Source organism: Nostoc sp., assembly GCF_036916985.1.
Lineage (GTDB): Bacteria > Cyanobacteriota > Cyanobacteriia > Cyanobacteriales > Nostocaceae > Nostoc.
The window spans coordinates 287322-344992 of record NZ_JBALFD010000097.1 but is presented as its reverse complement, the minus strand read 5'-3'; the positions used below and the strand labels follow the sequence as shown (position 1 = coordinate 344992).

52 protein-coding genes (2 of these 52 cut by a window edge) are annotated in these 57671 nt (G+C 41.7%); 35 read left to right on the top strand and 17 right to left on the bottom strand.

The window, feature by feature from the left end; genetic code table 11:
* A protein-coding gene (locus V7L07_RS33105; protein WP_335063841.1) for a hypothetical protein crosses the window boundary here: on the top strand, positions 1 to 294 show its 3' portion. 312 nt of this gene lie to the left of the window's left edge; 294 of the gene's 606 nt are visible here — the last part of the coding sequence; its start codon lies beyond the left edge, outside the window; the stop codon is at positions 292 to 294.
* Positions 295 to 310: 16 nt separating this feature from the next.
* On the opposite strand, the gene V7L07_RS33100 is transcribed toward V7L07_RS33105, so the two are convergent.
* Together V7L07_RS33100 and V7L07_RS33095 are read right to left on the bottom strand one after the other, a co-directional pair.
* Entirely contained in the window at positions 311 to 1336 is a 1026-nt protein-coding gene (locus V7L07_RS33100; RefSeq protein ID WP_335063839.1) for an ABC transporter permease, read from the bottom strand.
* A 148-nt stretch (positions 1337 to 1484) separates the two neighbouring features.
* Positions 1485 to 3137 carry an ABC transporter substrate-binding protein gene (locus V7L07_RS33095; RefSeq protein WP_335063838.1) on the bottom strand — a complete coding sequence of 551 codons (1653 nt, stop codon included), beginning with the start codon at positions 3135 to 3137 and terminating at the stop codon, positions 1485 to 1487.
* A gap of 529 nt (positions 3138 to 3666) precedes the next feature.
* Between V7L07_RS33095 and V7L07_RS33090 the strand changes: the two genes are divergently transcribed.
* The 3 genes from V7L07_RS33090 to V7L07_RS33080 all read left to right on the top strand — a co-directional run bounded on the left by V7L07_RS33090 (position 3667) and on the right by V7L07_RS33080 (position 6198).
* A complete protein-coding gene (locus V7L07_RS33090) occupies positions 3667 to 3993 on the top strand; it encodes a hypothetical protein (RefSeq protein ID WP_335063836.1) in 327 nt (108 codons plus the stop codon).
* Positions 3994 to 4448: 455 nt separating this feature from the next.
* Entirely contained in the window at positions 4449 to 5978 is a 1530-nt protein-coding gene (psbB, locus tag V7L07_RS33085) for a photosystem II chlorophyll-binding protein CP47 (protein ID WP_335063835.1), read from the top strand.
* Positions 5979 to 6090: 112 nt separating this feature from the next.
* Complete coding sequence (locus tag V7L07_RS33080) at positions 6091 to 6198, top strand: photosystem II reaction center protein T (protein ID WP_084227385.1); 108 nt, start codon at positions 6091 to 6093, stop codon at positions 6196 to 6198.
* Between the two features lie 249 nt (positions 6199 to 6447).
* Here the strand turns inward: V7L07_RS33080 and gndA are convergent, their stop codons facing one another.
* Complete coding sequence (gene gndA, locus V7L07_RS33075; protein WP_335063833.1) at positions 6448 to 7878, bottom strand: NADP-dependent phosphogluconate dehydrogenase; 1431 nt, start codon at positions 7876 to 7878, stop codon at positions 6448 to 6450.
* Between the two features lie 216 nt (positions 7879 to 8094).
* Between gndA and V7L07_RS33070 the strand changes: the two genes are divergently transcribed.
* The 3 genes from V7L07_RS33070 to V7L07_RS33060 all read left to right on the top strand — a co-directional run bounded on the left by V7L07_RS33070 (position 8095) and on the right by V7L07_RS33060 (position 9752).
* Positions 8095 to 8832, top strand: a complete 738-nt coding sequence (locus V7L07_RS33070) for a Ycf66 family protein (protein WP_335063831.1) — start codon at positions 8095 to 8097, stop codon at positions 8830 to 8832.
* Positions 8833 to 9183: 351 nt separating this feature from the next.
* Positions 9184 to 9450, top strand: coding sequence for a type II toxin-antitoxin system ParD family antitoxin (locus V7L07_RS33065; RefSeq protein ID WP_335063829.1), 267 nt, complete (start codon positions 9184 to 9186; stop codon positions 9448 to 9450).
* Complete coding sequence (locus V7L07_RS33060; protein ID WP_335063827.1) at positions 9450 to 9752, top strand: type II toxin-antitoxin system RelE/ParE family toxin; 303 nt, start codon at positions 9450 to 9452, stop codon at positions 9750 to 9752. Before V7L07_RS33065 ends, V7L07_RS33060 begins: the two co-directional genes overlap by 1 nt.
* A gap of 350 nt (positions 9753 to 10102) precedes the next feature.
* On the opposite strand, the gene V7L07_RS33055 is transcribed toward V7L07_RS33060, so the two are convergent.
* Positions 10103 to 11761, bottom strand: a complete 1659-nt coding sequence (locus V7L07_RS33055) for a helicase-related protein (protein ID WP_335063825.1) — start codon at positions 11759 to 11761, stop codon at positions 10103 to 10105.
* 260 nt (positions 11762 to 12021) lie between these two features.
* Here V7L07_RS33055 and V7L07_RS33050 point away from each other — a divergent pair, with 260 nt between their 5' ends.
* From V7L07_RS33050 to V7L07_RS33610, 4 genes are all read left to right on the top strand, one after another.
* Positions 12022 to 12285, top strand: coding sequence for a hypothetical protein (locus tag V7L07_RS33050; RefSeq protein ID WP_335063823.1), 264 nt, complete (start codon positions 12022 to 12024; stop codon positions 12283 to 12285).
* Complete coding sequence (locus V7L07_RS33045) at positions 12266 to 12673, top strand: type II toxin-antitoxin system VapC family toxin (RefSeq protein ID WP_335063822.1); 408 nt, start codon at positions 12266 to 12268, stop codon at positions 12671 to 12673. Before V7L07_RS33050 ends, V7L07_RS33045 begins: the two co-directional genes overlap by 20 nt.
* A 261-nt stretch (positions 12674 to 12934) precedes the next feature.
* Positions 12935 to 13057, top strand: coding sequence for a hypothetical protein (locus V7L07_RS33040; RefSeq protein WP_335063821.1), 123 nt, complete (start codon positions 12935 to 12937; stop codon positions 13055 to 13057).
* A 99-nt stretch (positions 13058 to 13156) separates the two neighbouring features.
* Entirely contained in the window at positions 13157 to 13408 is a 252-nt protein-coding gene (locus tag V7L07_RS33610; RefSeq protein ID WP_442936107.1) for a hypothetical protein, read from the top strand.
* Here V7L07_RS33610 and V7L07_RS33030 read toward each other — a convergent pair.
* Positions 13382 to 14407, bottom strand: coding sequence for a GGDEF domain-containing protein (locus V7L07_RS33030; protein WP_335063820.1), 1026 nt, complete (start codon positions 14405 to 14407; stop codon positions 13382 to 13384). The genes V7L07_RS33610 and V7L07_RS33030 overlap by 27 nt on opposite strands.
* Positions 14408 to 15053: 646 nt before the next feature.
* Between V7L07_RS33030 and V7L07_RS33025 the strand changes: the two genes are divergently transcribed.
* Positions 15054 to 15293 (top strand): hypothetical protein, encoded by a 240-nt coding sequence (locus tag V7L07_RS33025; RefSeq protein WP_335063819.1) that lies wholly within the window; start codon positions 15054 to 15056, stop codon positions 15291 to 15293.
* A gap of 249 nt (positions 15294 to 15542) precedes the next feature.
* Here V7L07_RS33025 and V7L07_RS33020 read toward each other — a convergent pair whose 3' ends face one another.
* On the bottom strand, positions 15543 to 15743 hold the full coding sequence (locus tag V7L07_RS33020) for a heavy-metal-associated domain-containing protein (RefSeq protein ID WP_335063818.1): 201 nt from the start codon (positions 15741 to 15743) through the stop codon (positions 15543 to 15545).
* Positions 15744 to 15987: 244 nt separating this feature from the next.
* Between V7L07_RS33020 and alaS the strand changes: the two genes are divergently transcribed.
* Positions 15988 to 18630, top strand: a complete 2643-nt coding sequence (gene alaS, locus V7L07_RS33015; RefSeq protein ID WP_335063816.1) for an alanine--tRNA ligase — start codon at positions 15988 to 15990, stop codon at positions 18628 to 18630.
* A 243-nt stretch (positions 18631 to 18873) separates the two neighbouring features.
* On the opposite strand, the gene V7L07_RS33010 is transcribed toward alaS, so the two are convergent.
* The 4 genes from V7L07_RS33010 to V7L07_RS32995 form a co-directional block, all read right to left on the bottom strand.
* Positions 18874 to 19368, bottom strand: coding sequence for an ureidoglycolate lyase (locus tag V7L07_RS33010; protein WP_335063814.1), 495 nt, complete (start codon positions 19366 to 19368; stop codon positions 18874 to 18876).
* Between the two features lie 115 nt (positions 19369 to 19483).
* Complete coding sequence (locus V7L07_RS33005) at positions 19484 to 20503, bottom strand: RpoD/SigA family RNA polymerase sigma factor (RefSeq protein ID WP_335063813.1); 1020 nt, start codon at positions 20501 to 20503, stop codon at positions 19484 to 19486.
* Between the two features lie 1003 nt (positions 20504 to 21506).
* Positions 21507 to 21935 (bottom strand): bifunctional diaminohydroxyphosphoribosylaminopyrimidine deaminase/5-amino-6-(5-phosphoribosylamino)uracil reductase RibD, encoded by a 429-nt coding sequence (locus V7L07_RS33000; RefSeq protein WP_335063812.1) that lies wholly within the window; start codon positions 21933 to 21935, stop codon positions 21507 to 21509.
* A gap of 72 nt (positions 21936 to 22007) precedes the next feature.
* Positions 22008 to 22406, bottom strand: a complete 399-nt coding sequence (locus V7L07_RS32995; protein ID WP_335063809.1) for a hypothetical protein — start codon at positions 22404 to 22406, stop codon at positions 22008 to 22010.
* 1050 nt (positions 22407 to 23456) lie between these two features.
* Between V7L07_RS32995 and nifJ the strand changes: the two genes are divergently transcribed.
* Complete coding sequence (gene nifJ / locus V7L07_RS32990; protein WP_335063807.1) at positions 23457 to 27080, top strand: pyruvate:ferredoxin (flavodoxin) oxidoreductase; 3624 nt, start codon at positions 23457 to 23459, stop codon at positions 27078 to 27080.
* Between the two features lie 130 nt (positions 27081 to 27210).
* Here nifJ and V7L07_RS32985 read toward each other — a convergent pair whose 3' ends face one another.
* Positions 27211 to 28194 carry a DUF1517 domain-containing protein gene (locus V7L07_RS32985; protein ID WP_335063805.1) on the bottom strand — a complete coding sequence of 328 codons (984 nt, stop codon included), beginning with the start codon at positions 28192 to 28194 and terminating at the stop codon, positions 27211 to 27213.
* 1036 nt (positions 28195 to 29230) lie between these two features.
* On the opposite strand from V7L07_RS32985, the gene V7L07_RS32980 reads away from it, so the two are divergent.
* The 12 genes from V7L07_RS32980 (at position 29231) to V7L07_RS32925 (ending at position 40936) form a co-directional block, all read left to right on the top strand.
* A complete protein-coding gene (locus V7L07_RS32980; RefSeq protein WP_335063803.1) occupies positions 29231 to 30463 on the top strand; it encodes a glycosyltransferase family 4 protein in 1233 nt (410 codons plus the stop codon).
* A 229-nt stretch (positions 30464 to 30692) separates the two neighbouring features.
* Positions 30693 to 31031, top strand: coding sequence for a hypothetical protein (locus tag V7L07_RS32975; RefSeq protein ID WP_335063801.1), 339 nt, complete (start codon positions 30693 to 30695; stop codon positions 31029 to 31031).
* A gap of 539 nt (positions 31032 to 31570) precedes the next feature.
* Positions 31571 to 33712 carry a pentapeptide repeat-containing protein gene (locus V7L07_RS32970; protein WP_335063799.1) on the top strand — a complete coding sequence of 714 codons (2142 nt, stop codon included), beginning with the start codon at positions 31571 to 31573 and terminating at the stop codon, positions 33710 to 33712.
* A 140-nt stretch (positions 33713 to 33852) separates the two neighbouring features.
* Complete coding sequence (locus V7L07_RS32965; RefSeq protein WP_335063797.1) at positions 33853 to 34344, top strand: hypothetical protein; 492 nt, start codon at positions 33853 to 33855, stop codon at positions 34342 to 34344.
* Positions 34345 to 34470: 126 nt separating this feature from the next.
* Positions 34471 to 34677: a hypothetical protein gene (locus tag V7L07_RS32960; protein ID WP_334707010.1), complete on the top strand. Its 207-nt coding sequence runs from the start codon at positions 34471 to 34473 to the stop codon at positions 34675 to 34677.
* Between the two features lie 209 nt (positions 34678 to 34886).
* Complete coding sequence (locus V7L07_RS32955) at positions 34887 to 36143, top strand: GNAT family N-acetyltransferase (RefSeq protein WP_335063795.1); 1257 nt, start codon at positions 34887 to 34889, stop codon at positions 36141 to 36143.
* 2 nt (positions 36144 to 36145) lie between these two features.
* Entirely contained in the window at positions 36146 to 36622 is a 477-nt protein-coding gene (ruvX, locus tag V7L07_RS32950; protein WP_179064284.1) for a Holliday junction resolvase RuvX, read from the top strand.
* A 142-nt stretch (positions 36623 to 36764) separates the two neighbouring features.
* Positions 36765 to 37337, top strand: coding sequence for a DUF3727 domain-containing protein (locus V7L07_RS32945; RefSeq protein ID WP_179064283.1), 573 nt, complete (start codon positions 36765 to 36767; stop codon positions 37335 to 37337).
* Between the two features lie 235 nt (positions 37338 to 37572).
* Entirely contained in the window at positions 37573 to 38190 is a 618-nt protein-coding gene (locus V7L07_RS32940) for a hypothetical protein (RefSeq protein ID WP_335063793.1), read from the top strand.
* Positions 38191 to 38252: 62 nt separating this feature from the next.
* Positions 38253 to 38792 carry a YqeG family HAD IIIA-type phosphatase gene (locus V7L07_RS32935; RefSeq protein WP_179069028.1) on the top strand — a complete coding sequence of 180 codons (540 nt, stop codon included), beginning with the start codon at positions 38253 to 38255 and terminating at the stop codon, positions 38790 to 38792.
* Positions 38793 to 39153: 361 nt separating this feature from the next.
* Positions 39154 to 40263 (top strand): glutamate 5-kinase, encoded by a 1110-nt coding sequence (gene proB, locus V7L07_RS32930; protein ID WP_335063792.1) that lies wholly within the window; start codon positions 39154 to 39156, stop codon positions 40261 to 40263.
* Between the two features lie 52 nt (positions 40264 to 40315).
* On the top strand, positions 40316 to 40936 hold the full coding sequence (locus tag V7L07_RS32925) for a Uma2 family endonuclease (RefSeq protein ID WP_335063790.1): 621 nt from the start codon (positions 40316 to 40318) through the stop codon (positions 40934 to 40936).
* Between the two features lie 39 nt (positions 40937 to 40975).
* Here the strand turns inward: V7L07_RS32925 and V7L07_RS32920 are convergent, their stop codons facing one another.
* The 4 genes from V7L07_RS32920 to V7L07_RS32905 form a co-directional block, all read right to left on the bottom strand.
* Positions 40976 to 41770 (bottom strand): hypothetical protein, encoded by a 795-nt coding sequence (locus tag V7L07_RS32920; RefSeq protein WP_335063788.1) that lies wholly within the window; start codon positions 41768 to 41770, stop codon positions 40976 to 40978.
* 49 nt (positions 41771 to 41819) lie between these two features.
* Positions 41820 to 42491 (bottom strand): HAD family hydrolase, encoded by a 672-nt coding sequence (locus V7L07_RS32915; protein ID WP_335063786.1) that lies wholly within the window; start codon positions 42489 to 42491, stop codon positions 41820 to 41822.
* A 16-nt stretch (positions 42492 to 42507) separates the two neighbouring features.
* Positions 42508 to 43482 (bottom strand): ROK family protein, encoded by a 975-nt coding sequence (locus V7L07_RS32910; RefSeq protein ID WP_335063784.1) that lies wholly within the window; start codon positions 43480 to 43482, stop codon positions 42508 to 42510.
* A gap of 128 nt (positions 43483 to 43610) precedes the next feature.
* A complete protein-coding gene (locus V7L07_RS32905; RefSeq protein WP_335063783.1) occupies positions 43611 to 44225 on the bottom strand; it encodes a Uma2 family endonuclease in 615 nt (204 codons plus the stop codon).
* A 1094-nt stretch (positions 44226 to 45319) separates the two neighbouring features.
* Here V7L07_RS32905 and V7L07_RS32900 point away from each other — a divergent pair.
* Entirely contained in the window at positions 45320 to 46297 is a 978-nt protein-coding gene (locus V7L07_RS32900; RefSeq protein WP_335063782.1) for a sucrase ferredoxin, read from the top strand.
* 115 nt (positions 46298 to 46412) lie between these two features.
* On the opposite strand, the gene V7L07_RS32895 is transcribed toward V7L07_RS32900, so the two are convergent.
* Positions 46413 to 48002, bottom strand: a complete 1590-nt coding sequence (locus V7L07_RS32895; protein WP_335063780.1) for a helix-turn-helix domain-containing protein — start codon at positions 48000 to 48002, stop codon at positions 46413 to 46415.
* A gap of 1022 nt (positions 48003 to 49024) precedes the next feature.
* On the opposite strand from V7L07_RS32895, the gene fdxB reads away from it, so the two are divergent.
* The 8 genes from fdxB to V7L07_RS32855 all read left to right on the top strand — a co-directional run bounded on the left by fdxB (position 49025) and on the right by V7L07_RS32855 (position 56781).
* Positions 49025 to 49318 carry a ferredoxin III, nif-specific gene (fdxB, locus tag V7L07_RS32890; protein ID WP_229463935.1) on the top strand — a complete coding sequence of 98 codons (294 nt, stop codon included), beginning with the start codon at positions 49025 to 49027 and terminating at the stop codon, positions 49316 to 49318.
* Between the two features lie 500 nt (positions 49319 to 49818).
* The gene (locus V7L07_RS32885) at positions 49819 to 50808 is read left to right on the top strand and encodes a cytochrome c oxidase subunit II (protein WP_335063776.1); all 990 of its coding nucleotides are present in this window, start codon (positions 49819 to 49821) and stop codon (positions 50806 to 50808) included.
* Between the two features lie 177 nt (positions 50809 to 50985).
* Positions 50986 to 52677 (top strand): cytochrome c oxidase subunit I, encoded by a 1692-nt coding sequence (ctaD, locus tag V7L07_RS32880; protein WP_335063774.1) that lies wholly within the window; start codon positions 50986 to 50988, stop codon positions 52675 to 52677.
* A 387-nt stretch (positions 52678 to 53064) separates the two neighbouring features.
* Positions 53065 to 53661, top strand: coding sequence for a cytochrome c oxidase subunit 3 (locus V7L07_RS32875; RefSeq protein WP_335063772.1), 597 nt, complete (start codon positions 53065 to 53067; stop codon positions 53659 to 53661).
* A 148-nt stretch (positions 53662 to 53809) separates the two neighbouring features.
* Complete coding sequence (locus tag V7L07_RS32870) at positions 53810 to 54295, top strand: hypothetical protein (RefSeq protein ID WP_335063770.1); 486 nt, start codon at positions 53810 to 53812, stop codon at positions 54293 to 54295.
* Positions 54296 to 54494: 199 nt separating this feature from the next.
* Positions 54495 to 55106, top strand: coding sequence for a cupin (locus V7L07_RS32865; protein WP_335063769.1), 612 nt, complete (start codon positions 54495 to 54497; stop codon positions 55104 to 55106).
* A gap of 58 nt (positions 55107 to 55164) precedes the next feature.
* Positions 55165 to 55683: an ArsC/Spx/MgsR family protein gene (locus V7L07_RS32860; RefSeq protein ID WP_335063767.1), complete on the top strand. Its 519-nt coding sequence runs from the start codon at positions 55165 to 55167 to the stop codon at positions 55681 to 55683.
* 324 nt (positions 55684 to 56007) lie between these two features.
* Complete coding sequence (locus V7L07_RS32855; protein WP_335063765.1) at positions 56008 to 56781, top strand: HAD family hydrolase; 774 nt, start codon at positions 56008 to 56010, stop codon at positions 56779 to 56781.
* On the opposite strand, the gene cysK is transcribed toward V7L07_RS32855, so the two are convergent.
* Positions 56778 to 57671, bottom strand: the 3' portion of a protein-coding gene (gene cysK / locus V7L07_RS32850; protein ID WP_335063763.1) for a cysteine synthase A. 66 nt of this gene lie beyond the right edge of the window; 894 of the gene's 960 nt are visible here — the last part of the coding sequence; the start codon falls outside the window, past its right edge; it ends in the stop codon at positions 56778 to 56780. The genes V7L07_RS32855 and cysK overlap by 4 nt on opposite strands.

Genomic DNA, 57671 nt, shown 5'->3' with positions numbered 1-57671 from the left:
TCTCCAGAAATTCTCATTTTGACAGCGCCAGTAATTACAGTTGTAGAAGCTAAAAAAGAAAATATTAATGGGGGTTTGGGTCAGTGTGCGGCGGAAATGGTAGCAGCCCAAATATTTAATAAGCAAGCTGCAACTGAGATTAAAACAATTTACGGTGCAGTTACAACGGGCAGTATTTGGCAATTTTTGAAACTAGAAGAACAAACATTGACTATTGATTTAAGCGAATATTATCTCAAAGATGTAAATAAAATTCTGGGGATTTTAGCTAATGGTATTTCTCAAGAAATTTAGCAAAATGTTCAATAGCTTAATATCGAATTCGCGGATCTACATAAGCATTTAAAATATCAATTAAAATGCTGGCACTGACAACGATCGCACCAAAAAAGACTAGCACTCCCTGGACTGTGGGATAATCGCGATCGGCGATCGCTTGATACAGTCGATTTGCTAACCCAGGCCAAGAAAATGTTACCTCTGTCAAAATCGCCCCACCTAACAGAGACGCAAAAGTTAATCCCAAGACTGTAATCACTGGAATTAAAGCATTCTTTAACGCGTGGGAGGCTAAAATCTTATTTTCACCAATACCTCTAGCTCTAGCGGCTTCTACATAATCGGCTTGTAAGGTTTGCTTTAAATTCACTCGCACAATTCGCTCAAAAATCCCACTGAGCAAAATTCCTAGTGTGAGACTCGGTAGAGCCAGATGGTGTAAGGATGTGAAAAACTGGGTGAAGTTTCCACTGAGTAAGCTATCAATTGTATACAACCCAGTGACAGTAGTCGGAGCCGGTAAATTGGGCGGAAAGCGGTTGGAATTGGGAAACCAACCCAGTTGGACTGAGAAAATCAACTGCAAAAGCATTCCCGCCCAAAACATGGGGAGTGCGTAGGTAATGATACCAAATAAGCGCCCACCGACATCAAAATATGTGCCAGGACGAGAAGCCGAAAGAGTCCCAACCGCAATTCCGACGATGAGTGCAACCGCCATACTACATACTGCTAACTCCACCGTCGCCGGGAAATATTGCCCAATTATGTCCCAAACATTTTGTCCTCGACTCATTAAAGAAGTTCCCAAGTCAAAGCGTAGTATGCTTCCTAAATAGTTTAGGTACTGTAGCCATAGAGGAAGGTTTAAACCAAGTTGTTTTCGCAATTCTTCCTTAGCTGCTTCTGGCGCACGTCCGCCTAGAATTGCATCTGCTGGATCTCCTGGTGTTGCTCTTAATAAGAGAAATACAATAGTGATGATCGTTAATAGCTGAAGTGGCGCAAGAAGTAACCGAGAAACAATGTAATATTGTAAAGCTTTAGAACGAGACATAAGCAATTCAAAATTCAAAATGCAATTTTTTATTTTCTCTGCGCTCTCTGCGTCTCTGCGGTTAAAAAGTAATTAAATCAACCACAGAGGCGCAGAGAACACAGAGGTAAGAAGTTAAAGAGAATTTCTTGTCCCTTTAACTTTTTAACTACTTTTTAAGTGTCTGGTAAAGCAAAATTTGGGTAGGGTTAAGCTTTACACCATTAACACCCTTTTGGGCAAATACATAGTCTTTGTTTTGCCATAAGGGAACGTAAGGTACATCAGTAGTTACTTGCGTTTGAATTTCGTTAAAGATTTTCTGACGCGCTTCGGGGTTTTGTTCTTTGCGTTGCCCATCAATCAATTTATTTATGGCTTCGTTATAGTAGAACGAACCCTGAGTTTGACTGCCGCCATCTTCGCATCCTTTAGCAACTGAACCTTTGTCGCAAGCCAAAAATGGCTGAACGTAATTATCTGGATCTAAAAAGTCTGGATACCAATCTAGTAAAGCTGCTGGATACAAACCCTTAGCAATATCTTTAAAGAAGGCTGGCCCTTCGGCGGGGGTGACTTCAAATTGCAGTATTCCATCCATTTTGACATCCACAAGGGATTTGAGTGTCTGTGCTGCCAAACTACGAGTTGGTGAACTAGAAGGATACCAAACTTGCACTTTTGCGGGATTTTCTTTGGAGAAACCGGCGGTAGTTAATAATTTTTTAGCTTGATCGAAGTTAGCATCGCCATATTTATCTTTGAATAATGGCACAGAAACCTTAAACGTTGTGGGAATCATGCTATAAAGCGGATCTGCTTGACCAAGTAAGACTCGCTCATTTAAAAGTGGACGGTCAATGATGGATGCGATGGCTTGTCTTACCTCTAATTTATCTAAAGGCTTTTGATTCCGGTTTAATACCAGATAACTTACTACACTACCTTCAGCTGCGATCGCTTGCCAATCCCCTTTTTTTCCACCTTCTTCCAAACTGCGATTTTGATCTGGCTGTAGCGACAGATAAGCTACATCCACTGCGCCTGTACGGAAAGCATTAAACAAATTAACCGGACTAGTTTGAATTTGGAGATTAACACCTTTGTTAGCTGGTTTTTCTCCCCAATATTTATCAAACACATCAAATCGGATGGAATCAGTACCATACTGTCCTAATTTGTAAGGGCCAGTTCCCACAAAAATATTCGGCTTGAATTTACCAGCACCGAGTTCGTAAGCTTTGGGTGAAACTGCACACACCCCAGGAAAAGCCAGCAATGAGGGAAATGCCGCAAAGGGCTTTTTCAGCTTAATTGTCAACTCATACTCGCTTGTTGGTTTGATCGAATCTACTATATCAGCTAGTAAGAATGAGGGTTTTCCTTTATTTTGAATAAAGCGGTTGATGGTAAAGGCCATTGCTTGAGCGTTGAAGGGAGTTCCATCGTGAAAAACGACTCCCTGACGTAAGGCGATGGTATAAGTTAAGCCATCTTGACTGACTTTGGGTAATGCTGTAGCTAGCTGAGGCTTAATTTCGGTGCTTCCTGATTCGTAGTTGTAGAGGCGATCGCTCATATTAAACACCAAGCCTAAAGATGCTAACTCATAAGCATCAGCCGGATCAAGGGTTCTGGGCTTGGCTGTTGTACCGATAGTAATCCGACCATCACCTGTAGGGGTATTTACAGAACCGGATGGCGGCGTAGTTTGCTGCGAACGAGGAGCGCAACTAACAACCAAAAATAAACATAAACAGAACAAAGATAGGAATTGTGTAATCCGACCCCACTGTTTCACGAACAAGGAAAACCAGGTCATAGCAATAATATATTTGATCTCAGCGGTCAGCAATTCTACTACATTTGTGACTCTTATGCTGAATCTTCACAATTTATGGTGGTTCTTGTTTCGATGGAACACTCCGTAGCCATCTAAATCAAAAAGTTGTGGCAGATACTCAACTTCATAATTTAAGTTTATTGCTACTGTGTAATGCCTACGACGCGCTACGCATATACACTATTTTGCATTGATTCAGATACAGAATTTGAAATTTAAGATTTGTGAATTATTAAAAAGTTTTTATTTAATTAAAATTTTCAACATTGGCTAAATTTGTCGTAAATTCATAGTTACTAGGAAAATAGGTCTTGTTAAGGTTTGACCTTAGCCCAAGTAGTTTACGTTGAGATTTTACCTGTTGCTGCTTGGGCACAGAAATCGATAGAGCGTTTTATTGTCCAGATTGGCTGTATTGTCAAAAATAAGAGTGTTTGAACATCAGCGACTAAAGCGATCGCGATATTGTTAACAGCAGATTGAAAGTCGAAATAGTGAGACTAAGACCGTGAAGTATTTCTTTCTATCTGAGGGATGGGCAGTTGCAAGAGTCTGGGCATCTGATGGACTCTGGCAAATAACTGCATGGCGACGCCAACCAGATATTCAGCGAATGAATATTTGTATAGTCGAAGAAAATGAATTGCTCTGGCTTTATCGAGTTGAAGAAGCCGTTTTAACCGTGGAAGTGAAGCCAACAACACCAGTACTTGGTAGTCAGACCATCGGTCAAGTAGTACTCAAGCGTCTGATGAGCGCCGAACAGGTAATCGAACGCCTGGGTACAGCTGAGGCGAAGTGTCATCTGCAAAATATCCAGTTGGTAGTTCAGTAAATATGGGGTATGGGGCATGGAGCATTGGTTATTAATTATTCTTTCCCTGCTCCCTGCTCCCTGCTCCCCTGCCTGCCCTTCTCCCCACTCCCCACATCAAGAAAAGATAAGCAAATTTCATCCCCAACGGGTATTGGTAGCGAAAAAACTTTGAGATGCTACGCGATCGCATCAATTTACACGCTTGCAAACAATTCCATCAATAGTTACACTTTTTAAAACATTCTCATTTTTGCTTGGCGATGGCTACCCTATTATAGGTAAACCTCCCGAAGCGAGTAAGCATTGCCAAAGCACCCACGGTGTATGACTTTTTAAGACTAAGCTGTGGTAGTACTCTGGCTCTGGCAATAACAAAAAACAAGAGAGAGTTTTATGAGTGGCGTTTTTCGTCTCTCATAACCTCAGTAAGAAAATTGCTTTGTAAACTAACTCATCGAGGAGGAGCGTAGTCGATGGGACTACCCTGGTACCGAGTACATACAGTCGTTCTGAATGATCCAGGGCGACTGATTTCTGTACACCTAATGCACACAGCCTTAGTAGCAGGCTGGGCTGGTTCGATGGCACTCTACGAACTAGCTGTTTTTGACCCTAGCGATCCGATTCTCAACCCGATGTGGCGTCAAGGGATGTTCGTTTTGCCCTTCATGTCACGTTTGGGCGTTACCCAATCTTGGGGTGGTTGGAACGTTACTGGTGGTCCATCAACTGATCCTGGCTTCTGGTCATTTGAAGGCGTTGCTGCGGCTCACATTGTTCTTTCCGGTCTGCTGTTCCTAGCCGCCGTATGGCACTGGGTTTACTGGGATTTGGAACTCTTTAGAGATCCCCGCACTGGTGAACCCGCCTTAGACTTGCCAAAGATGTTTGGCATTCACCTGTTCTTATCTGGTCTACTTTGTTTTGGATTTGGTGCTTTTCACGTCACCGGACTATTTGGGCCGGGGATATGGGTTTCTGACGCCTATGGTATAACTGGCGCAGCACAGGCAGTAGCACCAGAATGGGGGCCAGATGGTTTTAACCCCTATAACCCTGGTGGTATTGCGGCTCACCACATTGCCGCTGGTGTTGTTGGTATTATTGCAGGCTTATTCCACCTCACAGTTAGACCCCCCGAACGGCTCTACAAAGCCCTGCGGATGGGGAACATTGAAACAGTACTTTCTAGCAGTATTGCAGCAGTCTTCTTCGCTGCTTTCGTGGTTGCTGGTACTATGTGGTACGGTAACGCTGCCACACCCATCGAATTGTTTGGCCCTACCCGTTATCAATGGGATCAAAGCTACTTCCGTCAAGAAATTCAGCGCCGCGTCCAAACTAGCGTTGCTCAAGGTGCAACCCTTGACCAAGCTTGGTCGCAGATTCCCGAAAAACTGGCTTTCTACGATTACGTCGGTAATAGCCCCGCGAAAGGCGGTCTATTCCGTACAGGGCCGATGGTGAAGGGTGATGGCATTGCCCAATCTTGGCAAGGTCACGCCGTATTCAAAGATTCTGAAGGACGGGAATTGACCGTGCGTCGTCTCCCCAACTTCTTTGAAACCTTCCCAGTAATTTTGACTGATGCAGATGGAATTGTCCGCGCCGACATTCCCTTCCGTCGGGCAGAATCTAAGTATAGCTTCGAGCAATCTGGTGTCACCGTTAGTTTCTACGGCGGCAATCTGAATGGTCAAACCTTTACAGAGCCAGCTGATGTGAAGAAGTATGCCCGTAAGGCTCAAGGCGGTGAAATCTTTGAATTTGACCGAGAAACCTTGAACTCTGATGGTGTATTCCGCACCAGTCCTAGAGGTTGGTTTACCTTTGGACACGCCGTATTTGCTCTGCTGTTCTTCTTTGGTCATCTCTGGCATGGTTCTCGGACAATCTACCGAGACGTATTTGCCGGTGTTGATGCGGATCTTGAAGAGCAAGTTGAGTGGGGTCTGTTCCAGAAAGTGGGTGATAAATCAACCCGCCGGAAGGAAGCCCTTTAATTTCAGTGCTGAGTAAAGAAGTGCTGAGTTCCGAGTTAAGCCTCTGACTCAGCACTCAGCACTCAGCACTCAGAACTTTAAATTACTGGCTGGATAAAGAGGAAATCGTAATATGGAAAGCGTTGCGTACATCTTGATTTTTACTCTGTGTATAGGTACTCTCTTCTTTGCGATCGCATTTCGCGAACCCCCTCGCTTTGAGAAACCAAAAGATAAGTAGATCCTATTCCCAGAGCAAGCAGATTTAACGTTAATATCCGTTGCTACCATACTTAGTAGCAACGGATATTATTTTTTATCTCAATACAGTTCAGATAGAGCAACAAAACACTTGTAGAGATGGCGATTTATCGCGTCTAGAAAACCTCAATACAAAAAAAGTGACCCTGAAATTCAGAGTCACCTGTAATATTTATTCTGAAACAGTCTAAATTTTTCCAATCAATTGAGAATTTAGACGTGCGAAAGTTTACTTCTCGGCTTCAGCAATGGGAACCCATTCAGTATGGAAACTTCCGGGCTTATCGAGACGCAGGTAAGTATGTGCGCCGAAGTAGTCGCGTTGTGCTTGAGTCAAGTTTTGAGGCAAGCGATCGCGGCGATAGCTGTCAAAATAATCCAAGGATGCGCTAAATGCGGGTACTGGAATTCCCACTGTTGCAGCGGTTGCAATCACTTCCCGCCAAGCTGTCTGTCTGTCAAGAATTGTCTGCTTAAATTCGGGAGCTAACAGCAAGTTAGGTAATGCTGGATTTTCGCTAAAAGCCTTCTTAATTTTATTCAAAAAGCGAGCGCGAATAATACAACCACCTTTCCAAATCCGCGCCATTTCGCCCAGATCCAAATTCCAGTTATATGTTTTGGAAGCTGTGGATAGCAACGCCATCCCTTGAGCATAAGAACAGATTTTTGAGCAATAGAGAGCATCGCGTACTTTATTGATAAAGTCCTTAGTTTGCCCGTCATACTTGACACTGGGGCCTGTGAGGACTTTCGATGCTGCAACTCGCTCTTCTTTAATCGAAGATATAATCCGGGCATTAACTGCTGCTGTAATTGTAGGAATAGCAACTCCCAATTCCAATGCAGTTTGTACAGTCCAACGTCCAGTTCCCTTTTGACCGGCTGCGTCAACAATCAAATCCACCAGGGGTTTATTTGTTTCTGGGTCAATATATGGGAAGATATTCTTCGTAATCTCGATCAAAAATGAATCGAGTTCATCGGTGGTGTTCCATTCAGCAAACACATCATGTAGCTGACTGGGGTTTAATCCAACGACATTTTTCAGCAAGTCGTAGGCTTCAGCAATTAGCTGCATATCGCCGTACTCAATGCCGTTGTGTACCATTTTCACATAGTGGCCAGAACCACCAGGGCCAATATAGGTTACACAAGGGCCATCATCGACTTGGGCAGCAATTTTGTTGAAAATTGGTGATAGGAACTCGTAAGAGCTTCTTGTACCTCCAGGCATCAGTGAAGGCCCATTTAGCGCTCCTTCTTCACCGCCACTGACACCCATACCAAGATACCGAAGCCCTGCGGGTTCTAATTCCTGAGTGCGTCGTTCCGTATCTTCAAACCAAGAGTTGCCACCGTCGATAATGATATCGCCTTCCTCTAACAAGGGTTTGAGTTGAGCAATCACCGCATCCACTGGCTTACCAGCTTGCACCATTACTAGAATTTTGCGGGGACGTTCCAATAAGGCAACGAATTCTTCCAAGGTAAATGCGGCTTTGACATTCCGTCCTGTAGCACGCTGCGCCATAAACGCATCCGTTTTTTCGCGGGAGCGGTTGTAAACTGCAATTGGGAAGCCATTGCGCTCCACGTTGAGAGCGATGTTCTCACCCATAACGGCTAATCCAATCACACCAAAGCTTTGTAGTGTCATAAAAAATTTCTGGCTAACTCTTGCAGATCCTTTACCTATAAGGGTAGTCCGATATTTTCCGTTCTCCCCTAAAGAAGACCTTAAGACTTGATATAAATGACAAAAATCCACAAGTAACATGGATAATTAATTTTAAATTGTATCTAAATCAACAATTGACTGGCAAAATTTGCAAAATTGAAATAATCAAAGGACGCAGTAAGGAGTAACCAAATAATGCTGGCATTTGTCCTAGCTTTGGTAGTGGGTCTTGGTAGTTTAGCCATTTACATAGCAGCTTTCTTTTTCCCAGAAATCCACCGCAAGAATGACTTTATCTGGAGTGGCGTAGGATTGTTCTATGCTTTAGTCTTATGGGTGTTTGCGCCACGCATTACTGGAGGCTTGTTGCTGGGTCATGTGGCTAGTGTGGCTCTTTTGGTCTGGTTTGGCTGGCAAACTCTATCATTACGTCGGCAATTGACCCCGCAGGCACAACAAACCCAAGTACCCAGTGCTGAGACGGTAAAAACTGGCATTCAAGAACAGGTGAATAAGTTGTCCCTTCAGGAACGGCTGGGCCAGTTGCAAAAAGGTCTTGGTAGCACCTTCAGTGGCGCGAAAGACAAGGTGCAGCAGACTGTGAGTAAAAAGACACCCACAACCCCCAAACCTGATGACATTACTTCTGTACTGTCAGAGAAACCTGCTATTGAGATTATTGACAAAACTATTGTCATACCAGAACCACCAGCAGAGGAGACAGTTACTACTGACACCGAAGCAAAAACTGAGAGTATACCGGAAGCGATTCCCCCACATCCCCCATCTCCTGAATTGGTGGAAGCAGCGCAACCAGATTTTGAAATTGAGGATAAGCAACCGATTCCTGTAGAAGAAATTGCGCCGGATGCGATACTCGCTCCCCCAGCGGAAACGCCACCTGAGCAAATACCACCTAATCAAGGTAGTTGAATTCTGTGAAACCCAACGTTAACCTAATATACCTAATATAATGTTGGGTTTCACTCAACTTACTTTAATGTTTTGCCACAAATCGGCTGCAACAAACCTAGATAAATGACCAACATTAGTTGTTGCGATGCCTGCGGCGGCAAGCTACGCAACATCTGCACCGATAATAGTTACAGCTTGGGCTACTAAAATTATGTCACCCTCCATAGTCTTATCAACAGTTGCATCCAACAGAATAACTTGAGTCACCAAGTTATAGCTTTTAACTCAACAGGGAATAATTTACGATCAGATAAACGATCCTAATCTAAAGCGTGAATTAAGGCTTTTAACAAACTAGGGATAAAAATTATGAACATCCAACTTCAAGCGGAATATGAGCAATTTATACAAACCCGAATTGCTACAGGTAGATATGAAAATGCTGAAGATGTGATTGCTAAAGCATTGAAACTGCTGGAAGAATGGGAGAATGGTTATCAGGAATGGGAAGAAGAAACCCAGAAAAAAATAGCTGTTGGGCTTGCTTCTATTGAACGTGGAGACGTAATAGATGCTGAAGTGGTGATGGCGCAACTGTCAGATAAATTACGCAAAGCGCGTGAGACTCAAGGATAATGGAATATTTTATTGCCAAAGAAGCAAGTCAAGATTTAGATGAAATTTTAGATTATTTTCTAGTTAGCAATATCAACGCAGGGGAAAGATTTATTCAAGGATTTAATAAGAAGTGCCAAAACATAGCTCAATTCCCGAATATAGGACGAAGCTACGTCAATTTTGAGCCAAGCCTTAGAGGAATACCCTTAGATGGCTACATTATTTTTTATCGAGTTTTTGAAGATAGTGTTGTGATTGTGCGGGTAATTAGCGGTTATCGGGATTTAAAATCTATATTTACAGATGTGGACAATCAATAGATTTTTGAGTTGTCCAATTTAGACTGTTTCTCTTTTGGCAGAATATATTCTTGCAAAATCTGCACAGTATATGTTTCAACAGAAAGCCCTTGCTGTTTAGCTTGTTGTGCAAGATACAGAATATTTCAGGTAAATGAAGTACATATATAAAACCCAAAACCTTGTAGAGACGTAGCAATGCTACGTCTCTACGTGTATTCGGTTAGAGCGCAATCTGCTGTATTGTTCTAATTCTGGTGGCAAGTTCAGGGTTAGGGTCATAAATCTCTTTTAAGTGACACCATATATTTTAAACCTGCCAAACCAGAAAAATTCAAATTACCTACGAATACAGAGATATCCCTGAAAGACTATCGTCTTGTGTTCTCTCTACGGGTTTTCTCTACATGGGCTTTACGTGTCAGCAGTTGCAGATTATCGATGGTAGTTAAACCACCCTCAGACATAGGTTTAATGTGATCAATTTGAAAATCTCTCCGCATCTGGCTTTTAACTCCACTAATTGCACAAGATATAAACCCTTTTGCATCTGTGTACTTGGCGAATACAGCATTTTTAATTTTTCTGTATTCAAGAATATCTCGCTCTTTTATTTCATATAGAGTTAACTTCTCTATTGGTACAGTATCAGGAATTACAGTTGGTATTGATCCGACTACATGATCACCATATATGTCTGGATCTGCAATCTTCATAATTTCAATAGCTAACTGCTTCATGAAATATAGCTTTTTGTAACTGAATAGCACTTGCCAAAAAGACTTTTCATCATTCCAAAGTGATTTGATATAGTCAGCCTCTGCTCTACCGCCTAATGAATTGTCGTAGATATGTCTTGCTACAATAGATAAATCACACTTTCTTCTCTCGCTAAAGGCTAGAAATTCTGGTTTTTGTTCTTTGTGAGCATAGAAACGCAAAATATTTTTTACATCTTCATCTCTATAGCCCAGTAAAGTTTGATGGTCAGGAAAATAAATTTCCTTTGCAATTTTCAAAAGAAATTCAAGTTCTAATTGGGTTAATATTTCCCTATCTTGTAAATCAATACTTTGAAATAAAACTTTCAAATCCTGTACAAAGTTATCGTATGCCTCTTCTGTGTCGTCATATAACAACACATCATAATTGGTAGGTTTAGGCTCATATCCTTCAGACGGTTCAAGAATGGAAAAACGATAAATTCCAAGAGGAATTCTTTTCAAAAACACTAATTTTTCTAATCCAGTAGTGTCAATTGATTCATCCATGATGCGGGCGAATTCTTCGATCATCTCAATAGAGATTAGCCGAGCAGTTCTATTACCTGATGGAATATCTTTCTCAATAAATTCTGCATCATCTTCAAAATGAAGCTTTTCTGGATTAACCCAGTTAATTTTGTCTTCCCAGTCATCAATAAAGCTAACCACATAAGCTTTTTCTGTACCGCCTGCTTTTTGCCCACGCAAAGCCCGCCCTATCATTTGTGTCATTAATATTGTAGACGCTGTAGGTCTTGTGAGAAAAACAGTTTGTACATTAGGTAAATCTGTTCCCTCAGTCAACATTTCTACATTGATTAATACCTCAAGCTCACCATTTCTGAATTTTTTTATTTTTTCTGAGTTTTCTTTGGCAGAAACTGTAGCACCTGTAGTTAAATCTTTAACTGAAGATACAATATAATCAGAATTAATTTCTTTATCCCTAAACAGCTTGTTCAGCGCAATTGCATGTATAACATCGATGGCAAAAATCAGAATAGGTTTGTACTTTTCCCGATTATTGATATAATGATCAACAATTATCTTGTTACGCTCATAAGATTTAGCAATCTCCTCAGCAATATCTTTTGGTAGTTTGTCAAAGTCTTCAATATTTTTTATTTCCCTGGCTGTCAATTTTTTCTTTATCTCTATCTTCGTTTTTAGGTTTTCAAAAATAGGTTCAGCAAGTATTCCTCTATTAATTAAGTTTCTTAGATGTTCTGAAAAGATAATATCATTTGGAAAAACTAACTTTAGCAAACCTTTCTCAATCCATTACCCTAATTTCCAGTATTCCCAAACCGATGTGCTGTCTAACTAATTACCAGTATCTTTATATAAGATAAAATGTATGAATAAATAATTATTGCAGGCGATCGCTCTTTTGAAAGTTTTAGTCCCTAAAAAGTACAATAATTAATTTAGATGTACGATAGCTTACTAAAATCCCGCAACTATAGTCGTGGGGAATGCGTTAGTTATATTAAGTTAAAAATTGAAAAATCAGGAGAGATTAGATAATGCACCATTCTGAATGGAGAGTTAAAGTCTTAGAAGAAGTGCAGCAAATCCCAGATGCTAAGTTAGCACAACTCTATGAGATGATTCACGGATTTAGACTTAGCTCAGAAACTAACAGCCACAACGCTGCTGCTATCATGCAGTTCGCAGGTTGCTGGAGCAATATGTCAGATGAAGCATACGGCGAATTTTCAGACGAGATTGCTATCCGTCGTCAGCAAGCATTTTCTCAAAGACGAAACCGTGAAACCAGCATTGATTGATACTGATATTTTGTCCTTGTTCTTCCGAGGCAATACTAATGTAGTAGCTCAGTTTCAGACTTACTTAATAACCTATCGTCAAATCAACATTAGTATCATCACTTATTACGAAATTCTCAGCGGCTTAAAGCACCGTGATGCCCAAAAGCAACTCGCTTTGTTTTTGGAGTTTGTTGCCCAAAATACTATCTTGCCCCTTACTGAACAATCAGTCACCCTATCCGCAGATATCTACGCAAATTTGCGGCTCCAAGGAATTCCCATCGACGATATTGACTTGCTCATTGCTGGGGTTGCCATTGCCAATAATCTAGTTATGATTACTCATAATCAGCGCCATTTCGGTAGAGTTGAAACACTAGAGTTGCAAGATTGGAGTCAAGCTTAAGGTGCTTTGATTGCAATAAAAGTTACCCTGTAGGTTTTATGCAGCGATCGCACTACGATCAAAATAGATAAGAGCATATAGCGATCGCAATTCCATATCCCCAGCTTCAGATATTTTAGTTCCGTAAGGTGTGTTACGGCGCAAAATTAGCGTCAGGTGAAGTCTTTGCTGTAGGCATCGCTCCCCGAATATTTACGAAACTAGCCAAAATAACCGATACAATCAGAAAAAAAGACTCAAAAAATACTTAAGCGATTCATCATGGCAGCGATATCTAACGTCCAGGTGACAATTTCTCTAGCTGAACTGGGTTTAGAGGCGGACGTGCGGTTTCGCGTTAAGTTGACACCTATGGCGAGATGCCCATCCCACAAGATTGAATAATTTATTTATTGGAATTCCCTTGGAATGAAATTATTAATAAACCAGTCTCTTAGAAATCGCGGCTATACAGACAAAACCCACCTGCGTGGGTTAATTTAAATGAAACGATATGGAAATCTATGGAATGAAATTATAGTATTTGGGAATTTACTATCAGCCGGGCAGCAAGCACAACGGGGTAAACGTTTTCGAGAAAATGTTTTAGAGTTTAACTACAATCTAGAGCAAGAGTTATTTCAACTGCAAGAAGAATTACAGTCAAAAATATACTGTTCTGGAAACTACACCAAATTTCAAAAGCAAATTCATTCTCAATACCCACTTTTACGAAGAAACAGCTTTCAAATGTGAGGCATGATGAGATAAGTAATTTGAGTCAATAACCCGATTACGCCCAGAAGTTTTAGCCTGTAACAGACATTGATCGGCACGATATAGCAGACTCTCTCCTTGCTCATCATCCTCAGCTTGTAGAGAGGCTGTGCCTAGACTAATGGTGATATTAATTGTCAGTTTATTGTTGAGTGCAAATGGTTCATCGCTGACTACACGATTGAGACGACGGGCTACTAATAGTGCTTCGTCATCGCTAGTGTTAGCCAGAAGAATCACAAATTCTTCGCCACCATAGCGGAATGCTGTATCTTGACAGCGCAGATTGTGGCGCAAGCGCTGGCATAATATTTGCAAGATGCGATCGCCTACTAAATGCCCATGAGTATCGTTAACTTTCTTGAAATGATCTACATCCAGAATAATCAAACTCAGGGAAGTTTTTTGAGTTCTGGCTCTTTGAATTTGTCTGGGTAAGTCCCATTCTAAAGCCCGACGATTATTTAATTCTGTCAAGGAATCGGCTAAGGCGATCGCAGATAGCATATCATTTGTCCGAATCAAATCTCGGTATTTTTGGGCTTTCCGTAAGCCAACTGTCAATTGAGCAAGTATTAGGCCATGATTGGCGGTCAACTCTGCCAAGCTATGGTCTGTTTTATCTTCAATCAGATGCCAAATATAAGCATCGGCTCCTTGCTTTAGTGCTGCTGCACTCATCTCTAATTCCCGATGCCAACCCTTGTTTCTATCAATAAGCTGCTGAGAACGATCCTCGAAGAGAATACAGTATATCCACGAAAGTTTTGTCTGATCTTTCAACCAATTACACAATTCCATACTGTCATCTAGGCTAGCCTGCACCAGTATGACATCGGGAGGCGTCATTTTAATTCGTGACACTGCCTGATTCAAATTGTCCATAACTTCTACATTAAAAGCAGTTGCATAACGGATCTGATCTGGAAGTGTGGCGATAAAATTATTTTTTCCAAAGACCAGAATAGAAATATTCATTGGTTTATTTTTTATCCTATTTAAATTTTCAATAGATTAACTTGATTCGCTTACTGCTCTTTTTGCCTAATACTAAATATAATGTTTCAGGCTTAGTTATATTTTTTGATATATGATTTTTGGAACGCCAATTTTACGGTGATTTTCCAAGCTTAATCTCCTTTTAAGGCTATATTTTTACTATTACGGTTTCTGAAATATCCTCTTATGACAACTAATGTCTTCTTTACAGTTTGTTTTTAAAACAGTAAAAATACTGAATATTATTTGGACGTACAAAAGCTATTTATGTAGTTTCTCAAGTGCTATTTTGCTGAGAAAAATACCAAAATAAATAGTTCATAATAACCGTTATATTAGGTAGCTAAATTTCTTTTTAGGTAGAAAAATAAAGAAATTATAAAGTTTTTTGATTGGATTATCAAAGCAGAATATTTTCATTCAATTACAAATGTTATTTACCATAAACTACCTCAGCCTTTTCCTTGAAGAAATAGGCTTTGATCGAGTATTAGGATAGGAGTTGAATTACAAAAAAAAATGTAAATCAAATAGACAGCAGAACTAACTCCTGCTCTGGATAGTAGCTTTGCGGGATTAACATGCTCTAAAATTGCAGACTGAATTTTTACCCTAAAAATTCACAATGAAAAGAGATTGTGAACTCAAGTTGCACGATGTTTTAGCAGGAGAAAGAAAACATCTCTGCCTATGTGTTATCTATGTTTGTTTATTTACTTACAGCTATTTTCAGGTAAATAGACCATGCGCTAGGGGTACAGCAATGTTCATTGGTGTCAACTTAATGGGAAACGGGCGGTTAGAAACTGCGTCTACACAAACAAAAGCTACCGATCCTGGGTTTCAAACCCTTAATTTGACTTGAGTCCGCGGAGGCGGACTTTGCCTGTGTAGCCGCGAATTCCATTCGCCGGGGTTGTGCCTTACGACTGCTGTAATTCACATTTTTTTATTTGCTGCAACATCATAAATCTGGAAAACAAGGCTAAATAAAAAACTTGTGGGTAAATTGGTTACATTCCGCCCGTAGAAAGGACGGAATAAACATAAAAAAATTTTGTTAGCGTCGCCTGAGATATTAAAATCTAAACCTCTGCCAAAAGTTAGAACCTGATCAATAACCTTCAATAGCGTAACCAGCAGCAACAATTACCTGTTTGATTGACTCCTCGGAAGCTGCGGATTCCACCGTGACAGTTTTAGCGTTAACATCCACATCCACCTTGGCATCAGGTTCCATAACATGGATGGACTCAGTAATTGTGTCTGCACATCCCTCACAAGCAATATTTGATACCTTCAGTTTTAGTGCCATTTGTTACCTCCGTATGGGAAATTTAAAGTATTTCTTAAGGATTAATCTTAACCATTGAAATCCATTTGTGCATCCCACCAGAGTCAGGTTATGCTGTAAAAGCATCCTAATAGCTGTATTTTGCTTACTGACTGGCAAAATTCGCTGGCAGTAAGAGGAAACAAAATGCAAGAATATATAAAGCTATTTATGAAAATACACTTACTTAGTGCCGCTACGCCTAAGTATGAAGTTAAAAACACTTATGTCTTCAAATCCCCAGTACCTAAGCGGTAACGAAATTCGCAACATATTTCTCGACTTCTTTGCCCAACGGGAACACCAAATTCTCCCAAGTGCTTCCCTCGTGCCAGAAGACCCAACCGTGCTGCTGACGATCGCGGGGATGCTACCATTTAAACCAATATTCTTGGGGCAGCGCACACCAGAATTTAAGCGGGCTACAACTTCGCAAAAGTGTATTCGTACCAACGACATCGAAAATGTCGGACGCACCAAACGACATCACACGTTTTTTGAGATGTTGGGCAATTTCAGCTTTGGTGATTATTTTAAAGAACAAGCGATCGCTTGGGGTTGGGAAATCTCTACGCAAGTCTTTGGCTTTTCCCCTCAAAATCTTGTTGTCAGTGTTTTTGAAGATGATGATGAAGCCTTTGAAATTTGGCGTGATCAAATCGGTGTGTCAGTAGCGAGAATTAAACGCTTGGGCGAAGATGATAACTTTTGGGTATCTGGTCCCACTGGCCCTTGCGGCCCTTGTTCGGAAATTTATTACGACTTCCACCCAGAACGCGGTGAGGAAAATATCGATTTAGAAGACGATACCCGATTCATCGAGTTTTACAACCTCGTCTTCATGCAATATAACCGGGATGCTTCCGGGAATTTAACGCCACTGCAAAACAAGAACATCGACACCGGTATGGGCTTGGATCGAATGGCGCAAATTCTCCAAAAAGTACCCAATAACTACGAAACTGACCTGATTTTCCCAATTATCCAAACAGCAGGGCAAATTGCTGGTGTTGATTACCACAGCAGTGATGAAAAAACTAAAACTTCCTTAAAAGTCATTGGCGATCATATTCGGGCTGTTATCCACATGATTGCTGATGAAATTCGCGCTTCCAATGTGGGACGCGGTTATGTGCTGCGGCGGTTAATTCGGCGAGTGGTGCGTCATGGGCGATTAATTGGGATTTCTGGCGAATTTACTACCCAAGTTGCTGAAACTGCGATCGCTCTTTCAGAATCAGCTTACCCCAATGTCCGCCAACGGGAAGCAGCAATTAAAGCTGAGTTGCAACGGGAAGAATCGAATTTCCTCAGAACTCTGGATAGAGGCGAAAAACTTCTAGAAGAAATCATCCAAGAGGTGAAACAGCGAGGAGAAACTCAAATTAGCGGTGAAAGTGCATTTACCCTCTATGACACCTACGGATTTCCCCTCGAACTGACTCAAGAAGTTGCTGAGGAAAATAATCTGACAGTCGATGAAGCGGGATTCAATATCGAAATGCAAAAGCAGGTGGAACGTGCTAAAGCAGCACATGAAACCATCGATTTAACTGTACAAGGTTCCCTCGACAAACTAGCAGAACACATTCAAGTAACCGAATTTATCGGCTATACCCAACCTGCTGCAACGGCAAAAGTTGAAGCGATTTTGGTAGAAGGTGTTTGCCAAGAGGAAGCAGAAGCGGGGACACAGGTACAAATTGTCCTTGACAAAACGCCATTTTATGCTGAATCGGGGGGACAAATCGGCGATCGCGGTTATATCTCTGGTGATGGTATCGTAGTTCGAGTGGAAGACGTTAAAAAAGAATCTGATTTCTTTGTTCACTTCGGACGCATCGAACGCGGTACACTGCGCGTAGGCGATAATGTTACAGCCCAAATAGATCCTGCTTGTCGCCGTCGCGCCCAAGCTAACCATACCGCAACGCACCTATTACAAGCGGCTTTGAAGAAAATTGTTGATGAGGGCATATCTCAAGCAGGTTCCCTGGTTTCCTTTGACAGATTGCGCTTTGATTTCAACTGTCCCCGCGCGTTGACAATAGAAGAAATCCAACAAGTTGAGGAACAGGTGAATACTTGGATTGCTGGAGCCACTGCTGCGAAAGTAGAAGTATTACCTTTAGCAGAGGCGAAAGCTAGGGGTGCTGTTGCGATGTTCGGTGAAAAATACGGCGATGAAGTGCGGGTGATTGACTTCCCTAGCGTCTCAATGGAACTATGCGGTGGAACTCATGTGAGTAACACGGCTGAAATTGGTGTGTTCAAGATTATTTCTGAAGCTGGTGTAGCTTCTGGGGTGCGGCGCATTGAAGCCGTTTCGGGGCCAGCAATCCTAGATTATCTCAACCTGCGGGATAAAGTAGTTAAAGATTTGAGCGATCGCTTTAAAGTTAAACCCGAAGAATTACCAGACAGAATCACAAGTCTGCAAAGCGAACTGAGAAATAGCCAGAAAGAATTGGAAACCTTAAAGGTACAGTTAGCGATCGCTAAATCTGACAGCTTACTACAAACAGCAGAAACCGTAGGCGGCCATAAAATTATTGTCGCCCAATTAGAAGATGTTGATCCAGAATCATTGAAAACCGCAGCCGAACGCTTGTTGCAAAAAATCGGTAACGGTGCAGTGGTGCTGGGTTCTGTTCCTGAACCAGGGAAAGTTAGTATAGTTGCAGCTTTTAGTCCAGAAGTCAACAAAAAAGGACTGCAAGCTGGTAAATTTGTAGGTGCGATCGCTAAAATTTGCGGCGGTGGCGGCGGTGGAAGACCGAACTTAGCCCAAGCAGGCGGACGCGATGCAAGTAAATTACCAGATGCATTAGGACAAGCGGAAAGTGATTTAAAATCCGCCTTAGGCTAACGGTATAGTGCAATTCCCCACCCTTAACTCGCGAGTTCGGTGGGGATTATTGTTAAAAAGTAATAAAGTGCATTAAACGTAGGTTGGGTGGAGCGGAGCGCAACCCAACATATATCAGGATATTGGGTTACGCCCTCCACCCAACCTACAATTTTTTTGCTAATTATATGGACACTATAAGACAATAACTTGATTGCTGGGGTCAATCTAAAATCTAAAATCTAAAATCTAAAATTGTATTACCTAAACCATCTCAAACTCTAATTGATGACTTTTGAGAAAATCATGAGTGAAATGATCTACAACATTTGTATCAGCTAGTTCCAAATTATAAAAATCCACAGCTTCATGGTCAAAATGGGGTCCAGCGTGCCAAGTACCCTCATGTAGCTTGATAAAACAATTCCCCGGAATGCGGAAAGCAGCAATCTCATCTAATGCTGGTTCATTCACATCATTATGAGGAGGACAAACTGCCATTAACCAATCCTTCCCTTCCAAAGAACCCAGACATTGAGTGCATTCGACATGGCGAGTAATTTTATGAAACTTTCGCCCTCTCTTCTGCAACCGCATAATATAAAATCGTGGAATTCCGTTTTGCAGGCTTAAGTGGGCATCTTCTCCATCGTAAGTTTTGCCATCAAGACTTGCAAAAATCACTTGTCCATAAGGTCGAAAGTTTTCAGAAGTCACCCATTGTGCTTGCAATTGTTGCACTGTCTTTGATGTACTCATATCAAATCTTTGAGAGAGATTACTTAGATTTATTTTCTCCCAAAATGACTGAATTTTATACAGTCATGATGGTGACTTCCTGAGTTTAAATGCCCTACATTATGAAAAAATAACTTCAGCTAGCTAGATAACTACGTACTTGCTCCTTTTGCCGTCTCAGGAGACTGAGAGCTTTTTGCTCTATCTGACGTACCCGTTCTCGACTAATGCCCATGCGATCGCCAATTTGTGCTAAAGAAAGTTCATAGCCATCAGTGAGGCCAAAGCGCAAGGTTAATATTTCTCGCTGCTGGGGAGACAGTTTTGCCAACAAGTCTTGTAAATCTTGGTGGAGAGATTCTTCAACGGCATAATCTTCAGGAGAAGGGCCATCATCTTCCAGGATGTCTTGCAATTCTGTATCTTGTTGTTCACCAACTCGCGCTTCTAAGGAAAAGGGTTGACGCGCCAAGTACAAACACTCTCTAACTTGACTAGGTGTCAAAGATAACGCGGTGGCAATTTCACCAGTGGTAGGAACACGACCTAACTGTTGAGATAATTCTCGCTGTACCCGTTTAATTTTATTCAGTTTTTCAAAGACGTGGATCGGTAAACGAATTGTACGTCCTTGTTGAGCGATCGCTCGTGTGATTCCTTGACGAATCCACCAATAAGCATAGGTAGAAAACTTATAACCAAGAGCAGGATCAAATTTATCCACTCCTCGCTCTAAACCCAAAGTACCTTCTTGAATTAAATCCATAAATTCCAGGTTGCGGTGCTGGTATTTTTTCGCCACAGCTACCACTAACCGGAGATTAGCCTGAATCATTTTCTGCTTGGCTTGGTGCCCTTGATTTAGCTGTTGTTCTAGCACTTCAATACTTGACTCCACCTGATCTGCCCATTCTTGCAGCGTGGGTTCGTGGTTTAATTTCACAGCCAATTCTTCTTTAGCAGCTAGTAAATTCATCATCTGCTGCACGTGTTGGGCAAAAATAACCTCTTGTTCGCGAGTCAACAAATCTACACGCCCGATCTCTTGCAGATAACTACGCACAATATCATCTGTAGCTCGAGGTCTTTTATCTGCGGCTAAACTTTTTTTCTTCGTTTTTTGAACTTCGGTATGTGGAGATGTTAAGTTGCTCATGGTTATTTGCTCCTCTGTAACCTCATCAATTTATTGGTATCAAGTCTAGATATTCAGACCCTTAGCCATTTCACACTGCTAATCAATCAATTGGCAATACTGATGAATTCTGGTCTATGATACATCACAAGTCAATTGTTGGAGATAATAAACCCAAAATCAACCCACCCATTAATAATAACATCATCAGCAGTCACAAATCAATTGCCTAAAGATACGATCGGTATATCTTTGGAAGTAATTACACTCCTTTTTTCTAGATTTTTGCACATTTTCAAACACAATTATGTTTTAGTTTAATTATTCAATTTAGTTCCTAAAAAAATAAAAACTTTACCGAAAAATGATTTTGCAATCCCAGAAATAAATTATTAACAGGAACTATCGAGATAAGTCATATTTATTCAATCACAAACAATTATTTATTGGAGTGTTAATAGTCTGATGATACTTCCATGTAATTCTCATTTAGTAAAAATTAAATATAAGATGCCCATTTTTCATCTCTATTTTTTTGCTAGATAAGCTGGGTAGTAGGAGGCGATCGCTAAGGATGAAAACAAGCACTTTTCTTATCCCTCCGCTAAAAAATAACTTTCTTTTGGAGTCTGGTCTTAAGAATTTAGGATGACCAAGATGCAGGTATCTGCCACAATTGCCCTTGAGTCATACTGCACGTAGATATCTGCATGAAGTTTGGTATTATCAATGTAATTACTCCTGGAAACACTTTTAAGACTAAAAGTAGTAACAGTGGTAACATTAACACCAAGTATTATCCTTGGCAAGATCGGGAAAACCTGCGATTGCCAGCAAGATTTTAATTGAAGCGGGTAGTTGACTGTTATGCCTTCCACTTCCAATACGGTTCGGTTAAGGTTTTTTGATGAAAATTTTAGATCGCTAAAGACGCGATGACACAAAGACGCGATAAATCGGCGTCTCTACAACAATCGGTCTGGCGATTCATCGCGTCTCTTGCTTTAATCGAACAGTATTGCCATCACTTTCGTAGATATTGGCTAAGAAAAGCATTCACTTCATTGGCGCATAATCCGACATTAACCGTTTTTCCTGCAATTCTTAGAATATCTAACCCTTGACCATTGTTGCGGGGGTCTGGATCAAGTATAGATACATATATTTCATGTATTCGACGATCTTCAGCGATCGCTAAAGCACATGATGGTGTGCGTCCATGAAAAGAACAAGGTTCAAGAGTGACATACATTTTCAAGAAGTTGAAAGCTTTGCCCTGAATCTGTTGAAGTGCATCAACTTCAGCATGGTGTTTTCCCGGTATCCGCGTGTATCCTTGAGCTATTATTTCTTGAGCATCTACAATTACACAACCGACTGGTGGATTCGGCAAACATTCAGGCATTGCTTTTCTGCTTTGACTTAAAGCAGCTAACATAAATATTTCATCCATGTTTGAGCGTAAATTATTGAGATAAGTTACACTACCAAGAATTAATTATCTCTGGTTAAAAAAGTTTATATACTAAAACTGAGTAACCGTCACACTAAGACCAGTACCAGAATCCAGTTTAGGAACCTTGAGGTACTCAATTGGCTCAGTACTTTGAGAACTTGGGGTACTTGCTGGCTGCTGACATTGCTTAAAAAAAGAGCCTGGGTTATTGATTAACTCAAGCGGGTTAATTTTTGGGCATCCTCGCTCTCGCGTTAGCGAAACTGATTCAGCAGTTTGTTTGGGATTATTAGTCTGTCCGGTAAAATTATTCCATGTACTGTTAATTGTGGCTGGTTGTGTCAATAAAACTTCAGCCTGATTGCGATCGCTAGTTGTATTGGGAATATTCTCTTCGTTGCCATAGGCACTCTGGGAAAGAATAAGTGCGCTAATCACAACGACTAAGGTGATGAAAGAGGATTTCATAATTTAATCTCTCAAACATTTAATATCAGATAATTACGGTTGGCTAGATACAGGAACCAAAAAATAACAGCCTAGTACAGTACGGCGGAATTCAAAATTCAAAATTCAAAATTAATACAGCGTAACCGTTTCATTGATTTTGAATGAGTGGTTTATTTACGCCGTGTTGTCCTAGTTTAAGTATTCCAGGCTAGCACAGATAGTTAAGAACTATAGCTAAACTTCATTAAAAATCCAGAACACTAGCCAAAGAGGGCGATCGCTTACAAAATTCTGTACTACAAGTCTAGGGACTTCCCAAGAAAAAAATATTCAATTAACTCTTGTGGGATGGGCATCTTGCCATAGGTGTCAACTTAAGCTGGAAATAGCTTATCTGTTGGCTTCCATGCCCGCCCGAAAATTTATTTTCGGGCTAATAGCTTAAGTCTACTGAAGTAGACTGGAGATTTTTGGCGATATTTAGTCATCTTCAGATGACTTTGGCTATTAGACGGGAATTTCAATTCCCGGCGGACAAGCGGTTTCGCGTTAAGTTGACACCAATGGCAACATGAGCGCCCAGTCCATAAGGCGCTCATGTTGCCCACCCTACCACTTCCCCTAACGGGGATGTAAACAGATGATTGCCTTTACCATCTAACTTTAAGTACTCCTCTTTACATAACCACTTCCCCTAACGGCGATGAAAACGAGATAGAAGCCCGACCCTATACCCCACAAAAAATAATCAATTAACTGAAAGCCTTATCTAATAAGTGCTTTGGCTATTGAGTACATTATTAATACATATTAATAGATGCGGTATTTCGGATGAGATACTAACCTATGAAGTATTTATTTAAAGTTAATTAAAGAGCCGAAAGCCATTGATAAATTCTTAGTAATAATTCAGCACTCAAAAGTCAGAAGTCAGAGTTTAAAAGGAATGCAGCATTATTAGTACATTTATGTATAAAATTTTTTCCTAATTTTTTGACTATTCTGAATCCTGAATTCTGACTTCTGCTCTGACTATTAACACTGAGAGACGGGGACAAAAATCCAATTATGAACAAAACATTTGCAACCATCGATGGGAATGAAGCTGTCGCCCGTGTTGCTTACAAACTAAATGAAGTGATTGCTATTTATCCCATCACCCCCTCTTCAGCAATGGGTGAATGGGCAGATGCTTGGTCAGCAGAAGGTCGTCCCAACCTCTGGGGTACTATTCCCAGCGTCGTGCAGATGCAGAGCGAAGGTGGGGCGGCTGGTGCTGTACATGGGGCATTGCAAACAGGTTCTCTGAGTACCACCTTTACGGCATCTCAGGGATTATTGTTAATGATCCCCAACTTTTATAAAATTGCTGGTGAACTGACTAGCGCCGTGGTTCACGTTGCTGCTCGTTCTTTGGCTACTCATGCTCTATCAATTTTTGGCGACCATAGCGACGTAATGGCAGCTCGGGCTACTGGTTTTGCGCTACTGTGTTCGGCTTCGGTGCAAGAAAGTCAAGATTTTGCTCTTATCGCCCATGCTGCTACTCTAGAGACACGAGTCTCGTTTATGCACTTCTTTGACGGTTTCCGTACCTCACATGAAGTACAGAAAGTCAAATTGCTTTCAGATGACGATTTGCGATCGCTCATCCACGATCATCTCATACTTGCCCACCGCAGCCGCGCCCTGACCCCAGATCGTCCAGTCTTGCGGGGAACTGCCCAAAACCCTGATGTCTACTTCCAAGGACGGGAAGGTGCTAACCCCTATTACAACGCTTGTCCAGAAATTGTCCAACGGATCATGGATGAATTTGGAGAACGCACGGGGAGGCATTATAAAATCTATGAATATTACGGCGCTAAAGATGCCGATCGCGTTATCGTTCTCATGGGTTCAGGCTGTGAAACCGTCCATGAAACAGTAGATTACCTAAACGCCCGTGGTGAAAAACTTGGTGTAGTCAAAGTGCGACTTTACCGCCCCTTTGATGTCCAAAAGTTTGTTGCAGTATTACCAACTAGTGTACAAGCGATCGCAGTTCTCGACCGCACCAAAGAAGCAGGTAGCGCTGGTGAGCCTTTGTATTTAGATGTTGTGGCAGCTATCCATGAAGGGTGGGGGGAAAAAGCAGGGGAAGAAATTCTCACTCCTCACTCCTCACTCAGCACTCAGCACTCAGCACTCAGCACTCCTAAAGTCGTTGGGGGTCGTTATGGTCTTTCTTCTAAGGAATTTACGCCGGCGATGGTGAAGGGCATCTTTGATAATCTTGCCCTAGCTAAACCAAAAAATCACTTTACGATTGGGATTAATGACGACGTTAGTCACACTTCTCTCAGCTTTGACCCCAAATTCTCCACAGAATCGGATAATGTTGTCAGAGCGATGTTTTATGGATTAGGTGCGGATGGCACTGTTGGGGCTAACAAAAACTCCATCAAGATTATTGGTGAAGAAACCGACAACTACGCTCAAGGCTACTTTGTCTTTGACTCCAAAAAATCCGGCTCAATGACCGTTTCTCACCTCCGCTTCGGTAAAGAGCCAATTCGCTCCACCTACCTAATTGACCAAGCTAACTTTATTGGTTGCCATCACTGGGGATTTCTAGAACGCATAGATATTTTAAAAGCTGCTATTCCTGGAGCAACTTTGCTGCTTAACAGTCCATACAATGCAGATACCATCTGGGAATATTTGCCGTTGAAAGTGCAGCAACAAATTATCGATAAGCATTTGAAGTTATACGTAATTAATGCTAGCCAGGTTGCCCGTGAAAGTGGTATGGGTGGCAGAATTAACACTATTATGCAGGTATGCTTCTTTGCTTTAGCTGGTGTCTTGCCCCAAGAAGAGGCGATCGCTAAAATCAAACAAGCCATTGAAAAGACTTACGGAAAAAAAGGCGTAGAAGTTGTCCGCATGAACTTGCAAGCTGTAGACAACACCCTAGACAACTTACATAAAGTAGATGTCCCCCAAACAATCCCCACTCCTCATTCCCTACTCCCTACTCCCCACTCCCCACTTAATTCTGCTCCCGAATTTGTGCGAGAAGTTCTAGGCAAAATCATGATTTGGGAAGGTGATGATTTACCTGTTAGCACATTACCAGTTGATGGCACTTTTCCCATCGGGACTGCCAAATGGGAAAAACGTAACGTTGCCGAAGAGATACCTGTGTGGGAGCCGGATGTGTGCGTTCAATGTGGGAAGTGCGTTATGGTTTGTCCCCATAGCGCCATCCGTGCCAAGGCTTATCAAGCTGATGAGTTAGTCAATGCACCAGGAACCTTCAAATCAACTGCTGCAAAAGATAAAGACTTTGCCAATCAAAAGTTTACCATTCAAGTTGCCCCAGAAGATTGCACGGGATGTACTATTTGTGTAAATGTTTGCCCTGCTAAAGATAAATCTGAGCCATTGCGGAAAGCAATTAATATGGCACAGCAGTTGCCTTTACAAGAGCAAGAGCGGAAAAACTGGGATTTCTTTTTGAGTTTACCTAATCCTGATAGGCGATCGCTAAAATTAAACCAGATTCGCCAACAACAACTGCAAGAACCCTTATTTGAATTCTCTGGTGCTTGTGCAGGTTGTGGTGAAACACCTTATTTAAAATTATTAACACAACTGTTTGGCGATCGCGCCGTCATCGCCAATGCTACAGGTTGTTCTTCAATATATGGTGGCAATCTCCCTACAACACCTTGGACAACCAACGCCCAAGGACGCGGCCCCGCGTGGTCTAATAATCTATTTGAAGATAACGCCGAATTTGGTTTTGGCTTCCGCCTCTCCCTCGACAAACAAGCTGAATTTGCAGCCGAGTTGTTGCAACAATTGGGGAGTGAAATAGATGAAAACCTTACTCAGTCAATCCTGAAAGCTGAACAAAAATCTGAGGCTGACATTTGGGAACAGCGCGAAAGGATAGAACTGTTGCAGCAGAGGTTAGATGAAATCGTCACTCTTGACCCCAATCTCAAATCTAAAATTCAAAATCTCAAATCTCTTGCAGACTATTTGGTGAGAAAAAGCGTCTGGATTGTTGGCGGTGACGGTTGGGCTTATGATATCGATTTTGGTGGTATCGATCATGTGATTGCTAGTGGTCGAAATGTCAACATTTTGGTGATGGATACAGAAGTGTATTCTAATACAGGCGGTCAATCTTCCAAAGCCACGCCAAAAGCCGCAGTTGCTAAATATGCCGCCAGTGGTAAGCCAGCACCTAAAAAAGATTTAGGGATGATTGCCATGACCTACGGAAATGTCTACGTGGCGAGTGTAGCCCTTGGTGCGAGAGATGAACATACCCTCAAGGCATTTTTAGAAGCAGAGGCTTATGATGGGCCATCACTGATTATTGCTTACAGCCATTGCATCGCCCACGGCATCAACATGACTACAGGGATGAATCATCAGAAAACTCTGGTAGAATCAGGTCGTTGGTTGCTGTATCGGCATAATCCAGAGTTGCTTAACCAGGGTAAAAATCCATTGCAATTGGATATGCGATCGCCTACGCAATCTGTAGAACATTCGATGTATCAAGAAAATCGCTTCAAGATGCTGACTAAGAGCAAACCAGAGGTAGCCAAGCACTTGTTAGAACAAGCCCAAGCTGAAGTAGATGCACGTTGGCAGATGTACCAATATTTAGCAAAGCGCGAGACTATCTAGACATTCAGAATGCTTTTCGTGATGAAAAACATTGTTTTTAGGACTTACGCACTGTACACATTGACAATTATGTGATCAAAAAACTGCTTGTCAATGACAAGCAGTTTTCTAGTTATTGCCCTTTTAGAAATTAAACAAGTCTCAAATCAGGATAATTTGCCAACACATCATCAGATGTCAGAGTATCATTTTCAGCTTGGGGAGTCCAAAGAACTTCAATTGCCAGAAGCTTGTCGCTAGGGATACTACCAATTTGCCGCAAAGCTTGGCGCAAATCGTCAGCACTGTTAATTGCTGTGGGGATTTCAAACTTACCTAGTGTCGCCGCCAGCAAGGTGACAATAATATATTCACCAGGGCCTTCAGTAAATAGGCGGGTGGGGTTGTCGAGTTCACCAGCCGGAGGTAAAGCATCTTTGGCAAGGGCTGCTTTTAGCTGGTTATTGACATTAGAAAGAGTTTCTTCGCTAAACTTGCTGCGTTCTGCCAGTGACAGCCGATTAAACTGACCCTCAGCAGAATTTAAACTAGCTTGTTGAGTACCACCACCTGCATACACAAAGTATTCGGGATGGCGGAGTAAAGCTAGGCTAGCTTCTTGGAGAATTTCTGCTCTACCCTCTGGGGTGTTAGTATCAGCAGTTTCAGCAATGTGGTTGAGTTCATTTTGCAATTCACGGGCTTGAGCTAACAAACCTACTTGCAAACGAGTTACCGAAACAGGAGAGTTACTGCTGTAATCTGCTTCTGGAGTTTCACCGCTAGAGACGCGGCGGAAAGTTTGCAATAAGAAATTAGCGATCGCCAAGAAAATTAAGATGGTAAATATACCACCAAATCCTCCGCCAAAACCCCAGAGGGGAAGTAAGAAGGGAAAGCCAAAGCCACCACCAAAACCACCACCAGGATAGTACCCGCCTCCACCAGGAGGTGCGTAAGTGCGTGGTGTATAGGTGCGGCTAGAAGGCATTCTAAAGGAGCCGCCACCGATGCGACCGCCACTGCGGGCTGCTAATGCTCCGTCAGCGTGACCAAGAGCCAAAGCTAACACCAGGGTTAGGGCTAAGAAGGCTTTTAACAGCGGTTTGATGATTTGTTGTAGTTTTTTACGCATAAGACAATCGCTTGAAAAACGGAATTATTATTTCTGATTTCTCCCTATATTTGGGAGCAGTGTCGCGGTATGTTGCTAACGCCAGCCCGTAACAAGCAAGAGAGTTTGTCGCATTTACGTAGCATTCTCTTTTAGAAGCTACATATTCAATCTACCGCGTCTTATCTTGGAGAAACAGCGATCGCAGGGGGGATTTCTCGACTGGGGAACCGTACCTGAAAGATATGTTCATCATCATAGAAATTTGCGATGTCTACGACGAACTACGCCTACGGGCAATTATTTGGTATTTCTTGGACTAGCACTTTTATGACTACAGTCTTGAATTATACAGACGATTGTAATTTTTAGTAATTATTTTTAGTAATTATTTTAATATTCTGTTGGCGGTAATCAGGTGTTGAGCCACTGCTGAGGGAGAAGATTCATTATTCAGAACTCAGGACTCCTGAACTGATTTGTTTTGTTACAAGGTGGGATGATACTTTTAAATTATGAATACCATTTACTACATCTATGGTATTGACACTTACGTATACAAAGCAGGCTTGCAAATGTCTATGATGCCCATCAGTCAACTAAGCTAGATACCAGATAGCTAGGAAGTACTTATCCGACTTTTTGGCATTTTGGCACAACAGTTTAGAGGATTTAGGATATTATGTTGAACGTAGTAGTCTGTCAATAAATAATTGATGGATAAATTTCTTGTAGAGACGGCGATTTATCGCGTCTTTCTAACTAGTAGCTAAATTTCTTAATTTCCGCAACAGTTGTTTACTGAGCAATTTGGCTACAAGTGTTAGCTTTTATTTATTGTTCATCATGTACAGAAAATCTCATTACTTGAGAATTCGGCAATAAAAATAAAATCAACACAATAAAAAAATAATCTTCCTGACTAATCTTTTAAAATAGGCTGCAAATTTGTCTACAAATTCGTTTTGAAAGAAATAAAATAATAATTATGGCTTTGAAAATAATCCTAATTGTAAATAAATTAAAAATTATTTGAAATATAGTCATCAACTTTCTTATGGAACATATTTCTCAACTAACAGCCGAAATCAGAGACAAAGCTGCATACCCAGATATCCTAGTCATAAGCCGGATCTTCCTGCCGAAAGAAGCTGTAATTGGGGAATATATTTATAATCGCTGTCTCCAAGATCCAGAACGAGTTATTGTGCTGGCGGCTAGTTGCTCAGGAGATCGAGTCTTTGATCGAGGTCAACAGTTTCCTGTGTATCGCTGGTATCATCCTACATACTGGCGTAGTGGCTGTGTGGAAAGTATCCTGAAGCCTTTGGTCAATATTGTCTGCTCATTTATTCTGGCAATTAAACTCTATTTTCGCTATCACTATCGTTATATAGAGTGGGGCCACGGCTATGATTTTCCTTCACTGTTGCTATTGAGCTATTTGTTACCTATTCGCTTTTTTATCTATCTGCACGGCAACGATTTTCTCTGTACTTTACACAATCCTGTGCTGCGATCGCTATTCAAATTAACACTCAAACGCGCCGAAGGCATTGTTTGCAACAGTTCTTATACAAGAGACTACCTCAGAACTGCTTTTCGATTAGATACTCCTACCCACGTTATTAACCCAGTAATCAGACCAGAAAAATTTGATAATAATGTGGCGAGTCCCAGTAGCCTTGATGATTTACGTGTTCGCGTGCGTCAGACGTACAACATTCCCGAAACAGCAATAGTTATTCTCTCCATTGGCAGGCTCATAAAACCAAAAGGTTTCGACCGAATAATTGAGAATATTCCACTATTGCTAACTTTTGGATTTGATGTCCACTATATAGTCTGCGGTCAAGGGCCAAGTGAATCGGCATTGAAATCTCTGGCGCATCGTTTGCGGGTAGATAAACGCGTACACTTTGCCGGATATCAGCCAGAGCGAGAATTAGCTGGTTATTATGCAGCCTGCGACATATTTGCCATGCTGACTTTATCGGAGGCTAAACCTAATAATATGGAAGGTTTCGGTATGGTTTATTTAGAAGCAAGTTACTTCGGTAAGCCCATAATTGCCTCTCGTTTAGGCGGTGTTCTAGACACAGTTCAGCATGAAGAGAACGGCATACTGGTTAATCCCAATTCTGGCTATGAGGTTTTTCAAGCTTTTAATCAGTTGTGCAAAGACCAGCAACTACGTGAACAACTCGGCCGCAAAGGTAAAGAATTAGCCATCCGTAGAACCCTTCATCGATCGCTTTACAAGTCAGAGGGAAGAAACACGATTTTGTGATATAAATGCAAATCGAGCGATCGCCAAAAGTTAATGCCACAGGAGGGGGATTGGGGAAGAAATCAATTCAAAATTCAAAATTCAAAATTAAAGAACTTCTGCCTCCTGCCTCCTGCCTCATGCCTTATCTCAACGACAAATATTTACGCCCACCGACTTATTGCCACCAAAAATAGAATTTGGTTGGTCTATTGTTAAATAAGTATGCTAGCTGAGGTAAAAAAGATTGATGAATCCTCAACCAGAAGAAGACTTACAACGTCGCCTCAAGAAACTAGAGGCAGAGATTAATTCGCCACCTGGGGTAGTTCCACAACCACAAGAACAAACGCCTCAGTCTATTTTTGCCAACTTGAACTTACAACTAGAGCGGTTTCAGATTTGGTTTAACAACTTATCTGGAACTAAAAAGCTTGTAGTTTCAGGCGTGACGGTACTAGTAGGCTTGGCGATGCTACAAGCAGTGTTTAAATTAGTTGCATCTCTAATCACTCTGGCACTTTTGGCAGTGTTAGTGTATGTTGGATACAAATTTTTTGTGTCTGGTAGCTTTCAACGTAAGCAATAAAACAGGAGTCAGAATACAGAATACAGAATACTCTACCCATAAAGGGATGGAGTTTTAAGGCGAGAATATTTTAATTTTTTTCGCCCACCACTCCACTCGCTTTTAGCCAATATTCAGACATTCGCGGACTTGCTAATGCTGCACTATCACCCACTTGTACAGAATTCAGTATGAATTCTGACCGGAGGCAGAGCGTCTCCGGCTCCGCTCCTGAGTTATGAGATTCTTCTTATAAAACGTTGATAGGTATTTGCTTGGCACTCTACCCAGAGTTATGAGAGTCAGGAGCCAGAATACAAATTGCTCCTGACATACAGAGGATTTCAAGGAAAGTAAAGTATACGAGCGAAGTATCAAAACTAGGTATAAAGCCTGTTTCACTTCAGAATTCAGTTAGCGCAGCAGGGCGTAGCCCATTCTGACTCCTGAATTCTGACTTCTGAATCCTATTTCAATATGCTTTTCTTTTTGTTGATTAGCTGAGTCTATTTTAATTGTGCCGATCGCGGCGTAGAAATAATATCAAAGGGAACTATACGATGACATCACCAATTGTTAGGAGAACTAGTAATCAATCTGGTCAGTCAAAAAAATCGGAAAGAGTTAATTCGTTGTTGCTAGCAAGTAGGCGTTTTGCGGCTTGGGCGGCTGAAATTACGTTAGTGGTTACTAGTGGGTTAATTCCCTTCGGTCTTGGTGTCTATGCCAATTCTAGAAGCGATCTGAACCGAGTACCGCTTAACCCCGTGCTGGTAGTCACAGAAAGAGCGATCGCTAGACCCCTAGCTCTACCCGTCAGCTATGGCATCCGTAACGTAGCATGGCCGACTAATATTTTGTGGACAATCGCCCTGTTAGCGCCTGTAACCCTCTCGTGGTGGCAATTGTATTTACTAGCTAAGACTGGTAGCACAATTCCTAAGCGTTGGTTAAAAGTGCGGGTTGTCAACGAGCAAGGGAAGCCGCCTGGATTGGGGGCAGTTGTCATCAGAGAAGGAGTTGGGCGTTGGACTGTACCCATTTCCATCGCCTATCTGTTGTGGCGCTACAGCTTTGCTTTTCCGAATTTAGGATTACTCACATTGTTGTCTTTGTTGATGATTGTGGGTGAAGGGATAGGCTTACCGTCACGTCGGGGGCGTCGCGCACTCCACGATCAACTCGCAGGTACTTATACAGTAGATGCACTCTCAGCTACCAATAGACAAGATCAGTCTGCTGGTGGTAATGATGAACCAGAAGAATGGCAAGAGGGAAATGAAGAATTAGCGCTAGTCCAAACCAACCAGTCGCCTAATTTGTGGCGACGGATACAGCAAAATCCCAATCTAACTTTGTTTGGGGTAGGGCTGACGAGTATGACTGCTGTGTTGGCAACTTTAATCGGCACTCAAGTTTATATTCAAATTCAACAATCCCAGCGAGCAACCAAGCAAATCAACAGCCAACAGTTCCTCGAACTCGTCAAACAATTGACTCCCAACTCTGGGGCGACTGATGAGCAACGCCAAAGTGCAATTCTGGCTATGGGTGGTGTTAACGATCCACAATCCATTAAATTTCTGGCGGATTTATTAGTTAGCGAAACTAACCCTAGCCTCCTAGATACAATTCAACAAGCTTTGACAACTGTTGGTCCCCAAGCCATTCCAGAACTAAAAAATAAGAATCAATTTTTAGTGGGTGAACTGGAATCTGTAGGTAGCACTGCAACCAAAGAGCGGGAATTACGGCAAGGGCGGCTCCAAAGAAACCAGCAGACGATTAACAAGATTCTCTCTGTTTACAGTGGGAAAATGGAGGGTGTTGACCTGAGTAGCACCCAATTAGGTCAAAGTGGTACTCCAGGAAGTTCCTTCTTCAACTTGGTATTAGACAATCTTGATTTATCAGGAGTTAAGTTTAAATCTGCAAATCTTAACCAAGCCAGCTTTAAGGGTAGCCGCTTCCGGGGCGTAGGCGAAGATGGACGCTGGGATACTTATGATGATGTCATAGCTGATTTAAGCCAAGCTCAATTACAGCAAGCCAATCTTACTGATGCTAACCTCAGTCGCGTCTTGATGAACCGGATCGATTTGAGCCGCGCCACTCTTAACAGAGCCAACTTATCCAATGCGCGTCTATATGATGCTAAACTCAACAGCACTCAACTAGTAGGAGCCGATCTGCGAAACGCAGTTTTAGAAAGAGCTAGCTTGACTGGGGCAGATTTAGGCGATGCGAAACTAAACGAAGCCAATCTGTATGATGCCCGTTTAGGTCGCGCCACTGCGATCGGAACACAATTATCCTTTGCCAACTTAACTAATACTGATTGGCAAGGGGCAGATTTATCAGGAGCCTATTTGGATCGTGCTAATCTCAGCAATGCTAACCTCAGCGCCACTCGTTTAACTGGTGCTGTTTTGCGTTCTGCCCAAATGGAAAACGCTAACTTGCAAAATGCCGACCTGAGTCTTGCCGATTTACGCGGGGCGAATGTCGCTGGAGCAGATTTTAAGGGAGCAATTCTCGCTCCTAGCAAACAAGATCCAGCAGATCAATTTGTCCAAACCCCAGATTTAGGCTCAGTATCAGCTGTAGTTCAAGGCGTTGATTTTTCTCAAGCCAAAAATTTAGATGCCAAGCAATTAGCCTACCTTTGTACTCAAGGAGCCATTCATCCCCGTTGCCCGTAGAATGGGGACTGGGGACTGGGGACTGGGAGATGAGGAAGCAGGATAGCAGGGAGAGAATAACCGATGCTCAATTCCCTATACCCCATACCCCATACCCAATGACAAATGACAAATGACAAAATGGTGTGAGGAATTAGTTTATGAAATATATTCCATATTTGATTTCAGTTTTAGGGGCTGGCTTGGTTTTGAGTCTGGCGAGTACGAAACCAGCACAAGCTCAAGTAGCTTATGGCAGTTATATCGGTATCGGCCCCACTGTTGGGATTACCGATGGTATCCAATTGGGGGGAGTGATAGCGGGACGCTACAAGCTTTTGGAAGCGCCAATTTCACTCCGCGCCCAAGTGTTAATTGGTCGGAATACCGCAGTTGTGCCAACGGTTTCTTACGATTTTCCCCTCAACTGGCAAGCTGATGCCTATCTGGGTGCTGGATTGGTGCTGGCTGGTGGTGGTGATTCTTCTCCTGTGGGGGACAAAATTAGTTTTGCTTTACAACCGGGCGTTGATTATATGATCCCAAATAGCAATACAGTCCTTTTTGGCAATGCCATCATTGCTTTTGATGCCTACCGTGATAGCGGTGGTACAGCTATCTCCGTACAAGGTGGTGTCGGTTTGAGATTTTAAGGGGCAGAGGCTATCCCTAAGAAGCGTTAAACTTCATTGCAAATTAAGAAGTTAGTCCAAACAACGTGATAGTTTTTGGTGATGAAGAGAGACAGCATAGGATTAATACAGGAGAACACAGTGGCAATGGAATCAAATTTATTAACGGATGCAGCCGCAGAAGAAGTGAATCAAGATTTCAGTGAATATGTCGCTAACCTACAACTTCACATGACCCTGCAAGCTCGCAATCTTGTTCCAACCCTGAAACAAACACTGGTAGATAGTCGCCAGCAATTACTCCATCAAACCCAAGCCAACTTTGAGAAGCTCGTTTCTCGACAAGGGTTATAAAATATATACAAATTTTAATCAAAATTCCAATAAAATAAGGGCAGATGTTGTTGGGTCAATGCCAATGGTGTTCTCACAAGGTCTGCTTTTTCGGCTTTTTTAAGTATTAAGTTACTAAAATCACCCTTTTGGCACAATAGTAGAGAGCAGAAACTAGTTAAAATTATTGCAGCAGTTTCTCCCTTTCCAGAGCAGTTAGTTAAGGCTCAATGGCGGCTCGAATAAAAATGACTTCATTAATTCCCAGAAACCTCAGCGTTGTTATCCGACCAGTCCAATACCGGGATCTGGACGGGATTGAGCGCATAACTCAAGAGTCATTCGCAGCCCTTACTCCCCAAGGAGCAGGTTTTGCCATCAGCCAGATGCAAAGGCTGCGTCGCTGGTATGGATTACTCAAGTTTTTGAGTTGGTTTCCTAACCCGCTACAGTACCGCCTCTGTGCCTATATCGCAGAGCAAGGGCGAATACTTCTCGGAATGATTCAAGTGTCACCCTTTAACCGGACACGCAGTACTTGGCGAATCGATCAAGTGCTACTAGAGCGTGGTGTCGATAAACAAGGAATTGGTTCGCAACTTTTGCGTCATTGCTTTGAATCGATTTTGGAAGCTCGCACCTGGCTACTGGAAGTTAACATCAATGACATTGAAGCGCTGGCATTATATCGGCAAAATGGATTCCAGCGTCTAGCAGAAATGACCTACTGGGAAATTGGGCCAGAATTACTGGCTGAATTGGCCCAAGCAGAGCCAGATTTGCCCAACCTTTTGCCAGTGAGTAATGCTGATGCCCAGTTGCTATATCAACTAGATACGGCATCAATGCCACCTCTGGTACGTCAGGTTTTTGACCGCAATACCCGCGACTTTAAAACCAGCTTGTTCGGCGCTTTAACTGATGCAGTGAAGCAATGGCTGACTAAAACAGAAGTAGTCAGCGGTTACGTATTTGAACCCCAACGTAAAGCTGCGATTGGTTATTTTCAGGTGCAACTTGACCGTAAGGGTGAAGTTCCCCATGCGGCAACATTGACAGTTCATCCGGCTTACACTTGGCTGTATCCAGAATTACTATCCCAACTGGCTCGGATTGCCCAAGATTTTCCCCAACAAGGGTTACAACTAGCTTCCTCAGATTATCAGGCAGAGCGAGAAGAGTATTTGGAGCGAATTGGGGCAAAACGCATAGAACATACATTAGTTATGTCTCGCTCTGTATGGCATAAGCTACGGGAGTCTAAATTTGTCTCCTTAGAAGGAATTCAGTGGACTGATATGCTGCAAGGTCTACAACCGGCACGTAAACCGATACCAGGTGGGATGTCATGGATACAACCAGGAAAACTGCCATCCTCAGAGAAACCACTGCCAAGTAAGTCAGAACCGATTAACTTTTCGGTAAAAAACCCCAGCATAGAAGCATCGCCGATTTCAGAATCAGCAGATGCCCAGCAGGAGAATTAGTTGTGATATCCCAAGGGCAAGCAAAACCGTTTATTTCAGCGTTGGGACTAGATTTCGGTCGCAAGCGCATTGGTGTGGCTGGGTGCGATCGCACGGGTTTAATTGCCACGGGAATCACCACTATTGAACGTACATCTTTTGAGCAAGATGTCGAGCAAATCCGACAAATAGTTAATGAACGTGAGGTGCAAATTCTAGTTATGGGCTTACCCTATTCAATGGATGGCTCATTAGGATTTCAGGCTCGTCAAGTTCAGAAATTTACGACAAGACTTTCTAAAGCACTAAAACTGCCTGTGGAATATATGGATGAGCGATTAACTTCATTTCAAGCAGAGCAACTGCTGATAGCTGAAAACCGCTCCCCGTCACGCCATAAAGGTTTGATTGACCGCAAGGCAGCTGCTTTGATTTTACAACAATGGCTCGATGTGAAGCGTGCCAACTCCCGGAGTTCAGTTGCGGCTATTGAATATTGATACCTTTTAACATGATATTCTGAAGACGATTAGCCAGCAGTTGTATCCACGTATAAAGCTATTTGCTTGACATAAAATGTCATTAAGATAGTTAAGCGATTTCCAATATTGCTGGTATTTATTAAATTTCTACATTTCGGCTATGTTTTCCTCTCCATTCTCTGAAGAAAATGATAACGCTCATGCGGGTTCCATCACTTTAACCGATGACAAAGGGCGATCGCTCGACTGTTATATTGAGCATTCCCTGGAGGTAGATGGACAAGAATACGTTTTGCTTCTTCCTGTAGACTCACCTGTAGAAATTTTTTCTTGGGAAGGTGACGGTGAGGAAGAAGAAGCAGTTCTGGTAGAAGACGACGCCATCATTGAGCAAATTTTTGCGAATGCTCAAGCTGTCCTATCTGAGCAAAACCTGATATTGAAGAACACAGCTTATGCTCTCACAGTTGAAGGTGACTTACCGCCAGTTGAAGAATCAGAACTCTTCACCTTAGAAATCGAAGACGAAGGGGAAGATTTAGAGCCAGAGCAATTACAGCTACTCGCTAGCTTTTATGATGAAGATCAGGAGTATGCAATTTATACACCCCTCGATCCTCTGTTGTTTTTCGCACGGATAACAAAAACAGGTGAGCCTGAATTACTCTCTCCAGAGGAGTTTCGCCAAGTGCAACCTTTGTTAGAAGAACATCTTTTTAATGAAGTTGAATAAGATTAAAAATTCAAAATGTAATTATTTTCATTTTGAATTTTTTAATTGGGAATTTTCATTCCCAGTACAATATAGTAGAATCTCGTACCATTTTTCATTAAATGTAGAAAGTAATGAAACACTAAATTGCGACAATTAGTGTTGTTTAAAATAATGGGAAAAGCATTTTAGTTGATAGAGATTTTTAATCCAAAATCTAAAATCCAAAATCTAAAATTGCTATGAGGTTCTAAAAATGGCTTATAGCGACTTTACATTAAGTAAATTTAAAAAGTCATTCAGCATCCGCATTGATGAAGAAACTAACTTGTTTGCCGACATAGAACCTTTACAGGCAAGTGAGAAACTCAAAAATTCTTTAGAAGAAACTACAGAACTGGCTTTAGCAATTAATACTGAAAAAGCTCGTTCAGAAATGATTATCACTCCGATATTGTTGGAGGTAAGGCGCAGGGCTAATTATCCAATTAGTTTATTTTCGGGAACCGATTTTAATGTAGATCCAGAAAAAGGACTAAATGGCTATTGTGACTTTATCATTAGTCGTTCTAAAGAGCAACTAACAATTAATGTCCCGGTGGTGGTTATTATTGAAGCCAAAAATGAAAATATTAAAGGTGGATTAGGTCAATGTGCAGCTGCAATGTTAGCAGCACAATTGTTTAATCAACAAGAAGGAAATGAAACCATAAAAATTTACGGCGCGGTAACAACGGGTGATATTTGGAAGTTTTTGAAGTTAGAAGAAAATGATATATTTATTGATTTGAGTAGTTATTACATCAAAGAGATAGATAAGATTTTAGGTATTTTATCTCAAAGTGTTCAGAAAGAGATTCCAGGATGGAGTTAGAATAACTAAACTATATTGGGTTATGCTCATTTGTCTGAACTACTTAAATTTGACTGTTGACTATGACCTGGAACAATCTTTTACAGCCTGACTTGATTTTAGAGGGTTCCGTGTTGAACCTAACACCAGATATTATCCAAAAATACGGGCTTAAAGGGCTGGTATTGGATGTAGATGAAACTTTAGTACCCTTTACAGTCGGAATAGCTTCCCCAGAACTACGGGAGTGGGTGGAGCAAATTCGCACTTGTACTGCACTGTGTTTGGTGAGTAACAATCTGAGTGAAGCGCGAATTGGTGGAATTGCGCGATCGCTCAATCTACCTTACTATTTGGGTGCAGCCAAGCCTTCCCGCCGCAAAATTAGAGCCGCACTGAGGGGAATGGATTTACCAGTCCATCAAGTGGGGATGGTAGGCGATCGCTTGTTTACCGATGTCATCGCAGGTAATCGCCTGGGAATGTTTACCATTTTAGTCGAACCGATTGTTCATGCCGACGCGGCTCTCCGCTCTCATCCCATCCGCAACTTTGAAGTTTGGATATCTGAAATTCTGGGAGCCTCTATTACCCCCAAGAAAAGGAAGATTCACAAAAGTTGAGAAATCATCAGGAAAGTAAATCTAAAGAAATAATTAAGGAATCTAAATGTGATTCAAAAATCGGGGATCATAAGTATTAATAACATGGGGTCAGCCAAAAAAGACCCTAACTCATACTAAGTAAATATACCCCGTAAAGCGTCAACCTTCACTATAGAGGGATTGGCGCTTTACAATTTTGGATTTTAGATTTTGGATTTTGGATTGAATCTAATATGGGTAGATTTAAAGCCTAAAAGCTTGTTTCCATTGGCTTTAGTGTGTTTATCTGGCGCGTGCTTTAGGGTAGGGGTCTAAAAAACTTATGCAAGATGTCTAATCTGAAATCTAAAATCTAAAATCTAAAATCTAAAATTGAAAGATGTCATTAACAATTGTTGTCAAAATCGGCACTTCTAGCCTAACCCAACCAGAAACAGGACAATTAGCACTTTCTACCATCGCTACCTTGGCGGAAACACTCTGCCATTTAAGACGACAGGGACATCGGGTAATTTTGGTTTCTTCTGGTGCTGTGGGGGTAGGTTGTGCGCGGTTGGGTTTAACTGAACGTCCCAAAGCGATCGCACTGAAACAGGCTGTAGCAGCAGTGGGACAAGGTAGGTTAATTCGGATATACGATGATTTATTTACTACCTTGCAACAAGCGATCGCTCAAGTATTATTGACTCGCAGTGACTTGGTGCAGCGCAGCCGCTATCTCAACGCCTACAATACTTTCCAGGAATTACTGGGACTGGGAGTGATCCCCATAGTCAATGAAAATGATACTGTAGCAATAGACGAACTAAAATTTGGTGATAATGACACCCTTTCGGCATTAGTTGCTAGTTTAGTAGAAGCAGATTGGCTATTTTTGCTCACCGATGTCGATAGGTTGTACTCAGCCGATCCCCGTTCCGTACCTGATGCGCGGCCGATCGCTTTAGTTAGTAGCATTAAAGAATTAACAGAATTACAGATACAAACAAGTTCCCAAGGTTCCCAGTGGGGTACTGGTGGGATGACGACAAAAATTTCGGCTGCGAGAATTGCGATCGCAGCCGGAGTCCGTACCGTAATTACTCAAGGGCGATTTCCCCGGAATATCGAAAAAATTATCCAAGGTGAACTGATTGGGACGCATTTTGAACCGCAACCCGAACCAACTTCGGCGCGTAAACGTTGGATAGCTTACGGACTTGTACCTGCGGGGAAATTGTATTTAGATGAAGGTGCGATCGCGGCAATTTCTCTAGCAGGAAAATCCTTATTAGCTGCTGGGATTAAAGTAGTAGAAGGAGAGTTTGACACACAGGATGCTGTGCAATTGTGTGACAGCAACGGTAACGAAATTGCTAGAGGGCTTGTGAATTACAACAGCAATGAACTGCAAAAGATTCGTGGGTGTCATTCACGAGAAATTTCTACAATTTTAGGTTATGCCGGTGCAGAAACCGTGATTCACCGAGATAATTTGGTTTTGACTTAAAATAGAAATAAGATAAATTTCGTAACTACTAACTAAGAGAGTAAAAAATATTATGACTCAAACGTTAGAAAATGCTGTTAACTTACCAGAAGAACAACGCTTCTTTCGGCATGGATTAAGTTGGGAACAGTTTAAAGCGATTCAAGCTAGCTTTGAAAATGTACCAGGGGTGCGTCTGTTTTATTGTCAGGGAATCTTAGAAATTGTGACTATTGGTAAGCCTCATGAGGTGATTAAGTGTTTAATTGCTGGACTATTAATTACTTATTTTGAAGTCAAAGGCATTGAATTTTTCCCCAGTGGGAGTTTGAGCCAGATTATTCCTGAGATAGTAGAATATCAAGCTGACTTATCTTATTGCTTTGGAAACGACAAACCTGTACCAGACCTCTGTGTTGAAGTAGTGATTACTAGCGGTAGTCCCATAAAATTACAGAAGTACAAATTAATGGGAGTCCCAGAAGTTTGGTTTTGGGAAGATGGCACAATTGAAGTCTACTGCTTACGAGAACAAGAATATGAAAAAGTTGTTAAAAGTGAGCTATTAGCAGAATTAGATTTATCTCTGCTCAATCGTTGTGTTTTGTTATCGCTCCCTTGGAAGCGATTAGAGAGTTTCGTCAAAATATTCAACAGCAATAGTAGGTTTAAACGCAATAAGATGGGATATTAGTGTTGTGATTTCTAGAGCAAAAAATGGGAAAAAAATTTGTTAACGTTCATATATTTTGCCCCTGCCAATAGCAATCGGCAATTGATGAAATTTTGCCCTAGTGTTGAACTGAAACGCCACAGGAGCGCCATTAGTATCGACTCGAAACACAATTGTACCGCAACCGATTCCAGTACTATCCGGTGAGCGCGTGTCATCATTATGGCGAATAGCACTTGAATCATAAACCGTTACGCTAACCGTGCCATTAGAGTTCATCACAGGTTTTGCTGCCACAAACATGACGTGTCCTGTATCCGCGTGTTCAGTAATCGGTTCCATTGCCCAGGCGATAATGTCACCAGGTATTGCATCCATTAGTCGGTTGATTGCCTTCCATTTTCGTACCGAAGTAGAGTGTTTTTGTAATTGATGAAAGTATTCGTAGTATTTAAAGGCACGCGGCCTAGGCTGTTTCGGTTCCTTGGGAATCAGCGCCAGATACTCAGGTGCAATCTGATTCAACACATAACCTACAAATCCAGAACAATCCATATCGTAAACTCCATTGATTTTATCAACGAAGGTTTTATGGGTGTAGTGCGTCTCCCGCATCGTGTTCAAGATGTGTTTTGCTGCGATCGCTAATGGATTAACATAAATCTTCTCGCTATGGTTAGGGCGTTTTTCTACTGAAGATGATATGGCATCACTACTGGTAAATTTGATCTTGCCTTCAACAAAACTTTCTAATGGCTGTTGAGCCGCTCGGCTAAATACGCCAGATGTGTCTAAAAGGAGTAGGCTGAGTGTAACTACTCTCAATATCAGAAGCGTAAATGTGTTAAATGTCATAATTCACCAAATGATGAACTGTAAAAAATACCTTAAGTGATATTCCACCCTATTGCCTAATGGTGCGATAACAAAGAAGGCAGTTGGTACATAACAAAGAAGGCAGTTGGTACATAGAGTAAAAGACACTCGCTCCAGATGCCTCAAGTAGAGTAGCCTCACTTTGCTCGGTGTAACCTAAAACTCTCATCCCAGCGGTAACACCTGCACGTACACCCAAAATGCTATCTTCTACAACCGTACAGCATGCAGCTTGAAACCCCATACTTTTAGCCGCATGTAAGAATAAGTCGGGTGCTGGTTTCCAACTTCCAATTTGATATGAACTAAAGATACGTCCTTCAAATCGAGGCAGTAGGTTAGTTACACGCAAAGCTAACTTAATTTTTTCCGGTGGGCCACTGGAAGCAACGCAAATGGGTAGATTAATTTTGTCTAAAGCTGCTTCTATTCCTTCTACAGGACGTAGTTCACGCTCGAATGCTTCAGCAGTACGGGTACGAAGCTGAGTTACAAAATCTGGCGGCATCTTTTTCCCAAGTCTTTGCTCAATGACAGCAACACAATCAGCCATTTTGCAACCCTTAAATAACAAAATAGCTTCTTCAAGTTCCATTGCCAGCCCAAACTCAGCGATAAATTCCACAAGAACGCGATTGCCTAATCCTTCGCTGTCTACCAATACTCCATCACAATCAAAAATAACTAATTCTTTTTGCACTTATACGCCCTATGCCTCACTCATTTATTGTCATAGTAGAAGCGATCGCCACACCGCCCCACAACGGCGCATCATCCCCCAGAACCGCAGGCACAATTTCAAAATCAACCTCCGCTAAAGCCGTCTCCCGCGCCACCTGACGCACCACCCGCCAAAAATTCTCCCCCGCCTTCGTCACACCGCCTCCCAACACAAAGCGCTGCGGATTCATCAAATTCGCTACATTGCCAATACCCACACCCAGCGCCCAAGCAGCCTTGTGCAAAATTTCCTTCGCCAAATCATCCCCAGCAGCCGCAGCCTCACTTACCAACTGCCCCGTCAGCAACGTTAAATCATCCCCCACCAAACCCCTCAAAATCTCTCCATCTCTGAGTCCTCCGCGCCTCTGCGGTTCCTTTTCCAAAATTTCCCTAACATTTTGCGCCATATAAGGCCCTGACGCCAAACGTTCCACACATCCCCGCTTACCACATAAACAAACTGGCCCAGCAGGATCTACAACGATATGTCCAATTTCGCCCGCCATTCCACCCGCACCCCGCCAAGGTTGGCCATTGAGTATCCAACCACCACCCACGCCAGTGCTGACAGTAATATAAAACAGGCTATCGTATCCCTGTCCCGCACCAAAACGGTGTTCACCCAAAGCAGCAATATTGGCATCATTGTCTACACCAACACTCACGCCAAACTCCTCTTCCAACAAGGCTTTGAGAGGAATATTTTCCCATCCAGCGACATGATGAGATAGTCGCACCATCCCTGTGGAAGCATCAACCGGGCCGCCAAAGCTGACACCGATCGCAGCAGGTTTTGTGTCTTGCAGCAAAGAGTAAATTAGCGATCGCATTATTTCCAAGTCAGTGCTAGCATCTGCATTTACTGGTGAGAGACGACGTTCATAACGCAACCACTTTCTCGAACCAACATTTACCAATGCTGCCGCTAGCTTAGTTCCACCAAAATCGAGAGCTAAAATTAATGTCATGGTTTTGAACCTTTCCAATAAATGCGATCGCACATTTTCTGGTACTCGATCAATAATGGATTGCTACACTGAAGTGCTTTTGTCAGATTAAATAAAGCTTTTAATAATAAATTATGGTAGAATGTGCGTTAGTTAGCTGCATCAAAAATCTGTTGCGCGGTTAAATTTAATTGAGGAAAGGTAGGTGATGAAATCGCAGTCTGACCTTGAAACGGTGTCATTTGATATTCACCATCAACTAATTCGCAGACAAAAATAGTAGGTTGCTTAGGATTGCCGATAAACTTTCTTGCGCCCAATGCAGCATAATCAGCAATCCAATATTCAGGAATGCCCATTTCCTCATAATCCCTAAATTTATTGTAATAATCATCTCGCCAGTTAGTTGAAACAACTTCAATAACTATTGGAACCGATGCTGCTTGGCTTACTGTTGACTGTTTTTGAAAAAGCGGTTCATTGTCGAGATTATCAAGATTTAGCAGCAACACATCAGGCGAATAAGCGGATTCGGCAGTAGGAGTTTTGACTAATGCGGTTTTGGGTATAGTGTAGGGAAGGTTCAAGCGATCAAACTCGACAGTTAGCTTACGAGCTATAAATCCTACAACTTTTTCATGCGATCCGGTTGGGGGCGGCATTTCAATAATTACTCCCTTGTGCAATTCATAGCGTTTACCATCGTTAGGATACCATTCGCTAAATTCATTGAAGGTGAGTAACTTGGGCAAGGCTTGGGTCATAATCTTACCTCCACATCTGTTTTACTTTATCAAAATATTCACAATTTCCGTTGAAATAATTCAGTTTTGCATGGAAGTAGAAATATGCGATCGCCACAGCTAGATATTTGGATTAGTAAGTGCGCCTTTACTAGCAACAATTTGTCACAATTGCCAAGCTTTATCTTTTAAATTGAAACTATCAATGCTATTTCTAGTAAGCTATCTCCACGATGAAATCCCTGTTCACCGTGATTTAAGCAACATCCTAGAGACAACAAACTGTAAAGAAGTCATAAAGATTCTTAAATACTTGCATTTCTTATTGACTTCAGTTAGAGTCAAAGCAGATGCCTATCATCAAACCCTGACATAAGCTTCAGGAAGTTAGATTAGGTAAAACGCTAAATACCAAATTTGTTAATGTTGATTTTGGTGACGCTGATAACAATTAGTTACTAGTTTTCATTATTAACTTATCGCACATCAAGTACGGGGCTGTAAAGCATTTGCCCCCAATTTAATTGTTTTTATTTTTCTCATCTAATTGAGAATTATTTGCAATATGGATAGATCGATAGATAGTGTGGAGGAAATCTTAAAACAGTATGGCTTACCAGAGCGATCGCTGTTTATTAAATGTTTCCGCATCTACCTTTAGGAATATGTCTCTCACGAGAGTGGCACAGAATTATATCTTTATGTGTAAAAACAGGATCTATAAGTAGCTATGTAGATAATTTAAGTAAAACTTTAAACAATTAGATTGTTGCTAGAAATATTTTTGATTGTAGTATCAGCTACATCGATATGTTCAGAAAAGCCGAGTTTCCGCAAGTGAAAATTTATGGAATACCAGATAACAATAAAACTAGATACAAAATTAAGGTCACTCATACGGAAAAATATCTCTTGACACTGTTTATCTCTATTGTGGAGAATTTATTAACCGGAAAGACCTCGATCAATAATGATGTTATAAAGTGGCTACCTAGTTTTAACTGGGAAATGAATATTGTTCTTTTTATCTCCTTTAGCCAAGGATTTGTAGCTAAGAACACAATTGTATTTTGTAATACCTTTTGTCCATAAAATACGCTAATGAGTACAGCGAGATGAATACTTTTTTTTGTTCTGATGATTCACGTCAAGTAGGAGAAGATGTTATTGGTAGTGCCACCAATTATCAAACTTATATTTTAGTTGAATGCCCTTTACCTTGGACATCAGAAGCCTTTAATTCCAAATGGGTACCTCAGAATTTGAGGATTTTGGTAGAGGAAGTGAAGCGTGCTAAACTACCGATTAGATTCCTCTTAATTGCTAATGATGTATCACACAAGGTAAATCACACTACGCTTTTGATTTATCAAAAAGAAGAGGGGCTAAGTAATGGATACCATAAACAAGAGTTTAAGCTAGCAAATATTGAGCAAGTAGCAGAAGTTGTCCAAAAATGGATATGGGGTATCGATTCTAATTTGGAAGTAGAAACTAGTACAACTAGAGATATTTTAATTTGCACTCACGGTAGCCATGATAAGTGTTGTGCGAGATATGGCGCTCCTTTTTACTTCCATGTAACAGCGAAAAATGCTGATTTGTGCTTAGATAATGTGCGAATTTGGAAATCATCGCACTTTGGTGGACATCGGTTTGCACCAACAGTCATAGACTTACCAGAAGGAAGATACTATGGTCGTCTAGATCAAGATTCATTTAGATCGATTTTGACTCGGACTGGTGATATTCAATGCTTACATCAAGTCTATCGAGGCTGGGGAATTCTGCCCGCTGCACTTCAGGTTTTGGAAAGAGAACTAATTCTCTCTAAAGGATGGGATTGGTTTAACTACAAAGTTGCAGGCAAAATTTTAGAGCAAAGTTTAGACAATAATACTATCCTAGCTGAACTAAGTTTTGAACAACCTTCTGGTTCTCTCTACACTTACCAGGCTAAACTTGTGAGAGATGAAACCAAGACTCAACAACTGAAGAGTTCATGTAATGCTACAAGAGAGTTAGTAGTTACTAAATATGCTGTCGGTAGTCTTTGGATTAGCTCTAGTAAGGTAATGAGTTATAGTACGTAAAAGAGGAGAGTTTTTAAACGCAGAGGTACGCGGAGTCTTGCTGTATTTAGTATAACGCTGCACAAATTCGTAACAAAATCTCTGCGTTCCTCTGCGTTTAAATTCCAAATCAAGATTAAGTCATATTTAAGACTTTTCTTAACAGAACTTGGTCTTCTAATTTGGCTTTTAAACGACCATTTTCAATATCTCGAATCCAGCTTTGGCTTTTACCTGTGAGTTTTGCCAATTCTCTTTGGGAAAGATTCAAATTTTTTCGCGCTTGCAAAATCTGTTCGCCTAGTAAATCGTTTGTAGCTTTGGGTTTCCTTTTGGCTTTGGCAGTTCTTGTTTTCTTTTTTTCTGATTCTGAAATTTGCTGTTCCCATTCTGGTGGGAGTTCAAAAGCCAAAATCCGCGCATTCATTAGCAGATTCCATTTACCACGGGGGCCTGTGTCTGTGAGGCGAGTTTCAGCACCACCGTCATTAGTCCAAAATTCTAATGCTTCATCTGGATCTTCGGGAAGATCAACTAATTTTGCCCACAAAGGTTGAATTTCTGGTGGGTAGGTAACTGGATCGAAAAGTGGTTTCATTCCATAGTGATTGAGAATTTCTAAATCGCTTTCAAAGGTTCGCAGCAGACGTTTGCGTTCTTCCCGTTGTCTGGATGCAAGGGCAACTTTTTCTTCACCGTAAGCAATACGCAGCAAGGTAGGAATGGTGATGCGTTGTTCCTTACCCATTTTGGTTTTAAACAGCAACCACAGCATTAGTCGAACTGCGCCTTCATGTTGCTGCCAAATGCTCATGACTGTGGTTAGCAGGGTTTTAGGGAGGCTGCCGTATTGATAGAATGCGGTTCGCTCTTTACATGCTTGTTTGTTTAAGAAATATTGTGCCCATAAGCCTGCTTTTACTTTAAAAGTTAGCCCAATTAGATATTTGCATCCGAGATTGTCTTCTTGGAAGTGGTGCTGAATATCTACTAAGTGCCATAAGCGGCTGTTTGTAACAGAGAATCCGTTAATTCGACCTTGTTGGGGCCAGTCAATGGAGATAATCAGAGAGCAAGCTTGCTGAACAATATTTTTCATTAAAGCTAGCTTGGCAGCTTTGCTTAAATCTTTGCGTTTCTCCATACCCAAATATTTCTCGATTTGTCGCTCATCGATCGCAAATTCTTGCTCCCAAGGTTGCTCTAAGGCTGTAGCATAGGCTGCAAAAATTAGATGTATGCAGGCGGCTCTGATGTCAAGTCCCTCAATTGCTGCTATATCTGTGGCCTTGTCGTTAACTTTTAATGGATCTTGGATATGAAAAGCGATCGCACCTCGCCCTTGATTGACTTGTCGGCTGTAACTGATGTAGCCTTCTTCATCGGTTTCCCAATGTAGTGATGTGCGCTGCGCTAGTACATTACAAGCTTCCCAAATTGCGATCGCTGACGCAAATGGGTTATTTTTGCCATTAGAAAACAAGTCTAAGCTGCTAGCATCTCTCGGTTCAACTTTGCATCTTCCCTTTTTCGCCTGCCAAGGAATGGGAGAATTAGTTGGACAAGCTATTACACATTGCGGTTTTGAATAATAGCCCTCACAATTATTACAAAGACCAGGATCAACCCAGTATTCATTGTCCTCTATTTTGATTGCACCCGTAGGACATTGGGGGCGGCAGTTGTCACATCCAACGCAACTGTTGTTAGGAATTGTATAAGGCATAAGGCTCTTTTCCCACTCTAATCGTTGAGATGTCTGTATCAGGTCTCCCCTGGATGAGTCCTGTTTATTCATGACTCGCTACCACATTATCTTTCTGGCGAGAATAATCTTTTCTCACCACATTCACTTCCCACATCCATATTTGGCTTTGTATCCAATTGGAAGCTATTTAAGGCTTTAAAACCAGACCTATTAAAACTTCTTATTAACTATACATTTCATGAAAAAAATGATTAATTTGTTCGTGCCGAGCTTAGGAAAAAATCTTAACATTAATTTAATTACGTATTTAATGAACAATTTAGCTTTGACCATAAAATCTTACCCAAAGTCTTTTTAGGAAAAAAATAAGCCTCTTAGAATTGGACTTCATCTGATTTGTTAACAATTTTAATATTTAATGCATGATAATATTCTGCCATAAAGTTTACAGTTACTTCATAAATTAATTCTGTTTATTCCGGTCAAGTAATAATATTCCTTTTGTCACGATTTATCTAAATATTTAAATCAAAATAACTTGAAAATTGTTGCTTTCTAAACTACATATTGCAGATATCAAAATGTAACTAATGAACATATAATCTAGTATAGATGCATACTGTTTATATGAAATTATTTGCTTAAATCTAAAAATATTTGCAAAAGAATATCATTACCCTTATAGATATAGTTGCATTTGCTGGAAATAATAGTTAAATCAGCAGTTTTACTTTTTATTTATGCTCTGTATGGAAATGGCTGATTGGGGGCTGCTGCTTGCAGTCAGATATTGAGTCTCTGACTCAATGAATGCATTTCCATGCAGAGCATAGGAACGAGGAATAAGAGAGATTTATAATAATTATTGGCAATAATTTTCATCTATGAATTGAAATAAAAAACAATTTAACATTGTGTTCAGAGTCATCGAAATTTGATGAGATAAAAGTAAGTTTTGAATACAAAAAAATAAAAGATTAGGATAGTATGATGATTAATGCACAAACAGATTGACAGGCAAAATTGCCGAGGATTTATTCATGGCACAACTAACAGGTTTGACATTTGGCGGTAAGGCTTGGACACCAAAATTTGCTCAGGAAATTGATAAAGATAAATGTATCGGCTGTGGCAGATGCGTTAAAGTCTGCGGCTACAATGTGCTTGGATTGAAGGCACTCAATGAAGAAGGCGAATTTGTAGAAGATGAAGATGATGATGAAATTGAACGGAAAGTAATGGCAGTTACTTCTCCAGAGAATTGTATTGGTTGTGAAGCTTGTTCACGGATTTGTCCGAAAAACTGCTACACCCATGTTGCATTAAACAATTAAGGTTTTTGGAGTTAGTCAAAATTGTTGTTAATTCAAGGAGGCACTGTTTTTAATCAGCGCCGAGGCGCTAGGCAAGGTAACTTGAGGGGAATATTAAATATTTACTGTAAACTATCAAAAGTTCACAGTAAACAAATCCGTAAATCGTAAATTGTTCGCTATTAACAAATTTAAACTTGCTGCTAATATAGCCTAATCAACATTAGGACTAACAGTGCCCCTTGGAACAACTAGCTTTTCTGAAAGCAGGGGGCTAATTTTGTGGTACGAGTTGAAATATAATTTGTAATTTTGTGGGGGAAGGATATGGAAAAAATCTGGAAGTTTCCCCCTTTTTTAATGGCTGCACGTTAGAAATTTAATAAGTGAAAAGGAAATGGTAAATGGGGAATAGGGAATGGGAAATGGGGAATAAGTAACAATGCCCAATGCCCAATGCCCAGTGCCCAATTTCCACAAAATAACACCTCTCAAGACGGTTTACAAAGTAGGTAGCAGGTATGCAACAAGTTCCTGTTTCACTATGGACTCTGGTTGCTGGGATAGTAGTTACAGCAATCAGCATTTGGATCGGACAAAACCACACTCTCATGCCGGTGCAGGCATCGTTACAAGCGCCTTTGGTAGACGGTTTTTTCAACGTCATGCTTACCATTGCGATCGCACTCTTCTTAGTGGTAGAAGGAACTATTCTGATTTTTTTGGTTAAGTTTCGTCGCCGTCGCGGTGATGATACCGATGGTTTACCAATAGAAGGTAACGTTCCCTTAGAAATCTTCTGGACAGCAATTCCAACGGTAATTGTCCTCGGTTTGGGTATCTACAGTGTAGATGTTTTTAACCAAATGGGCGGTTTTGAGCCTGCCGGTCATCCTCATTCAGCAGCTCATGTTGCTCATCAGTCGGGAACTGCTCTTGCAGCTACACTCAGCGATGCTTCTGAAGCAACTACAGCCCCCACAATTGCCCCGACAATTGGTATCGGCGCGTCTCCTCAAACCCTTAACAAACCAGCTGACTTAGTTGTTGATGTCAAAGGGATACAGTACGCCTGGATATTTAATTACCCCGATAGTGGTATTACCTCTGGGGAATTGCACATACCTGTTGGTGCTGATGTGCAACTCAACCTTTCAGCAGACGATGTAATTCATTCATTCTGGGTACCAAACTTTCGGCTGAAGCAAGATGCACTTCCCGGTATCCCTACCGAACTACGATTTGTGGCGACCAAACCAGGTACATATCCCGTAGTTTGTGCTGAGTTGTGTGGTGGTTATCACGGTTCAATGCGGACACAGGTAGTTGTCCACACGCCGGAAGCTTATGATAGCTGGCGGACAGAAAACCAGATTGCTCAACAGCAAAACCTCAATCAAGTCATTGCAGTTAATCCAGCCGACTTATCAACATCAGAGTTTCTCGCTCCTCACACCCATGATATGGGAATTAGCGCAGTAACTCTAGAGTCATTGGTCATGAGTCATTAGTCAAACGATTTTGGATTTTAGATTTGCGATAGCGGAGCGTCTTTTAGATTGGTTCCACCCACACTTTTACAGGCTTTGTCACCACCAGGGATGGGGCATAAACCAAAAAATTCTTTTAATCCAAAATCCAAAATCCAAAATCTAAAATTGCTGGACTCCGCATAGTGGTAAATAAATATGACGCAGGTAGAATTTCCACGGAATAATCCACCAGAAGAAAATAAACCGGAAACTCTGGTGGCTGGCCACACCTCCCATCCGAAGGCGTGGAAATGGCAAGACTATTTTACATTTAATGTTGACCACAAGGTTATTGGTATTCAATACCTGGTGACAGCGTTTGTGTTCTATCTCATCGGTGGACTGATGGCTGTTGCTATCCGTGCCGAATTAGCAACACCAGATGCAGACTTACTCGACCCCAATCTGTATAACGCTTTCATGACTAATCACGGGACGATCATGATCTTCCTGTGGATTGTCCCTAGCGCCATTGGGGGTTTTGGTAACTTTTTGGTGCCGTTGATGGTTGGTGCTAGGGATATGGCTTTCCCGAAGCTGAATGCGATCGCCTTTTGGTTAAATCCCCCAGCCGGTGCGCTGATATTAGGTAGTTTCTTTTTTGGCGGTTCCCAATCTGGTTGGACAGCTTACCCACCTTTGAGTTTGGTGACAGCACCAATCGCTCAAACTATGTGGATATTAGCGATCGTTTTGGTGGGAACTTCTTCAATTTTGGGTTCACTGAACTTTGTGATCACCATTTTGATGATGAAGGTTCCTAGCATGAAATGGGATCAAGTGCCCTTGTTTTGCTGGGCAATCTTGGCAACTTCCTTGCTGGCACTTCTCTCCACACCTGTATTAGCAGCCGGTTTAATTCTGCTGTTATTTGACCTCAACTTTGGCACCTCTTTCTTTAAACCAGATGCAGGCGGTAACGTTGTAATTTATCAACACTTATTCTGGTTTTATTCTCACCCGGCAGTATATTTAATGATTCTGCCCATTTTCGGTATCATGTCGGAGGTGATTCCAGTCCACGCTCGTAAGCCAATCTTTGGTTATAAAGCGATCGCTTATTCTAGTGTAGCTATCTGCGTTGTTGGTTTGTTTGTCTGGGTACACCACATGTTTACCAGTGGCACACCCGGTTGGATGCGGATGTTCTTCACCATCTCCACTCTGATAGTTGCAGTTCCCACTGGCGTGAAGATTTTTGCCTGGGTTGCTACCCTCTGGGGTGGTAAAATTCGCTTCACCACGGCGATGCTTTTCGCCATTGGCTTGTTGTCTATGTTTGTCATGGGCGGCTTAAGCGGTGTGACGATGGGAACAGCCCCCTTTGATGTTCACGTCCACGACACATATTATGTTGTCGGACATTTCCACTACGTTCTGTTTGGCGGTTCCGTGTTTGGCATCTACGCCGGCATTTATCACTGGTTCCCCAAAATGACCGGACGAATGCTAAATGAAACCTGGGGACGCATTCATTTTGCCCTCACTTTTATCGGCACTAATTTGACCTTTTTACCCATGCACGAATTAGGTTTAAAAGGAATGCCCCGACGAGTGGCAATGTATGACCCCCAATTTATCGACCTCAATCAGATTTGTACCTTTGGTTCATTTGTTTTGGCGATATCAGTAATTCCTTTCGCCATCAACATCATCTACAGTTGGCTGAAAGGGTCTTTGGCTGGTGATAATCCTTGGCAAGCTTTGACTTTAGAATGGACAACTAGCTCACCACCAGCAATTGAAAACTGGGAAGTATTGCCCGTTGTGACTCATGGCCCTTATGACTATGGCCACGCTCATAGTACTGAAATACAGCCATCTGCAACGCCGGAAGCTAGTGCTTAGTACAGCTTTGTTTGCGTAAAAACGTAGCGTTTTTAATGCAAGCCGACGCATTCACAATGCAAGCCGACGCATTCACAATGCAAGCCAACGCATTCACAATGCAAGCCAATGCATTCACAATGCAAGCCAACGCATTCACAATGCAAGCCAACGCATTCACAATGCAAGCCAACGCATTCACAATGCAAGCCAACGCATTCACAATGCAAGCCGACGCATTAACATTGTCGGGTATTGCTAAATTTAATTCGCTACGAATTTATGAAATGCTGTACTTAGTTAAGAAATAACTCTTGTGGGCTTGGATATCCGAAAACCCATCCCACAAGAAAATCAACATTGTGAAGAATTCAATTGCCCGACGCTTCACCTTTAAGGGTAAACAATATGACCATAGCTACGACAAGTGAAGATCACAGTGCAGGACACGAAGAACATCCAGATTTAAGAGTTTGGGGTCTATTAACATTCCTTGCCTCTGAATCTCTGATGTTTGGGGGATTTTTTGCCACCTATTTGTTTTTCCGAGGTACTACAGCAGTTTGGCCTCCAGAAGGAAGTGAAGTAGAATTACTTGTGCCGACAATTAACACCATTATTCTGGTGTCTAGTAGCTTCGTGATTCACTTCGGTGATACGGCGATTAAAAAAAATAACGTCAAGGGAATGCAACTGTGGTATGCGATTACTGCAATCATGGGGGCAATTTTCTTAGGTGGTCAGGTTTATGAGTATTCAACATTAGGATATGGACTGACTACCAACGTCTTCGCCAACTGCTTTTATATCATGACCGGGTTCCACGGTTTGCACGTTTTTGTGGGACTGTTATTGATATTACGTGTATTGTGGCGATCGCGTCTTCCTGGTGAATATTCTGCAACCAATCATACTTTCATCGAAATGGCAGAAATTTACTGGCACTTCGTAGACATTATTTGGATTGTTTTATTCACTTTGGTGTACGTTCTTACTTTGTTTTAAATTGGATATTGGGCATGGGGCATTGAAAAGAGGCGGAGGGGCGGGGTGCGGGGGGCAGAGGGGAAAACTCTTCTCTCTCACTTCTTCCCTAGTCCCCAATCCCCAATCCCCAATTCCCAGTCCCCAGTCCCCAATCCCCAATCCCAATATGCAGACTAATACAAACCAATTCTCATGGTTCCAGGTTCCAGAAGATGTCAAAAATCTATTAATTTTAGCTGCACAAAACTGGGAAAATACATCAGTATCAGAAAAATATATTGAACAAGCTTTAGCACAGACTGGTGAGAATACAGATGTCTTGGTAGCAGCCTATAGATTTTTCTATTATAAAAATAATTATTCTCTTGCACTACAAACAACAATCAAATTATTAGATAAAATTAAAGAACTAGAAAAATTCCCTGATAACTGGGAGCAACTTCAGCCTATATTAGTCAATCGCAAAGAAGACCCACAAATTCGATTGTACTTAAATGCTTATGCTGCTTCTGGATTAGTACTAGCAAAGTTGGGAGAAATTGAGCAAGCAAAAGAAATCAGCACCAGAGTCAAACAGATAGACGACAAGAATGATTTTGGTTCTGGAATTCTGCTGGATATTTTGACACGCCCAGCAGAAGAAGATGATTAATTAGTCAGCAATGAAAAGTCAAGGTGAAAATCATGAACAATTGGTTATCTACTAAATCCTATTCTCTATTAGGAGCGGCTACTGATAGTAACTCTATCATTCCTCCTATCAACATACCTACAAAATTTCCTGTAGGTAATATCCCTAATGTCTCACCGATCATTGTGATCCAATCTTCTCCATTATCAATTTAAAAGTTATGAAAGGTAGGGATTGGCTGCTAACAGGGGACGGTCAGCATCAAGCCTGTAAATCTGTAAGAGCATGGGATTTATTGAGAGAAAATTACCGCCTTTATCGGTTTTTAACTGAGGTGGAAGATGTTCTCAATGGCAGTGAAAATGAAACCACTTGTCTGCCAGAAATTCGGATGCTCGTAAGGCGCTTGATAGTAAATTCCTACTGGGTGCGAAGTCAACATTTAGAGCCTTCGCCTAAAACGGGAACCTCTGTTTTACTCCTATATGATGAATTGGGTTTTCCGTTGACGGTGCAAACAGTAACATTTGCACCAGGAACCCGTTCAAACATTCATAATCATGGAACGTGGGGAATCGTAGCGGTGCTAAAAGGCCAGGAAAAAAATACTTTTTGGCGACGCACCAATAGCCCAGAATTTCAGGACAAAATTGAAGCAACGGGAGAAGTAACTCTCTTTCCAGGAGACATTATTAGCTTTACTCCCGATGCAATTCACAGTGTAGAAGCAGTGGGTGAGGAACCAACTGTGACTTTTAATATTTATGGCGAAACCGATCCGAATGAGAGGTTTGAGTTTGACTTAGTTAGCCATAAAGCTAGGAATTTTTAATTTCATCGGTTCGTAGTTGGTCCTCTAGCGCTCAATGAGTAATTTAGGAGATAGTTGCATGGCAAGAGTAAGTTTCTATAGCAAACCAGGCTGTAAAGGTGGTACTAAGCAAAAAGTTTTGCTCACTGCTGCCGGTCATGAGGTGATACCATACAACCTACTAAAAGAACCTTGGACAGTTGAACGGTTGCGCTCATTTTTTGGCGATCGCCCCGTAGCCGAATGGTTTAATCTTTCCGCCCCTAAGATAAAATCTGGTGAGGTGGTTCCTGAAAAAATCGATGCCCAAACCGCGTTGGCGCTGATGCTGAAAGAACCACTATTAATTCGCCGTCCTTTGTTAGAAGTAGGCGAACAGCGTGAAGTAGGATTTGATGTACAAAAGATTGATGCTTGGATTGGCTTACAGGCTGTAGATGAATCCTTGCAAGAAATCAGCGACAAGCTTTTGAAGCAAGATTTGCAAAGCTGTTCCCACGCTAAAGATCATCATCACGAGCAGCATAATCAGAAAGGTGGCTGTAATCACGGTAACGATTCTCAACAACACCAAAAGCAAGGCAACTGTAAGCATTAGTACAAGATAACTTTGAGATGCGACAATGCTCTCAAGTATCAATAGACAACTTTGGAGTGAATTAGTATTCGTAACATCTCGTAAAAATATGCTTATTTTTATCTCAGATGTTACGAAGCTATACTTGCATAGGCATATTTAAATTACTACATTCTTTATCTCATAAGCTTTTTAGCCTCTTTTGTCTCCCCATCAGGTGTTTTATTCATTTGGAATGGGTGGTTTATTTACGCCGTACTGTACTAGTCCCACGAATATGGTGTTTTCTTATGAATGACTTAGGATTACTATATATTTTTGGCTTAATACATAGTTAGCTGGGCAATGAAAACCGTCCTCTTTGACTTAGACGATACTCTTATCCGCCATGATGCTGCGATTAGAGGTGCATCTGAAGAACTATTCGCGCAGGTTTTACCTGGACGAAGCGAAGACTGTAACGAATTTGTAGAGAAATGGATATCAGCTAACGCTTCGTGGTATGGAAAATTCTACAACGGTCAGGTAAGTTTTCAGGAGTCAGGACGGGGGAAGTTGCGAGAGTCGTTTAGTGAATATGGATGTGTATTTTCCGATAGGATGGCTGATGCTCTGCTGTTGGAGTACTGGGAGCGTTATGTTGGGCTGTGCCAGTTGTTCGATGATGTCCTGGAATGCCTTGAGAAATTAGATGGGTACAAGGTTGGAGTCATTACAAATGGTCAAGAGGCTCAACAGATTAACAAACTCAAACGCTGTGGTATTTTATCCGAGTTCGATGTCGTTGTTACATCCCAGAGAGCAGGAGCAGCGAAACCATCGGCAGATATATTTGTATATGCGTGTGAACAGCTTAGAGAATCTGCATCAGATTGTGTCTACATTGGGGATAACTTGAAGTTAGATGCGATCGCTGCGACAAAAACTGGAATGTTGGGAGTGTGGCTTGACCGTGAACAGAAGACTTCCGAGATTGACTTATATGATGGGGAAAAGATTAATAGTCTTTCGCAAGTACCTGCGCTATTGGCAAAGCTAGCAAGGGACAAGCACCGAATGAAATTGCTAGAGCCAAATGAGAGGGACAGGGAGTACTCCGTTATCCCTCTGTCTCCTTAACGCACCCCAGCAGTTTCTAAAGATAAATCTTGAAACATGGGTGTGCTGAGGTAGCGTTCACCAAAGGAAGGCTGAATCATCACAATTAAACGTCCGGCATTTTCTGGACGTTTACCTACTTGAATTGCAGCACACAAAGCTGCACCAGAGGATATCCCAGATAATAAGCCTTCTTCTTTTGCCAAACGTCGCCCATAAGCGATCGCTTGTTCATCGCTGACTCTAATTACTTCATCAACCAATTCTAAACGGAGAACATCGGGGATAAATCCAGCCCCAATACCTTGAATTTTATGTGGCCCGGCTTCACCACCAGAGAGGACTGGGCTGTTGCTGGGTTCAACTGCGATCGCTTTAAAAGTCTTCTTACGCTGTTTGAGTACTTCTGCAATCCCAGTAATCGTCCCACCAGTACCTACCCCAGCAATGACAATATCTACTTCTCCGTCTGTATCTGTCCAAATTTCTTCGGCGGTGGTTTCCCGATGAATTTTGGGATTGGCAGGATTGCAGAACTGTTGCAGCATAAAAGCATTGGGAGTCTTAGCCACAATTTCTTCAGCTTTGCGAATTGCTCCCCGCATACCTTCCGCGCCTGGTGTCAACTCCAAAGCTGCACCATAAGCCCTCAGCATAGCCCGTCGTTCTTGGCTCATTGTCTCAGGCATGGTCAAAATCAAACGGTAGCCACGCGCTGCTGCTACCATTGCTAGAGCAATTCCTGTATTCCCTGAAGTAGGCTCAACTAAAATGGTTTTTCCTGGGGAAATTGAGCCAGCCGCTTCTGCCGAGAGTACCATACTTAACCCAATGCGGTCTTTTACCGAAGCCGCTGGGTTCATACCTTCTAATTTAACAACTATCCTTGCTACTACTCCCTCAGCTTGAGG

Excerpts from the sequence above, each read along its gene's own strand:
- V7L07_RS33100 (WP_335063839.1), bottom strand. The coding sequence starts at position 1,336 with ATGTCTCGTTCTAAAGCTTTACAATATTACATTGTTTCTCGGTTACTT.
- V7L07_RS33095 (WP_335063838.1), bottom strand. The coding sequence starts at position 3,137 with ATGACCTGGTTTTCCTTGTTCGTGAAACAGTGGGGTCGGATTACACAA.
- psbB (WP_335063835.1), top strand. The coding sequence starts at position 4,449 with ATGGGACTACCCTGGTACCGAGTACATACAGTCGTTCTGAATGATCCA.
- V7L07_RS33080 (WP_084227385.1), top strand. The coding sequence starts at position 6,091 with ATGGAAAGCGTTGCGTACATCTTGATTTTTACTCTGTGTATAGGTACT.
- gndA (WP_335063833.1), bottom strand. The coding sequence starts at position 7,878 with ATGACACTACAAAGCTTTGGTGTGATTGGATTAGCCGTTATGGGTGAG.
- V7L07_RS33070 (WP_335063831.1), top strand. The coding sequence starts at position 8,095 with ATGCTGGCATTTGTCCTAGCTTTGGTAGTGGGTCTTGGTAGTTTAGCC.
- V7L07_RS33065 (WP_335063829.1), top strand. The coding sequence starts at position 9,184 with ATGAACATCCAACTTCAAGCGGAATATGAGCAATTTATACAAACCCGA.
- V7L07_RS33060 (WP_335063827.1), top strand. The coding sequence starts at position 9,450 with ATGGAATATTTTATTGCCAAAGAAGCAAGTCAAGATTTAGATGAAATT.
- V7L07_RS33050 (WP_335063823.1), top strand. The coding sequence starts at position 12,022 with ATGCACCATTCTGAATGGAGAGTTAAAGTCTTAGAAGAAGTGCAGCAA.
- V7L07_RS33040 (WP_335063821.1), top strand. The coding sequence starts at position 12,935 with ATGGCAGCGATATCTAACGTCCAGGTGACAATTTCTCTAGCTGAACTG.
- V7L07_RS33610 (WP_442936107.1), top strand. The coding sequence starts at position 13,157 with ATGAAACGATATGGAAATCTATGGAATGAAATTATAGTATTTGGGAAT.
- V7L07_RS33030 (WP_335063820.1), bottom strand. The coding sequence starts at position 14,407 with ATGAATATTTCTATTCTGGTCTTTGGAAAAAATAATTTTATCGCCACA.
- V7L07_RS33025 (WP_335063819.1), top strand. The coding sequence starts at position 15,054 with ATGAAAAGAGATTGTGAACTCAAGTTGCACGATGTTTTAGCAGGAGAA.
- V7L07_RS33020 (WP_335063818.1), bottom strand. The coding sequence starts at position 15,743 with ATGGCACTAAAACTGAAGGTATCAAATATTGCTTGTGAGGGATGTGCA.
- alaS (WP_335063816.1), top strand. The coding sequence starts at position 15,988 with ATGTCTTCAAATCCCCAGTACCTAAGCGGTAACGAAATTCGCAACATA.
- V7L07_RS33010 (WP_335063814.1), bottom strand. The coding sequence starts at position 19,368 with ATGAGTACATCAAAGACAGTGCAACAATTGCAAGCACAATGGGTGACT.
- V7L07_RS33005 (WP_335063813.1), bottom strand. The coding sequence starts at position 20,503 with ATGAGCAACTTAACATCTCCACATACCGAAGTTCAAAAAACGAAGAAA.
- V7L07_RS33000 (WP_335063812.1), bottom strand. The coding sequence starts at position 21,935 with ATGGATGAAATATTTATGTTAGCTGCTTTAAGTCAAAGCAGAAAAGCA.
- V7L07_RS32995 (WP_335063809.1), bottom strand. The coding sequence starts at position 22,406 with ATGAAATCCTCTTTCATCACCTTAGTCGTTGTGATTAGCGCACTTATT.
- nifJ (WP_335063807.1), top strand. The coding sequence starts at position 23,457 with ATGAACAAAACATTTGCAACCATCGATGGGAATGAAGCTGTCGCCCGT.
- V7L07_RS32985 (WP_335063805.1), bottom strand. The coding sequence starts at position 28,194 with ATGCGTAAAAAACTACAACAAATCATCAAACCGCTGTTAAAAGCCTTC.
- V7L07_RS32980 (WP_335063803.1), top strand. The coding sequence starts at position 29,231 with ATGGAACATATTTCTCAACTAACAGCCGAAATCAGAGACAAAGCTGCA.
- V7L07_RS32975 (WP_335063801.1), top strand. The coding sequence starts at position 30,693 with ATGAATCCTCAACCAGAAGAAGACTTACAACGTCGCCTCAAGAAACTA.
- V7L07_RS32970 (WP_335063799.1), top strand. The coding sequence starts at position 31,571 with ATGACATCACCAATTGTTAGGAGAACTAGTAATCAATCTGGTCAGTCA.
- V7L07_RS32965 (WP_335063797.1), top strand. The coding sequence starts at position 33,853 with ATGAAATATATTCCATATTTGATTTCAGTTTTAGGGGCTGGCTTGGTT.
- V7L07_RS32960 (WP_334707010.1), top strand. The coding sequence starts at position 34,471 with ATGGAATCAAATTTATTAACGGATGCAGCCGCAGAAGAAGTGAATCAA.
- V7L07_RS32955 (WP_335063795.1), top strand. The coding sequence starts at position 34,887 with ATGGCGGCTCGAATAAAAATGACTTCATTAATTCCCAGAAACCTCAGC.
- V7L07_RS32945 (WP_179064283.1), top strand. The coding sequence starts at position 36,765 with ATGTTTTCCTCTCCATTCTCTGAAGAAAATGATAACGCTCATGCGGGT.
- V7L07_RS32940 (WP_335063793.1), top strand. The coding sequence starts at position 37,573 with ATGGCTTATAGCGACTTTACATTAAGTAAATTTAAAAAGTCATTCAGC.
- V7L07_RS32935 (WP_179069028.1), top strand. The coding sequence starts at position 38,253 with ATGACCTGGAACAATCTTTTACAGCCTGACTTGATTTTAGAGGGTTCC.
- proB (WP_335063792.1), top strand. The coding sequence starts at position 39,154 with ATGTCATTAACAATTGTTGTCAAAATCGGCACTTCTAGCCTAACCCAA.
- V7L07_RS32925 (WP_335063790.1), top strand. The coding sequence starts at position 40,316 with ATGACTCAAACGTTAGAAAATGCTGTTAACTTACCAGAAGAACAACGC.
- V7L07_RS32920 (WP_335063788.1), bottom strand. The coding sequence starts at position 41,770 with ATGACATTTAACACATTTACGCTTCTGATATTGAGAGTAGTTACACTC.
- V7L07_RS32910 (WP_335063784.1), bottom strand. The coding sequence starts at position 43,482 with ATGACATTAATTTTAGCTCTCGATTTTGGTGGAACTAAGCTAGCGGCA.
- V7L07_RS32905 (WP_335063783.1), bottom strand. The coding sequence starts at position 44,225 with ATGACCCAAGCCTTGCCCAAGTTACTCACCTTCAATGAATTTAGCGAA.
- V7L07_RS32900 (WP_335063782.1), top strand. The coding sequence starts at position 45,320 with ATGAATACTTTTTTTTGTTCTGATGATTCACGTCAAGTAGGAGAAGAT.
- V7L07_RS32895 (WP_335063780.1), bottom strand. The coding sequence starts at position 48,002 with ATGCCTTATACAATTCCTAACAACAGTTGCGTTGGATGTGACAACTGC.
- fdxB (WP_229463935.1), top strand. The coding sequence starts at position 49,025 with ATGGCACAACTAACAGGTTTGACATTTGGCGGTAAGGCTTGGACACCA.
- V7L07_RS32885 (WP_335063776.1), top strand. The coding sequence starts at position 49,819 with ATGCAACAAGTTCCTGTTTCACTATGGACTCTGGTTGCTGGGATAGTA.
- ctaD (WP_335063774.1), top strand. The coding sequence starts at position 50,986 with ATGACGCAGGTAGAATTTCCACGGAATAATCCACCAGAAGAAAATAAA.
- V7L07_RS32875 (WP_335063772.1), top strand. The coding sequence starts at position 53,065 with ATGACCATAGCTACGACAAGTGAAGATCACAGTGCAGGACACGAAGAA.
- V7L07_RS32870 (WP_335063770.1), top strand. The coding sequence starts at position 53,810 with ATGCAGACTAATACAAACCAATTCTCATGGTTCCAGGTTCCAGAAGAT.
- V7L07_RS32865 (WP_335063769.1), top strand. The coding sequence starts at position 54,495 with ATGAAAGGTAGGGATTGGCTGCTAACAGGGGACGGTCAGCATCAAGCC.
- V7L07_RS32860 (WP_335063767.1), top strand. The coding sequence starts at position 55,165 with ATGGCAAGAGTAAGTTTCTATAGCAAACCAGGCTGTAAAGGTGGTACT.
- V7L07_RS32855 (WP_335063765.1), top strand. The coding sequence starts at position 56,008 with ATGAAAACCGTCCTCTTTGACTTAGACGATACTCTTATCCGCCATGAT.